The following is a 56763-nucleotide window of genomic DNA, read 5'->3' on the forward strand; positions in this document are numbered from 1 at the left end:
AGAATTGACAGCTTGCACTGCTTCGGACAGGCCAGCTTAAGAGCCTCCTTATTTATTGTATCCTTTACAACCTGATCATCTACTACCATAATCCTGGTTGCTCCTGTAACCTGGCTCCAGACAGTTGCCACCTGTCCGTGAATCAGACGGTCATCAATCCGGACATTTACAATCTCCATCATAAAATAGTCCCCTTTCATTTGTCTTTTACGGTTATAAATACAGGTGAGGTCCAGGCTGCATCCCCATTTTTCTGCCAGATTCTAAGCCGTAAGTTTCCGCTTTGTTCCATCCGGATCTTTCTTTTACCGGTAAGTTCATAGGAGCTTTCAGGATATGCCTTACCTACGCGGATTTTATAGGCATTGTGCCACCATGGATCATTCCGGTAATGGGTGATCTCTCCCCAATGTTCCTTTGTCAGGCAGTTCACTTCATCCCAAAGAGCCATGACATGGGAGCTGTTAAGCATTTTCCTCACTGGAAGGAGATATTCCTTTCCATTGATGAGCAGACGCAGAACACTGTTCACATCCGCTTCCACTTCAAAGATAAAGCCCTCTGCCACCGCCTTCTCCGCGCCCATCCATTTTCCGGAAGCCGGAGACTGGTATGTAGTCATGGTAAAGCTGCAGCTCTTGTCATTGTTTTGAATAATTTCCTGACCATAGTGATTCCAGCACGGTTGGACGGAAAGCAGTTTTCCATCCGTCTCCAGGCGTCCCTCCCAGCTTTTTCTAAGGTGGTCATGGTAAACCCTGGTATCCGGTCCCCAGCCAAGTTCCAGACGGAATTTAAACCGGATCAAACCAACTGGTTCCTCCCGTTCCCACGTACCTGAATGCACGACCATTTCCTCTAAGATATTATCTCTTAAAATCTCCACCCTGTCTACTGCTCCGGTTCCTTTTATGTAATATTCTACTTCTACTTCTTTTTTTGTCTGTTTCAATTTCAGATCCCATAGGTGCCGAATTCACATGGTAGTCAACTTCAATCCTGCTTCGGGACACTCCGTAGGTTCTCCGGCTTTTCAATCCTTCCCAGATGGATTCTTTTGTACACTCCTCTGCAAGCACACACATGCTTCCGTTTTCAAACACTCCGGGAACACTGTGGTTATCACCTGCTGCAATAGCACCGATTTTATACCCCCGTTCAAGGCCCTTCTCATAGGTCGTCTCCCCTGTCCGCGGCCCCATATGGACATGACGGTCCATAGACAGAGGACCATCGTCATTTTCACTGGAACCGTGGCTGGAGTAAATTTCTGCGATAGGAGAAAACGTCTCGTTATGAGTATCCCAATTTTTACCTCTGGAACCAGGCTGATATGCCAGGTGGTGAGGGATTCCAATAACCTCCTGCCCTTCATAGGCAGCAGCCAGGTCCTGGTAACGCATGGGATGCCCCTGCTTCCCGTTATTATGAAGGAAAAACACATTATGATCTCCATCCAAGCCGGCTCCCTGCCATTCATAACCCATGAACATCGGAAATCCCTGTCTATTAGCTTCCTCGGTAAAGCTTCTTATAATTTCCCAGTCCCGGGCAATTGTTTCATCATCGTATCGATCCTCCACAGCAAGTCCTGCTGGTGTGGGGCGCATATAAAATGGATAATAGGCCACCGGCCAGAAATCCATCTGTTTTTTTTACCTGTTCATACCACGCCGGGAGCTCATTAATCTGCCCATGATGGATATTACTGTGCATGTCTGTCCAAAACTTTTTGTACTTCATAGAATCCTCCCAACTACTCTCTTGGATTTATAAGTGTGTTTCTATCTATCTTCATGGTTGCCCATTCTTCCGGCATTTTTGCCTGTCCCCATGCTTTCAGCCGTCTCTGATTGTCTCTGGCCTCCCGCTCCCGGCCAGACAAATATTTAAGCTCATTTTTTTCTCAGGAAGCCGCCGCTTTCTTCTATCTGTTTCATAAGCTTTTTCAATAAACCTTCTCTGGTCATTGAAAGATCATATTCTTCATCAGGATCTTCCTGTAAATCATAAAGACATATGGTTTCATTTCCTGACTTAACTATTTTGTATTGTCTAAGGATCACCGCTTCTATCAGTTTCGGATTGTCATCACTTCCCACCATCTGCTGGATTCTTACGAGCCCGGATTTTTCTCCGGGAACTACTGAAATCAATCCTGCGTCCCTGATGCCAGGAGTAATCTTCATTCTTTCCTGTCTCTTCCAAAAGCGTGCGGGATACATCTAAAAGTCCTACCGGATCTTTTGAAATGCCTGGAGCTATTCCTGTGCCGGCTGCCAGAAGAGGGATATGGACCGCAGCCTCATACATGGTCTGCTTTCCAAACAGCTTCCGTTTTCCAAGCTGCTCCCCGTGATCGGACGTGTAGAGGAACAGGTATTCCCGCCCGTTTTCGACAGACTGGATTTTATGATAAAGTTCTCCTGCATACCGGTCTAACTGTTCCACCAGCCGCAATAAGCGGCCTTACAGTTTCTCATATGTTCTGGTGTACATTCCTGAAGGAATTCATTATAAACAGAAAGAGAAGGAATCTCTGCCTCTTTCTTACACTCCTCCGGGGAAAAGCGGTTCTGGTACTTTATGTAATCCTCATTTTTACACGTAAAAGGAAAATGGGGGCCGTAGAATCCAATCACCAGAAACAGCGGTTTTCTGTTTTCCTTTTTCTTTCCCCAATCCTCAAGAAAACCCATGGCCGACCGGAATACCATCTCGTCATAAAGCATAACCGGGGAAATCCCCCCTCCAACCGCATCCAGGCAGTTTTTCCTGTTTGTGGTTCCGGCATACACGCCAAAATCCAGGCGGCTTTTTCCACCGGTTCCCCAGAATTGAGAGGTAATATCTCCGAAGTACCGTTCATCAAATCCATGGTTCTGGTCTTCCCCTTTAAAATGCATCCGGCCGGCCAGAACGGTCTGGTATCCCAGACGTCCCATCTCATGGGCAATGGTAGGCACATCGCCGCCAAGAGCGGCATCATTATTAAAAATACCAAGTTGTGACGGTAACTTTCCAGTTAGAAATGACATGCGCGAAGGGACACAAAGGGGCGAATTACAATAGCAGCGTTCAAACAGCAAGCCTTCCTCTGCGATCTTTTTAAGACCTGGCGTATCAATCCGTTCATCCGCAAATCCCGTGTAATCCCAGCCGTGCTGGTCTGATATAATTAAAACCATATCTTTCATAAGAAAATCTCCTCCGGTCCGGCCGTTTCCGGTTATCCTGCATTTACATAATCCCTAAAAATACCATAACAGCCGCAAACCCGACGATACCGAGAATAATCTTTGTGGCGGACCATTTCTTCTTATCCATCAGATACCACACTGCAAGTGTAAGCAAAAGGGGAAGTATCCCGGGCATTATTTTATCAAAAATCTGTTCCTGTAAAGAAAGAGACATTTCACCGCTTACAAACTGGTAAATTACATTTGCTTTTACGGTAGTTGCAGCGACTCCGCCTATTACGATCAGTCCCATCATAGTGAGTCCGGTAGTAATTTTATCCGCAAGGGCACGGTTGGTGAAAAACAAGTTTGCAGCACCGATACCCATATCATATCCTTTATGAAACAGATACCACTGCAAGCCAACTACACTGGTAAGCCACACCGCACAGAAGAACAGGGGACCGACCGGATTTCCGTCACTGATGCACATGCTCATGGCAATACTTAGAAGAATCGGACTGTAGGTTCCGATTAGCATAGAGTCTCCGATTCCGGCAAAAGGCCCCATAAGCGCATTTTTGGTATTTACAATCAGCTCTTCGCTGACATCTTCTCCCATGGCACGGGCTTCCTCCATGGCAATGGTTATACCTGGGATCAGGGCTCCAAGCTGAGGCTCTGTGTTAAAAAAAACTGCATATGGCGCTGAAGGGATTTTTTGTATTCATCAGAATCGTTTTTATATAGTTTCTTTAAAATCGGTTCCAGCACATGACAAAAAGCGAGTCCCATCATACGTTCAAAATTCTGGGTTGCCTGTATAAAGAAAATATAAGACCAGGCAGCCCTGTTAATATCCTTTTTATTAAGCAATGAGTTTTCTCTTTTATTCTTCATAACAGCCATCCTCCTCTGTGTTTTGTACCGGAGCCGGTACGGCCGCTTGTGTTGTGCCCTGAGCCATAACAAAGATAAATGCAATTGCGGTTGCAAACACAGCCAGTGCGGTAACAGACATGCTGGTAGAGCCGATCAGAATCCAGCCCATGAGAAACAATACAAGCATCCATTTCTTTGAAAGGGACTGCTTAAGCAGCATGGCAAATCCAATAGCCGGAAGCATCTTTCCTGCCACCTCAAAAAAGTGAAGGATTCCCTGAGGCATACTGTTGATCAGGAACTCTGCCAGGGGTGTGCCAAGGTAACAGATCAGCATGGCAGAGCAGCCCGGAGAATGAAGCTTGGAACGGCTGCCAGATAAGTAGCGCGGTGAATTCCGGCTCCATCTCCCCTCTCGGCAGCCTGATCTCCCATATGAGGAAAATACGCATTAATCGTCATAATAAAATTAAAAAGTCCAAGTCCCAGCATGCTGAGAGGAACTGATAACGCCACTGCCTGTTCACCGGTACCTCCGGCCGCCAGTGCCAGCGGTATACCGATATAGGCTGCCCAGTTCACATCCGCAGGCATAGCACCTCCAGGCGTGATCTGCCCGATAAAAAGTGCCTGAACCATTGCTCCTGCAATGACACCGCCTCTTACATCCCCTAAGATCAAGCCAACGATCAAACCGGCTACAAGAGGACGTCCTATCATATTCCACCCGCCTGTCACCCCAAAAACCATGGCGTACGTTTACTGCTAAATAGGCAAATAAGCCAATCAGTAAAGCCTGTAAAAAAGTCATACCTTATTCCTCCATTAATTATTCTTCGTAGTCCCCTTCTGCTGCAGCAGATTCTTCAAACTGTACCATAGCATTTTTTTTCCGGCAGTCAGACTTTCTGCGGCAATTGCAGAAGTGCTGTCCATGGAAGCTCTTGACATATATCCTTCCAGTACTGACGGAAGGTTTGCCCCGCCGATTACTGCTATTTTGCCAGGATGCTCCATTTTCATGCGAACAGAGACATTAAACGGGGATCCTCCTGTCAAATCCGTATAAATCAAAATCCCGGTGCATTGGGAAAGCCGTCCGGCCGCCTCTGCTAATTTTTCGGTTAGAATCTCAAGAGAATCTTCCTGCAGGAAATCCACTGGCTCGTAATACTCCGGTTCTCCGGCTAACAGCTTTAACCCGCTTGTGATCCCTGTGGCATAACTTCCATGACCGGTCACAATCATACCTATCATCTTTTTCCTCCTTTCATTTTCCAAAGCAGACATAATCTTCTGGGTTCTTTGAACTTGCAGTCTTACACTCCTTTCTGTTTATTTTCCATTCTGGTTTTATTGTAATTTCACCTTTCAGAATCGGATCCCCTGTCTCTTCCTGATAAGCCAGTAATCTCTGGCTCATTTCTTTCAGAACCGAAGCGTATTCCCTGTTATGTGCCAGATTATTGCGTTCTCCCGGGTCATAAAGAAGATCGTAAAGCGCTTCTTCGTACTTTGATTGATTTTCCAGATCCTGCATCAGAAAATAATCCTTTGTCAAAGACTCATCGATGTTGGACTGGTTTATTTTTAAATAGGATGTATCATAATAGCGGATATATTTATAGCGCTTTGTCCGTACACAGCGCGCCGGCTCATAGGAAGTGTGGAAATTGATTTCGGCAAAGATATCAGACCTGATTTCCTCCCTCTCCCCTGTGAGCAGAGGAACCATTGATCTTCCTTCCAGATATTCCGGTTTCTCCAGCTCAAGAAGGTCACAAAGCGTAGGAAAGACATCCACGTGGGAAACAAGACTGTCTGCCACGGTTCCATTCGCCATAGCTCCCGGTGAACGAAGCATCAGATTCACTCCGATTCCACTGTCAAATAAAGTACATTTTGAAAAGGGATTTGGTAAACCGTGATCTGTTGTAAAGAGAATAATGGTATTTTCCCACAACCCCTCTTCTTTCAGACAGGAAATCACCTGGCCGAAACAGGCATCCGCGCATTTAACACTCATCAGATAACCTGCAAAATCTTTACGGGTATCCCTGGTGTCCGGAATCGGGTAGGGAGGAAGGGCATATTCAGGGTCAATCCCTTCATCTGGCTTATCAGGAAAACGCCGATGGGTTGCATACATTCCATAAGAAAGGAAAAAGGGTTGTTCCTTGTTATAATTTTTCAGCCACCGACAGACCTCATGTGCATTTTCCTTATCCCAGTCCACCAGCTCTTCCTGAGCATATCCGGAATTATCTGTGGTCAGTTCTTCCTGATAGCCGATTTCTGCCGCCCCCTGTTTCCGGTCCAGATACCAGCCTGCTTCATGCTGGATTCCGCAAAGAACGGTATAGTAACCATTCTGGTTTAGATAGTGCACCAGATGTCTGCTGTAATCCATGGTAAAGCCTCTCTGGGCCAGCCCCAGCATGCCATTTTGATGCGGGTACGTACTTGTCAGCATTGCTGCACGGCTGGGTGAACAAGTGGGACCTGCACAGTATGCATTCCGAAACACGGCTGCTGTCCTTGAAAAGGATTCCATATTCGGGGTGGGAACCTTATAACCATAGGGACTTAATACCCGCCCGGAATCATGAGTATGTATATACAATACATTTTTCACTAATTGCACCTCCTGCTGTTAAAATGTATTCATTACTTCGTGATATGTATTATCATTTATGTACATAATATACTACAACCACACAACAATGTCAATACATTTAATTCAATTGTATTATCATGAAACATACTGCAGCATCTAATGATATGTTGCGTAGTTTACATGATAATTCAAAAATGTATTGTCATTTACTTTAAAGTATAATACAATTAAATAACTGTTTCTATTATAAAATGAGGTGATAATTATGGCCGAGAAAAGAATTGCACAATATAAACAGATTGAAAATGATCTGCTCCAAAAAATAAATTTAGGTTACTATAAAAAAAGACGATCTTATACCCACAGAGCTGGAGCTTTCCAATACTTATCATGTATCAAGGGTAACTGTCAGAAAAGCCACTGATAATCTGGTGGCAAAGGGACTTCTGACAAGGGTTGCCGGAGTGGGAACGTTTGTATGCCACCCTTCTGTTACATTAAACCCCAGCTCTATCCAGGGATTTTCAGAAGTGATGTGTGAACAGGGAATTTCCGTCCGGACAGATGTTCCCACCTTTATGGTCCAGAAAGCACCTTCAAATATCGCTTCCATCTTAAAGATTGAGACAGGAGAACCTATTTATTTTATTGAAAGAATCCGTTATGCAAATAATGAGATCTTTCAGTTTGAAACAACCTATATGTCCAGCCGTTTATATCCCGATATCTCTATGCAGGTGCTGCAGCAGTCAAAATATCAGTACTTTGAAAAGGTAAAGGGAATGAAGATCGCATATAGTGACCACACCGTAACCCCTATTCATCCTTCAAAAAAACATTGCAGAAATGTTTGGAATATCTCTGGATACCCCCATTCTGAGAGTTGCCAACACTACCTACCTGACCAATAATCAGATAATGGATTATACAGAATTAACACTTAACTCACCTAAATACCAGTTAACATACGTTAAAAACTGACCTTTCATTTTCTGCCAAACTGATAACTTCAAAAAAACGTATTACTTCTTCCAATAAAAATGGCTGTGAGAAAGAAATGCCTTCTCACAGCCATTTTATTGGAGACAGCAGTCTCTAAGAAATGCTTTGTAAAACTATGGACGGACCTGGCCGTCACCATATATGATATATTTGGTGGTCGTCAGCTCCTTAAGCCCCATAGGGCCTCTTGCATGGAGCTTCTGGGTGCTGATTCCGATCTCAGCGCCAAAACCGAATTCGTATCCGTCAGTAAAACGGGTGGATGCGTTGACATAAACAGCTGCCGCATCGATTTCATTTAAAAACTTCTGGGCATTGTTATAATCTGATGTAATAATGGATTCAGAATGCTTGGTGTTATAACGGTTAATGTGGGAAATGGCTTCCTCCACAGAACCAACAATCTTTAAGGATAAAATATAGTCCAGGTATTCCACGGCCCCAATCTTCCTCGGCGGCAGGGACAAATCCCTCTGCATGGTATAGGCTTCCTCATCCGCCCGGATCTCAACAGATTTCTCAGCAAGCCGCTCTTTTAGTAAGGGCAGGAACTTAAGGGCAATTGCCCTGTGAATGACCAAAGATTCGCAGGCGTTGCACACTCCGATCCTCTGGGTCTTTGCATTAAATATGATATCTAAGGCCATATCAAAATCAGCAGTTTCATCGACAAAAATATGGCAGTTTCCAGTTCCGGTTTCAATGACCGGAATGGTGCTGTTATCCACAACGGTTTTTATTAATCCTGCTCCTCCTCTTGGGATCAATACATCCACATATTCCCTAAGACGCATGAATTCCTTTGTCACTTCCCGGTCAGTATCAGTGATGAGCTGTATGGCATCCTCCGGTAGACCGGCATTCCCAAGGCCAATACGGAGCCATTTTACAATAGCAATATTGGATTCCAGGGCATCGCTTCCGCCCTTTAAGATCACGGCATTTCCTGATTTGAAGCAAAGCCCAAAGGCATCGGCGGTCACATTGGGCCTGGCTTCGTATATAATACCTACAACGCCTAAGGGAACGCGTTTCTGGCCAATGGTAAGGCCATTGGGGCGGATCTTCATGGAAAGCACCTCTCCCACAGGGTCATCCAGAGCAGCCACGGACAAAAGTCCTTCAGCCATTGCTTCGATTCTCCCAGGAGTCAGTTCCAGGCGGTCAATCAGCCCGGCGCTCATTCCCGAGGCCACTGCTTTTATTACATCCTCCTGGTTTGCAGCAAGGATTTCCGCTTCTCCTTCCAGCAGGCTGCCGCCGCTGCTTTTAAGCCTTCATTCTTTTTTTGCTGAACCCAGTATCCCGATAATTCCGGCTGTTTCTTTTGCTTTTTTTTCCGATCTCAGTAATCGTCATAAAAGAGTCCTCCAATCTTTTCTTTAAGGAGTGATAATCCGGTCCACACGCTTGTCATGAGGTTCCGTTGGAATATGGTCAAATATTTGAAATCCGTAGGCTATTGCAATGCGGGGATGGTCTGGTTCCTGTTCAAAAAGCCGGTCATAATATCCGCCGCCGTATCCCAGCCGGTTTCCCGATTTGTCAAAAGCAAGTCCCGGAACAATCACAGGGGCTTCCGGGTCATGGATTTTTAAGCAGGCTGGCTTTGGCTCCATAATACCCATGATGCCTTCCTCTAAATCTGCTTTCCCGGATATGGCATAAAACTCCAGTTCTTTTCCAACGACCTTTGGTACAGCCACGCATTTCCCCTGCCTTAATAATGCTTCCATAAATCTCCAGGTACCTGCCTCCCGGTGAAAGGATACATAGCAGTAAACACAAAAAGCTTTATGGATATCATCAAGGTTCAAAAGCTTCTCACAGATAGCATTGTTCCATGCGTTCTCAGTGGCAGCATCCAGGGCCTTTCGCTGTTCCTTTATAATCAGCCTGATATCATTCTTCTCCGACTTTTCCATATTTTTTTACCTAAATCCGTTACAGTACCGTCTTTCTCCTGAATGGAAATGTTGTTTAGATTTCCTCGTAAACTGTTGCGGATGGTTTCGATATACTCTTTCCGCAAAGCAGCTTGCTCCGCCTGCTCTTCTGCCGATAATCCTGTTGCTTTTGATTTATGATAAAGTGTATTGATTCTGTCGATTTTATCCTGATTCATAGGGTTCTCCTTAATACTCGTGATTGATATAGTCCATTAAGTCAAAATCATGGTTTGGATGGGCCAGGAACAGGGTTCCTTTTTCTTCGCCCAATACGATCTGTTCGATAACTTCCACCTGGTCTCCGTTGGCAATGACCATATCGGAACCGCTGTCCGTAGCAATACGTGCGGCAGCAAGCTTTGCAGCCATGCCTCCGGTACCCACATCGCTTCCGGAGGTGGATTTTCCCATTTCCATAAGCTTTGGGGTGATTTCCTTTACCAAACCGATAAATTCTGCTTTTGGGTTTTGTCTGGGATCATCGGAATACAGGCCGTCAATATCCGATAATAAGATTAATAGGTCTGCTCCGATCAGTGCGGCAACAATGGCGGAAAGACGGTCATTATCACCGAAATTATCCACCAGAGGAATTTCGGAGGTGGATACGGTGTCATTTTCATTGACAATCGGAATGGTCCCAAGCTTTAAAAGCTCATCAAAGGTATTCTGTGCATTATAACGGTTGCTGTCATTAACCATAGTATTTTTGGTCAAAAGAACCTGTGCAGCTATTTGATTATATTCTGCAAAAAGCTTCTGGTACACCATCATAAGCCTGGCCTGGCCTACGGCAGCGAATGCCTGTTTTTCCGATATGGTAACAGGTCTGGTATGGTGTCCCAGGGCCTGACGCCCTGCAGCGATCGCACCGGAGGAAACTAAGACTACCTGTTTTCCCTGTCCCTTCAAATCGCTGATTACCCGAACCAGTTTTTCAATTTTCATCAGATTCAAATCCCCGGTATATGCATGGGTTAAGGAAGAGGATCCGATTTTTATTACAATCCTTTTTTTATCCTTTAGTTTTTCTCGTGACCTGTCGTTCATCTTCATTATCATCTGCTTTCTGGAAATCTTTTTGTTTCATATCTTACATCATTTTTACTGTTTCGTCAATTTATAAAGAAAACCTTTCAAACCTGGAGGCAATGGCTTCCGCCACTTTTAAGCCATCCATTGCGGCAGAGGTAATCCCTCCTGCATATCCGGCTCCTTCTCCGCAGGGATAGATTCCTTTTATGCTGCATTCAAAGGCTTCACCTCTGGGAATGCGTACCGGTGAAGAGGTTCTGCTTTCCACGCCCGCAAAAATGGCATCCGGCCTGGAAAAGCCGCGAATCCGGCGGTCAAAGGCTTCCACCCCCTGAATCAGGGATTCTGATAAGTATTCAGGAAGAAATTCTCTTATATTGCAAAGCCATATAAGCCCTTAAAGGCCGGCTCTACACCGCCAAATGCCTTTGATGGCTGATTCTTTTTAAAATCTCCATAAAGCTGGACCGGAATTTTCCCGCTGCCGCTTAAGAAGGCAGCTTCCTCCAGCCGTCGTTGATAAGCGATTCCGGCAAGAGGAGCCGTGCCGCCAAAATCCTCCGGTGTCACGGTAACAATCAGGGCGCTGTTTGCATTTACGCCATCTCTCTTGTGATAGCTCATTCCGTTTACTGCAAGCCTTTTTTTCTTCGGAGGAGGCATTGACAACATATCCTCCGGGACACATACAGAAAGTGTAAACTCCTCTTCCGTTTGTGCACTGATGGGTCAGCTTATAATCTGCCGGACCAGGATGGGATGGTTTCCGGTGCCATACTGAGAACGGTTTATGCTTTCCTGTGGATGCTGGATTCTTAAGCCCACCGCAAAAGCCTTTGCTTCCATTGGAACGCCTCTTTTGTATAGGATTTCAAAGGTGTCCCTGGCGCTGTGGCCGATGGCAAGCACAAGGATTTCTGCCGGAATCTCTTCTTTTTCATCGACTGTCACTCCCTGCACCATGCCGCCTTTTACTATAAAATCAGTCACTCGGCTGTTAAAACGGACCTCTCCTCCAAGGTTTATGATCTCCTCCCTCATCCCTTTCACAATGCCGCTTAACACATCGGTGCCGATATGAGGCTTATTTACATAGAGAATAGAGGGATCGGCTCCAAATTCCACGAAAAGCTCCAATACCTTCCTGTTCCTCATAAGAGGATCCTTAAGAAGGGTATTCAGCTTTCCGTCGGAAAAGGTACCTGCTCCTCCCTCTCCAAACTGTACATTACAATCCGTCCTTAATATTCCGCCATTCCAGAATGAATCCACGGCCTCCCTGCGCTTTTCCACTGATTCTCCCCGCTCCAGAAGAAGGGGACGGTATCCATGCCTTGCCAGCATGAGTCCGCAAAAAAGCCCGGCAGGTCCGGCGCCGATGATTACCGGCCGGCCGGCCATCTTTTCAGTTCCCGGTTTTGGAAAGAAATACTCTTTTTTTTCTGATAATCCAATTTTTTTCGTTTCTGGCTTTATGTACCACAGACTCTTCTTTTGCAGTCTCCACATCGATGCAGTAAGTAAAATGGATTTCCTCTTTTTTTCTGGCATCAATTGATTGTTTAATTATTTCCAGGGAATGTATTTCCTTTACCGGTATTTTTAATGTTTTCGCTGCCTTTGCCCATAAGGCCTCTTCTGTATGATCCACCGGCATCTTTAACTGATTAATTCTTATCATCGTTTTCCTCATTCCTGCCCGTGCTTTTTGAGCATAAAGGTATGCCCGCAGGGCGTTCCTCATTCCTGCCCGTGCTTTCTGGGCGTTTCCTTCCTGCATAAGTACCTGCCAGTATGCCGCTAGACCAGGCCCACTGCAGGTTATAGCCTCCGCAGATACCGTCCACGTCAAGAATTTCTCCGGTCAGGTAAAGCCCTTTCATAAGCTTTGACTCCATGGTATTAGGATCTACGTCCCTGGTATCAATTCCTCCGCTGCACACCTGAGCCTGATCAAAGGAATTGGCTGCGAGGATTTCCGTTTTCAGCCCTTTTAAGGCAGAGGTCAGCTTTTTTTATCTGGGGAGCCGTGATATTTTTAACAATGCCTTCACTTGGGATACCGGCGTCCTTTAAAAGAATCCGGGCCAGCTTATGATTTAATACGCCGTTTAAGAATTCTTCTGCCGGCCGGTAGCCGAAGCGTTTTACTCTTTCCGAAAGAAGCTGCCTGGTACTTTCAAAATCCATGGAAGGGAATAAATCCAGCTCTGCTGTCACCTTATGGCCTGCATCCAGCTCTCTGGCTGCAAAACGGCTGACCTGGAAGACCGGAATGCCGGAGATTCCATAATCCGTGAACTGAAGCTCCCCGCGGTCGGCTTCTGCCGTTTTTCCGTCTATTTTAAGAGTCACAGTGGCTTCTGTCCTGACCCCGGCCGCCTGTTTGTACCATTTTTCCCTGCATCTAAGCTGAACCAGAGCAGGCAGCGGCTTAAGGATACGGTGCCCGAAAGCCCTTGCAAGCTGATAACCGCTTCCGTCGGAGCCTGTTTTTGGAGCTGCCATGGAACCTGTTGCCAAAATGACGGCATCCGCCTTTTTCTTCCCTATGGAAGTCATTAAAGTCAGATCCTTCTTTATCTCCTCTACCTGACAGTCGGTAACAATGGAAACGCCCAGATGGTCCAGCTCAAAAAGAAGGGCCTCCAGTACAGAGGCAGCCTGTCCTGTGCCTGGATAGACATATCCGTTCCTGTCCGTAAGCACAAGGCCAAGGTCCCGGAAAAATTCCAGAGTCTGCTCTACCGTAACGCGGTCCAGCACCTTTTTTTATAAACACTGGCTGACCTCCCCGGTAAGCTCCATCAGGGGTCATTAAATTGGTTAAATTGCATTTTCCGTTTCCAGTGGAAAGAAGTTTTTTTCCCGGTCTGGCTGTATGTTCTAAAACGGTAACAGAAGCGCCCTGCCTGGCTGCCTGGATAGCTGCTGCCAGACCGGAAGCTCCTGCCCCTACGATGATTACCTGTTGTTTCATAAAATCCTCCTGTATCCTCAGACAGACCTATTGTATCCAGTTTGCCCCTTCATTTCAAGTGCTTCTTTAGCTTGTATAGGATTCCAGGTAATTAAATACCTCGATCATGGAAGAAAACCATATGCCCTCCATTAATTTTCCCCGTTCTTCCTCGGGGAAATCAGTGACCGGCATATGGGTATAAAGGCAGATGGTGGTTTTATCCTGATAGAGGACGAGAAGATACCCGTCCTCTGAGACAAGATAATATTTTTCTTTGCCCTTTGCATTTACGGGTTCAACCTCTTCCTGGTTTATTACAATCTGCGCTTCCGTCACAGTTTCTGTTTCTATGGTTGCCCCCGGCAGCCTCTTCAGGCCTTACGCTGTCCTTTGTAATGGCAAACCCAATTCCTAAGCAAATGGCGGATGCCGCTACGAACAAAAGAAAGCAGAACATATACTTCTTCATGAGATGATACCTCCTTCATGTAAGTATAGTATCTGCCTTCTTCCCTGGTTTTAATCACATAAGATGGAATTTTCTTGCAATGCGTATCAGCTTCTTTCCTCCTGGAACGTTTAAAAGCTCCGATTCATCCACGCAGCGCAGTTTTAAAAGGAGAATTCCATAAACCACCACAGCCACAGCTATGGCGGCAAGAACACCAAACACATTGCGCTTTAAGGTTAAATGCACCAGGAAATAGGTGCCGTACGCAGCCGCTCCCATGACTCCCGATGCCAGGATGGGAAGGATAAAGGTCTTTTTATATTCCTGCCTGTAATTTAAAAACCGACCGATTGCGGCACCGTTTAACGTGCACATCGTAAAAGCAAACAGGATATTGGAGTATACCACGCTGTAGATTCCCAGCCGGAATCCAAAAAGCATGACACACAGGATGATAACGTGGAGTATTAAAGAAATGATAGCATTCTTTAAGGGGGTCTGCATCCGGTTGATGCCCTGTAATACTCCGTTAGTCACTGTGGAAAGGGAGAAAAACACCACGGCCACAGATCCGTACATCATCATCTTAATAAGGGCCGAATTGTCATTCCTGCTAAATAGCATATTGCAGATGGGCCCTGCCAGTACGGTAAGGCCCACTGTGCCGGTATGGCAATGAGCATGGAAAAACGGATCACCATGGAAACCTTGCTTTTTAACTGTCCTCTCTGACCTTCCGCCATTGCCCTTGACAGGGAGGGGATGAGGGCAGAGGCAAGGGAATTGGCAATTGCCACCGGAATGTTAAAAAGAAGCTGATATTTCCCGATTACGCCCCAGTTGGAAGCAATCTCCGATGCTCCCATGCCCATAGCCGCCATGCCGTTTCCATAGATGCTGTTGTCTATCACTGTACTGATGTTATAAGCCACACTGCTTAATACAATGGGAAAGACTGTCATGAAAAGAACGCCGGAAAGCTCTCCATAGGACTCCCGCCGCCTTGTCCTGTCCCTTCTCGCCTGTTTTCTCATGATTGGCCTGTAGCTGAATAAAATAAACAGAAGAAACAACAGGGCAGCCACAGCCCCTGCTCCTGTTCCAATGGTTCCTCCCGCTGCTCCAAGGGCAAATGAGTATTCCGTTGATCCGTGAACCAGATTGGACCGAAGCCCTGCCTGAAACAGCCTGGAAGCTGCGTATACGCTGATGACTGCATTGACGATCTGTTCAAGCACCTGGGATATGCTGTTGGAAGCATGGTCCCAATTCCCTGGAAATAGCCCCGGAACACGCCGAGATAGGCAATCACCCAAATGGTGGGGGCCAGTGTCTTTAAGGCATAGAAGGTGTATGGCATCTTTAAAAACCGGCTGGCAAACAGATCCGCTCCAAACCAAAGCACAGCAGCCCCCAGCCCTCCTACAACTGTACCGTAAAACAGGGAAACCTTTAACACCCTTATGGAATTGCAGTACTCCTTTCTTGCCAGCCTGGTGGCAATCATCTTGGATACTGCCGTAGGCAGGCTGTAAGATGATACAATCAAAAGGAGGGAATAAATGGAATAGGCAGAGCTATAATAGCCATTTCCTTCATTCCCTAAAATATCCGCCAAGGGGATACGGTAAAACATTCCAATGACCCGGACGATAATACCTGCCGCCGCAAGGATGGCTCCCTGGATCAGGAAATTAGAAGATCCCCTTTTTACCTGTTTTCTGCTTGTCTTATTCTTTTCCATATAACTTTACATTGGGAGAATCCTGTGCGGAAATAATGCATACCCAGGTTTTTCCCTGGTTCAGGATAATCTCGTTATTCTCCATGTCGTAATAATGTGTTGGGCCGAATTCTCCATCCTTGGTCCATTTTATGGGAATGGAACGGCCTTCCGTCACGTAACAGCCATAAGAGTCATCCTGTACGTTGATGTTTAAATAATCTGTCGTTGCATAATGAGCAGAAGGACAGTACTGAAGAATGATATTCTTGACCTTGATCTGGCCTTCATTGCCCTTGTGGGGAGCTCCATACTGGTAACGGTAATAAAGCCCGTCCTCCTCATGGTATTCAAACCACGGTTTGTTGAGCACGTAGCCTGGATAGACCTTATAGGCATCGCTGACTCCATTTACTCCTTCAAGGGTCACCTTACGGCCATCTTTTGCAAAGCGGTAGTGGCCGCGATAGGACGGATCGTAGCTTTCCGAATATCCCAGCTGAAGAATGGATTTATTTAACCGTTCCCCGCTGGTATATGCGTTGTGGGGAGATTTCCGGTCTTTGGAACGAAAATATGCCACAGTGCCGATGCCATCCAGCCCGTTGATATTATCCACATTGGCAAGATAAGGCTTTGCAAAGGTGCTTTGCCCGTAATGGGCGTAAATGGCATCAAATTCACGGGCAAAATATGTATAATAGGTGCGGCAGCTCCTGACGGAGCCTATCCGGTCCAGATCATCATAATTTTCCAGAATAGCCATGTAACGGTTCATCCCCCTTCTGCCGGCGCCTCATAAACCACTCCGGCACGGTTGAGTCCATATTGGGGAAGAGCTTCTTTGTCATTGCTCATCATCACTGCCACCGGCCTCCGGTTCCCGATGGCAGAATCCACCATCTCCCCGGTAAGATAGCTTCGTATCTTTCCATCTTTTTCGGTACGTTCTTCAAAGGTATAGTATTCGCCGGAATTCGCCTCTGTTCCATCGTCTGCTGACTCACTGCTGCTGATCTTGATCTCTTTTGTTTCCGGAGCCTGGGAGGTTTCCAGTGTTTGATCCGGAATCCATACCTTTTCATATTTTCTGCTGCAGCCGGATAAAAAGGCGGCAGACAGAATGACGCCAGCGAATCCAAACCATACCTTTTTCATCATCTTGTAAATCCTCCCCGGCTTAAGATTTCCTCCTGCTTCTTTTCCATGATCTCCCGCTCTTCCTCTTCCATGTGATCATAGCCGCATAGATGAAGCATGCTGTGGGCAACTAAAAAAGCAAGCTCCCTTGTTTGGGAATGTCCGTATTTTTCGGCCTGTTCTTCTACCTTATCTACAGATATCACAATATCTCCCAGCAAAAGTTCTCCCGTTTCCGGATGAAAGCAGTCATCTGCCGTGTCTTCCAGACGTTCAAAATCCGAAGGTTTCTCATATTCGATCATGGGAAAGGAAAGAACATCCGTAGGGTTGTCTATATTCCGGTATTCCTTATTGATCTGGCGGATATCTTCATTGCCGGTAATGAGGACGTTCACCTCTGCCTCATAAGGGCAGCCTTCATAATCCAGTGATTCTTCCACTACCTTTGTAATAATATCTTCATATGGGAGGTCCAGCTTTTTTTCGGCCTCATATTCAATATTAATCGTCATAACGTGCCTTTCTGCCGCCAATGGCTTTTGTCTTTCGCTCAGCCGGCTTTTTCTTTGACTCATAATCGTCGTAAGCCTGTACAATCTTCTGCACCAGAGGATGACGAACCACGTCACTGCTGGTTAAGTGGCAGAAGCCGATGTCGTCAATTCTCTTTAATATTTTCATGGCTGTGTCAAGTCCTGATGTACTTCCGGAAGGCAGATCTTTTTGTGTTAAGTCACCGGTAACAATCACCTTTGATCCAAAGCCGATTCTTGTCAGGAACATCTTCATCTGGGCCGGAGTGGTATTCTGTGCTTCATCAAGAATAATATAGGCGTTATCCAGGGTACGGCCTCTCATGTAAGCCAGAGGAGCCACTTCAATTAAGCCTTTCTCCGCATTATGAAGATAGCTCTCCGCTCCCATGATCTGATAGAGTGCATCATATAAGGGCCTTAAGTAAGGATCTATTTTACTTTGCAGATCTCCCGGGAGAAAGCCCAGCTTCTCTCCGGCCTCAATGGCTGGCCTGGTCAGGATGATCCGGCTCACTTCTCCGTTTTTAAAAGCCTGGATGGCCATTGCCATGGCAAGATAGGTTTTTCCGGTTCCTGCAGGTCCGATGCCGAATACGATCATCTTCTTTCTGATCTGGTCCACATACTGCTTTTGCCCAAGGGTCTTGGGCTTTACCGGCCTTCCAGCAATGGTTCTGCAGATAATGTCCTTATCGATTTCTAAAATCTGACTGTCGCTTTCAGAAAATGACAGAGAGAGGGCATAATCTACATTTTGCTCTGTAATGGCATTTCCCCGCTTGGAAAGCTCTATCAGGTTATTAAATACACTTTTTGCTTTCTGTACCATCTGCTCCGATCCTATGATCTTAAGGGCGCCATCCCGTCCAATCATGGTAACATGCAGGGTACGTTCTATTTTCTTTAGATAGCTGTCAAACTGTCCGCATACATTTTTTTCGTGTTCAGCTGGGATGTCTATGATTGTCTCAATTACGCTCATTTGAATGATTTGTCTCCTCCGGTTCCTCTGTTCTTTGTATCTCAAACGCCTCCTGCCTGCCTACAGGCTCCTCTGCCACGAAATCTATGGCAATCTGGCATAAAGATTCATTATCTAGTATTTTAACATGATTTTCCAGAATTTGTACCCCTTTTTCTATTAAATTTTTTTTGTACCTCTCGTTTATATCCTCGGATAGCTGTTTTTTCTCTTCTTCCGTATAGGGACGCTCATAGGATATATATTCTTTCCCTGTTATTTTTCCAATGTAAATGGGAAGATAAAAATTCTGGAATAAATGAAGCTGCTCTTCTTCCATGGTCCGTTTCCAGGAGGTTCCTTCCGGCCGCGGCCGGATAAGCAGAAAGGAAAAGCGGAATGCTTTCATATAATATCCCTTCCTGACTTTTCCTGTTTCTACGTCGATTTTACGGAAAAGGGGAATCTGCCTGGTAAAATGATATTCCGTTCTGGCCGTTATATCCGCATCAGAGCGTACATAGTGGGTGTTAATTACTTCTTCGCTGTCCCCGATGATGGGAAGGGTGCCGCTGATCAGTGTCTGACCCTTTTCTATGGTATCACCTATGGCTACCATTGGAACACCGCTTCGAACGATCATGGAGGTAATCACACCGTCTTTTTCCGCTATGATATCACAGGGTGTATCATCCTTTACAGGAATCTCAGACAGCACTTCATTCTCTTTTATCTTAACCAAAAGACGTGTTCCTGATACCCTTGCCGATACCCAGGTTATTTCAGGAAATTTTGAGCGAAAAGCTTCTTCAAGGACATCGCAGTCAATTTTTGATTTTTTCATGCCATATCGGATTTCTTCCGATTCACAGAATTTTAAAAGTGTGTCGTATGTATACATCCGGTTCCCGTCGAATTCAATATCCCAGATAAACAGGGAAAGGGAATAAAGGATCAAAAAAAAGCTTATAAACCCGGCAGCATATAGTTTCCTTTTTTTGTTCCTGTGTAAAAAAAAGGAAGTCCAAACTTTTTTTAAAATCCTAAGTCTGACCTTCGATTTACGGACAAGGGGCTTTACCTTACGGAACCCTTGTACAGTCATAAAAAGCTGATAGGAATGCCCGTAATTTACGACTTTCCATAATTCAATTTCATGAACGCTGCACATATTAAGAAAACGTTCCGGAGAAAAACCGGTCATTTCTATGGAAAGATAACCGAATAAGTAATGCTTCAGCCATGCAAGCATTTTGCAACACCTCCAGTTTCCCTTTTTATTCAAATTCCAGGGATTTTATATAACCGTTGATCTTCATCTCCTCATTGGTGTAATATTCAATCATCAGCCTGCTTCCTCCGATGATCACACGACAGTTTTTGGCCTGAAGTTTGATGGAAGAGTCAGTGTACAGGATAATGCTTCGGTAATTTTCTATCACAACGCTATGACGACCAAGAAAAGATACAAGCACCTCTCCAAGAACCACGTCTCTGGGGAGTTTTAAGGCGGAAGCTGCTTTTTCCTTTGATTCCTCAAACATAATCCCTTTTCTGCCCCTTTCTTTTTATGTCTGCAAGCAATGAACTTGCTTTGGGGTTTTCTGCCCCTTTATACTATATGCAAACAGGAAGCGGGAAATTCGTCACAGTGCTGCCACATGCCATTCTTAATTTGGCGAGCAGAACTTGTTTTTGAAACTTCTTTATGGCTTAAAAAAAAGTCGAAAAAAACCCCTGGTCACATGGAAATGGGACCAGGGGCTCATCTTTTAACTATTAGTTATATTTACGTTTTCTTGCAGCTTCAGACTTTTTCTTACGTCTTACGCTTGGTTTTTCGTAATGTTCTCTCTTACGAATTTCCTGCTGGATACCTGCTTTCGCACAGTTTCTTTTGAATCTGCGTAAAGCGCTATCTAAGCTCTCGTTGTCTTTAACGATAACATTTGACATAGCTCACACCTAACCTCCCTCCAGTTGTGTACTTGTGCATAATACAACTGTTTGGGTATTTTATAGCACTGATATGATTATAGCATAATTTTGCCATTCGTCAAGAAAAACTTTTATATTTTTTCTTAATTGTTTACTTATTATTTCAGCTGTTCTGCAACAACTTCCATGACTTTTTCAAGGCATGCATCCACTCCTGCCGGATTCTTTCCGCCTGCCTGAGCCATATTCGGACGTCCGCCGCCGCCGCCGCCGACTAAGGAAGCAATGGCTTTGATTAAGTTACCCGCATGGGCTCCCTTTTTCTGCGTTTCATCCGTTACAGTAGCCATCAGATTTACTTTGCCATCCTGAACAGAGGCGATTACAATGACCCCATCGCCTAATTTATCTTTCATCTGGTCGCCCAGATTACGGAGTCCGTTCATATCCACATCAACTACCTTTGTTGCAAGAACCTTTACTCCCTTTACTTCCTTCACCTGATCCATTACATTTCCAAGAGAGTCCTTTGCAAGCCTGCTCTTTAATTTCTCATTTTCTGAATGCAGAGCTTTTATTTCTTCTAAAAGGGACTCAATCTTTGCTGTCAGGGTTGAAGGAGTTGTCTTGGCAGCCTTTGCCGCTTCATGAAGCTCTTTTTCTGTGTCCTGATAATAATTCATCAGGCCGTCTCCGGTCAGGGCTTCGATTCTCCGTACTCCGGCTGCGATACCGGTTTCTGACAGGATCTTAAAGAAGCCGATGACTCCTGTATTATTAATATGGGTACCGCCGCAAAGCTCCGTGGAAAAGTCTCCCATTTTTACTACGCGGACCGAATCTCCGTATTTTTCCCCAAACAGTGCCATTGCACCGGATTTTTTTGCTTCCTCTAAAGACATGATTTCCGTTTTTACAGGAAGAGATTCCTTGATTTTTTTCATTTACAAGAGTTTCCACCTCTTCGATTTCCTCAGGCGTCATGGCTGAGAAATGGGTAAAGTCGAAACGCAGCCTGTCTCCGTCAACGAAGGAGCCGGCCTGCTCCACATGTTCACCCAGAACCGCTCTTAAGGCTTTCTGGAGAAGATGGGTTGCACTGTGGTTCTTACCTGTATTCTGACGGTTGTTCTCACAAACCTTTAAGGTGACCACATCTCCGGTCTGCAGCATTCCCTTTATCATCCTGCCCACATGGCCCACTTTTCCACCCTGTAAATGGATGGTATCTTCCACCTTGAATTCGCCCATATCACTTACGATCCTGCCCACATCGCCCTGCTGGCCGCCCATGGTACCGTAAAATACGGTCTGTTCCGTAACAATGGTTCCGGTTTCTCCGTCGGTAAGCGCCTCTGCTAAGTCTGTTTCTGTGGTGAGAACAAGAATTTTGGAGTCACAAACCAGTTTATCATAGCCGATGAACTCTGTTGTAATAGCAGGATCAATGGATTGATAAACGGTAACGTCAGCATCCATGTAATTGGTAGTTTTTCTTGCATTTCTGGCAGTTTCCCGCTGCTTCTGCATGGCAGCTTTAAAGCCTTCTTCGTCTACTCCGAAATTCTTTTCTTCCAGAATCTCCAGAGTCAGATCCAGGGGGAATCCGTAGGTATCATATAATTTGAAAGCATTTTCACCGGAAAGGATAGTTTCGCCTTTTTTTCACCATCTCCTCTTCCAGCTCCCCAAGAATGGCAAGGCCCTGGTCAATGGTCTTATTGAACTTGTCCTCCTCCTGGGCCAGAACTTTCAGGATCATGGCTTTCTTTTCTTCCAGCTCCGGATATCTATCCTTTGATAAGTCAATCACAGTGGTGGATAAGTCTGCAAGGAATTTTTCTCCAATGCCAAGAAGTCTTCCATGACGGGCAGCTCTTCTTAAGAGGCGGCGGAGAACGTAGCCCCTTCCTTCGTTGGATGGCATGATGCCGTCGGATATCATAAAGGTACAGGAACGGATGTGGTCCGTGATCAGACGAAGGGATACATCCACATCGGGATCCTTCTTGTATTCTGTCCGGGCCAGTTCAGCTACACGGTTTAAAAGGGCTTTTATGGTATCTATATCAAAAATGGAATCCACATCCTGAACAACTACGGCCAGACGCTCAAGTCCCATACCGGTATCAATGTTCTTTTGCTTTAATTCCTCATAGTTTCCATGGCCGTCATTCTCAAACTGTGTGAATACATTATTCCACACTTCCATATAGCGGTCGCATTCGCAGCCAACGGTACAACCCGGCTTGCCGCAGCCATACTTCTCTCCCCTGTCGTAGTAAATCTCTGAACAGGGTCCGCAGGGGCCTGCGCCGTGCTCCCAGAAATTATCCTCCTTGCCAAAGCGGAAAATACGTTCCGGAGCAATGCCGATTTTCTTATTCCAGATTTCGAAGGCTTCATCATCTTCCAGATATATGGAGGGATACAGCCTGTCCGGGTCAAGTCCGACTACCTGGGTCAAAAATTCCCATGACCAGTGAATCGCCTCATCCTTAAAATAGTCCCCAAAGGAAAAGTTTCCCAGCATCTCAAAGAAGGTGCCGTGGCGGGCTGTCTTGCCAACGTTCTCAATATCTCCTGTCCGGATACACTTCTGACAGGTAGTCACCCTTTTTCTTGGCGGGATTTCCTGGCCTGTAAAATATGGCTTAAGGGGAGCCATCCCCGAGTTGATCAACAACAAGCTGTTATCATTATGCGGAACCAGGGAGAAGCTTTTCATAGCCAGATGTCCCTTGCTTTCAAAAAAATTCAAGGAACATTCTCCTCAGTTCATTCACACCGTAGTTCTTCACGTTACTGTCCTCCGTTTGCTATTTTGTCTCTTTCGTCGCATTTCCGCTATTCACGGCATCCTTATGATCTCTGTATTTCTTGCCGCACATGATTCCGCCCCATGCAAGAAACAAGAAAAACAGGAATTTGATTGCGGTCTCCAGTAAACTTGCAAATATTGCCGTCATATTTTTTTCCTCCCGAAAATTCATATAGTATCACTCATTTTACTATCCTATCATATGGAATTTCATTTATCAAGATGTTGCAACGGAATTTTTTTTCATTCAGGTACCAAAATGCAGTAATTCCTGGCCTGTCTCTTTGCTTGCAGAAATAAAAAAGTACGGCAGATACCGTACTTTTTACTGGTCCTCTTTTAAAGAGAGAACATCCATATATTCTTCTACCAGATCATAGGCCTTGCCCTTGTGGATTCTGCCAGGGAGGCGGTGTATTCAACCTCTTCTAAACTTCCGCCGCTGTATTTTTTTGCGGCCTCCTCTGCCTTTGCATCCCTGCTTTTGATCCATGCCTGCTGTGAGGTCTCAAGGGACTTTATATCTTCATCGTTCAGCTCCTCTAAAATGGCAGAATAAATTGCATTCTGCTCCCTGTTCCACAGCTTTAGCTCTTTATCTGCCAGGGCCTTCATGGAATAGGTATTGGAATCTCCCGACTCCTCCCGCATCTTTTTAATCTGGGTATCCAGCTCAAGCAAATGCCTTTGATAATAGGCTGCTCCTTCTGAAGAAGCGGCAGAGTTAACCGGCCTGCTTTTAGAATCCGGACTGATGGGAGAGATTACGGTTTCCGCAGTGGAAGCCTCGTTAGAACTTTCCGCTGCCTGGGGAGCCGGCTCCGCCTGATCGGAAACTATAGCAATTTTCATCCGAAGCCCGGCTTCTGCCGGCTGTGCACTACTCTCCGGGACGGCGGTTTCGGTCTTTGGAGCAGCAGCCGGTCCGGCTTTCCTCTGCTTTGGTTCCTCTGCGGAAGGCGGCGCTTCTTTAGGTGCCGGCGCATCCGCTGAAAACAGTTCCGGCGTTCCTCCATAGCCTTTTGCGTCCGCATAGGCTTCAGGAACTTCAGAGTTTGAAAGCCCGGTAATACCCATAGGATCCGAAACGTTTTCCTTGCTTTTCACAAAACTGGATGTGGCAAGGGTTATAAGGATACCAATGACCAAAATGCTTCCGATCACAATCCAGATTCCTCTATTTTTATTCATGAGATATCATCCTAACCTGCTTTGATGGAATTAACATATCACAAATAAAAAAAGAAAGAAAATAGGAATCCGCAATTAGTAAGACATTGTAAGAGATATGTAAGTTTTTGGCATTTTCCAATGGCTGCCATGTCATATCCCTTCGTCGATCAGCAGATTGTCTCCGTCCGCAGCGCTTGTGGCCAGCACGTCGCACCGTTCGTTCTGGGGGTGGCCGGCATGTCCCTTTACCCAGTGAAAAGTCACCTGATGAGGTTCCATGGCTTTTAACAGCCTTTCCCATAGATCAATGTTCTTTACAGGGCCGCTTTTGCCTCTCTTCCAGTTGTTTTTTTATCCAGTTGTCAATCCAATGCTGATTAAATGCATCTGTCACATATTTGGAATCAGAGTATAGTTCCACCTGGCAGGGCCTGGTAAGGGCTTCCAGACCTGCAATGGCCGCCATCAGTTCCATGCGGTTGTTGGTGGTCTTTACATATCCTGCTGCCATGGTTTTTTTCGTGGAGCTGCCCTTTGGAATCCATAAACTGTAAAACCGCGCCATAGCCTCCCGGCCCGTCGGGGTTTCCTCTGGCAGCTCCGTCGGTAAATAATTGTACTTTCGTCACTTTCTGTTGTTCTCCTTATCTATCCCATTTATCACATAAAGAATTAATCTGATCCGCAAATTTGGCAAGATCTTTATTGGCTCCGCCTTCGTTATGACGGATAACCTGCAAAAGCCTTTCGCCTGCAGCAAAAAGCCTTCCGTAAACTCCTGCTGGTTTTTTTGAGATTTCAGGTGATTTGACTACTGCAATGCCCTCTGTTTCATTCAGCCATCTTCCCAGGGAAAGATCATAAACAGAACCGGAGTGAGGGGCATTTACTCTGTATCCGTAATCCTTCCCAAGAAGCTGTTCAAAGGAGCTGCAGACCAGATCATCACCGTGTACCAGAAATACTTGTCGTGGTTTTTCTTCAAATGCGTTCAACCAGGCAATCAATCCTTCCATATCTGCGTGGGAACTCATCCCATCCATCTGTTCTATATGGGCTTCCACCTGAATGGTTTCGCCAAATAGCCTAACCTCGCTACACCCTTCGATCAGGCTTCTCCCCAAGGTTCCTATGGACTGGTATCCGGTGAAAACAATGGTGCATTCCGGCCTCCATAAATTATGCTTTAAGTGATGGCGGATACGGCCTGCATCGCACATGCCTGCCGCTGATATGATCACTTTTGGTTTTGAATTAAAATTAATGTTCTTGGATTCCTCGCTGGTAACTGACAGCTTAAGGCCTGGAAAGGATATGGGATTAATGCCTTTCATTACCAGTTCCTTTGTTTCCTCGTCGTAGCAGTCAACCAGATTATCTTTAAAGATCTGGGTCGCTTCCACTGCAAGAGGCTGTCGACATAAACCTCAAATCCGTCATGTCCGGTGACTAGCTTTTCTGCCTTGATACGGCGGAACATATAAAGGAGCTCCTGGGTCCTTCCCACTGCAAAAGCGGGTATCACCACGTTTCCTTTTCTGTCCAGGGTCTTCTGGACAATGCCTGCAAGAACGGAAACATGATCCGGTATCACACCGTGAAGCCGGTCTCCGTAGGTACATTCCATGACCACATAATCCGCCTCTTTTATGTAGTGAGGATCACGGATTAAGGGCTTGTTCTTGTTGCCGATATCACCGGAGAATACGATTTTTCTGGATGTTCCACCTTCTGTGATCCAGATTTCAATAGAGGCGGAACCAAGAAGATGGCCTACATCTATAAAGCGTATTGTAAAGCCATCCTCCAGTTCCACCTTTTCATTGTAATTGTAGGAATGAAACAGCTCCATAACGCCCATGGCATCATTGACTCCGTACAGGGGTTCTTCTTCCGGAAGCCCTGCCCGCCTGGCCTTTCTGTTCTTCCATTCTGTTTCGGACTCCTGAATATGGGCACTGTCCTTCAGCATAATGCCGCAAAGGTCAGCAGTTGCCACGGTGGAGATCACCTGTCCCCGGAAGCCCCTGGCATAGATGAAAGGAAGCATCCCTGCGTGATCGATATGGGCATGGGTCAAAAGAACATAATCAATTTCAGCGTAGCTGACCGGCAGATCCACATTTACAAATTTATCAATCCCCTGCTCCATACCGCAGTCCACAAGGATTTTTTAAACCGGCAGCTTCCAGATAATGACAGCTCCCGGTTACCTCGCGGGCTGCGCCGATGAACATTAATTTCATATAAGCCCTCCTTTTGTACCTGTTTTTTGTATTATACCATTAATTTAGATAATAATGCAAATCATACCGCCATTACTATCATTAATTATTTTTTTGGAGGGTGTCCTGAAGTTTTATTTGACAGTCTTCCGTAAGCTGGGAAACCTTTTGCTGAATGCCGTCTTCCACGATCTGTTCAATGGATTTTCCAAAGATATTGGTGTTCCATATTCCTTCTTCGCTTTCTCTTGCATTTTCTTTGATGTAAGCGATTAAATCTTCTGCCTGCTGTTCGCTTCCAACAATGGGGGCGATCTCCGTCTGGATATGGGCTTTGATTAAATTGATGGAAGGTGCTTCTGCCCGCATTTTTACTCCGTATTTATTTCCGTGTTTGATGACTTCCGGTTCATCCAGTATAATCTCGGACCGTTCCGGGGTCACGATTCCATAACCTTTGAAACGAACCTGGCTCATGGCCTGGTTGACCTTTTCGTATTCCACCTTCATTTTGGCAAGCTCGCTTAAGGTCTGCATCAACTGGTATTCTCCCTCAATCGGAAGCCCTACGTAATCGCTTAAAATCTGATAATAATAACTGTCATCCACATCCATGGCAACAGAAACACTGCCGTCGGCCATATTCATGTTCTGGATCTTAATGGACCGGACGCTTTCTGCAGATCCGTCAAATAAGTCTGGGGATACGTCCTTCATATGGGACACCTTTTTAACCATATCCTTTGCAGCCTGGATGACCTGGGCTTTTAACCAATGGGTTGCAGGGAGGATCTCAAGCCATTTTGGAATGAAGAAATCCATTTCCGTCACAGGAAATTCCTTTAATACCCGTTCAAGGATGTTGTTTACGTCATCCTTTTTTAACTGTTCGCAGTTAATGGGCATGACCGTTACCCCATATTTCTGGCTCATTTCCTTTGAGAGGGCTGCCGTTTCGTCTGAATATGGCTTTGCGGAATTAAGCAGCATAATAAAGGGTTTCCCAAGAGCTTTTAATTCCTGTACGGTGCGCTCTTCAGCAGCTATGTAATTAGGACGCTTCAGTTCACCGATGGAACCGTCTGTGGTGATGACTACGCCAATGGTAGAATGGTCATTGATGACCTTTCTGGTTCCGATTTCCGCCGCTTTTGTAAAAGGTATCTCATAATCAAACCAGGGCGTCTTCACAAGCCGCTCTTCATCATTTTCAATGTGGCCGGCAGCACCGTCTACCATAAAGCCTACACAGTCGATCAAGCGGACTTTTGTTTCAATCTCATCTCCCAGACGGATGATGGCAGCTTCTTTGGGGATGAATTTGGGTTCCGTGGTCATGATGGTTTTTCCTGCCGCACTCTGGGGCAGTTCGTCCCTTGTCTGAGTTTTCTGGTGTTCATCCTCCATGCCCGGCAGAACCATTAATTCCATAAAACGCTTAATAAAAGTCGATTTTCCTGTTCTCACCGGCCCCACAACTCCAATGTAGATTTCTCCGTTGGTTCGGGCTTTGATATCATTGTATACGTTATAATTGTCCATAAAGATTCCCCCTTCTGTGCTGTTATACTATATGCATGGGAGAAAGGATTATTCCTATCTTTACGAGTGTGCTTCGAATCCTGTTTTCCTTATGGTTTCAGAGCTTCGCAATCGTCTAAGATGCATCTGTTTTTTTCGCATGAAAGATACAAGCATATAATATCAAAACAGGTGCTTTTTACGCTCAGGAAGGAAAAAGCAACGAAAATTGCAATAATATTTCAATGGCATAATCGTATGATATAATAAAAAAATAGTATTATTCTCGTTTTGAAAAAAACTAATCGTTAAAGGAGGAAATTGAAATGAAAAAATTTCAAAAGCAAACGGCAGTATTTTTAATGGCATTGGCTGCAAGCATTACAATCGCACCTCAGGCGCTGGCTGCAGGCACTACAGTTTCATCACAGACTATGGCTTCCAACATGTCCATGGCACAGTTACGAATACAGGACAAAGGACCTGATTTATCGAAGGGAGCTCTTGTTTCAGAAGTTTGGAGCACGGAAGAAGATGGTACACCTTATGTAGAAAGAACTTATGTAAAGTACAGTATTCCAAATCCAATGAAATCGGCCAGAGCGGCATCATCAGGAAGTGCACGTTATACAAAAACTAAAAGTTACGGAGCTACAGGAGCTGTAGAAGTTAGTGCGGATTTTGAATGGGATAGCGCTGCAAAAACAGTATATGCATCAGGGGAAGATGGAGCGCTTACTAATTCTTCCGGAATAAGCGATGTGGAAAACGAGCAGACATCGACTTCCGGGAATGGAACTTCTAAAGCTACTGTCAAATTTAGCTGCAGAGTAAATAGAAATATTGGTGGTTGGACAACATATAGTGTCAGTGTTTCATGCAATTATAAGGGGAGTAAAAGTTAATGAACCATAAAACATTTTCGTTACCATTTGCAATGAAATTATGTCTTCTTGCTTTTTTAGCCGAACTGGCAAAGCAGGGCTGCACTTATTCCTTAGTTTTTCACCGCAGCATGATTAATTGGGCTTTTGGAGTATTATTTAACGTATTTTTTTACAGTACTTGTGTGCAAACTGTTTCCCACTTTGAAAAACGTGGTGATTGCTTGCCCTCTTCTGATTTTTACATGGACTTATGCTAGCAATTTATTTTTACTTCTTTCCAATTTGCTTTATACCTTTGACATAAGCTTACCAACCATTTGGGGTATAGATTTTACTCCGGCAAATGCTGTGGCTGAGGATTCTACTTTCTTGGATTTTTGGGTATTTCCACTTGCAGTGTTTGTATTCAGTATAGTGATTAGCAGATTTTTTGTAAAAAAAGAAAGAATGGAAAGAAGAAAAAGAGGTAGGAACAGTTCCTGTTTATAATCTGCTGAAAATCTCCTTTCTTGGGATTATATTAGGCACGGGTGATCTCTATCCTGCCTTTGGAGTCTTTTTGCCCGGAGATACTACCCTACCGATCAGCGTTTTTTTTGCCATATTATTTACCATAACGGCATGGCAATTATTTCCTGTTTTAAAAAAATCACTATATTTATGTAGCTTTATGTTATGGAGGACAACGCTTTATAGATAATTCCTATGATGCCTTATCCATTTTAATATCTGACGGAGTCCAAAAGCTGGGTTATATTTCCTTTTGGCTACTGCAGGCAGTTATTGCAGCAATTATATTAACTGCAGTTTCAGCGTTTGTAAGTATGCTGCTATTGAAACATAAAAAGAAACCACAGCTGGTTTCCGGCTCATAGATACACTTAAAAACCTGTCGCTTTCCCTATGCTACAAATGGAAAACGACAGGTTTATTGTATCCAAAGTGTACAAAACGCAGAAATAAATGTTCAAATACGCTTCGGGAATTATTCGCTTAGATATGCTTTCTTCACCGAATCATTATTCATCAGTTCGTGGGCATCGCCGCTTAAGACAATCGCCCCTGTTTCCAGAACATAAGCGCGGTTTGCAATGGACAAAGCTTTTTTTTGCGTTCTGCTCAACCAGCAAAACCGTAGTTCCTGATTTGTTGATCTCCTGGATGATATCAAAAATCTCGTTCACATATATGGGAGAAAGTCCCATAGACGGCTCGTCCAGTACGATCACCTTTGGATGGCTCATCAGTGCCCGCCCCATGGCTAACATCTGCTGCTCTCCGCCGCTTAAGGTTCCAGCAGGCTGGTTCTTTCTTTCCTGAAGCCTTGGGAAACGTTTGTAGATCATCTGCAGGGTTTCTTCTATCTCGTTTTTATCCCGCCTTGTATAAGCACCCAGCTTTAAATTTTCATAAACGCTTAAAGCTGCGAAAACCCGCCGTCCTTCCGGTACATGAGCCATACCCATGCTAACAATTTTATCGCCCCGAATTCTTGTGATATCGTGGCCGTCAAACTGAATTGTTCCGGAAGCAGCCTTTAAAAGACCGGTTATGGTATGAAGGGTCGTGGTTTTTCCAGCACCGTTAGCGCCGATCAGGGCCACGATCTCGCCCTCATTTACTTCAAAGGAAATACTTTTGAGCGCCTTGATGACGCCATAATAGACTTCCAGATCTTTTACTTCAAGTAATGCCATGCCTTAAGCCTCCTTATTCTCCCAGATATGCCTTGATAACTTCCGGATCATTGAGCACATCCGCTGTTTTTCCCTGGGTAAGCACCTGACCGAAATTCAGTACGGTCAGTTTTTCACAGATCCCGGAAACAAGCTTCATATCGTGTTCAATTAACAGAATGGTCATATCAAAATTATCCCGTACAAAGCGTATGGTGTCCATAAGCTCTGTGGTTTCGTTGGGATTCATACCGGCTGCTGGTTCGTCCAGAAGCAAAAGCTTGGGACCAGTGGCAAGAGCACGGGCGATCTCCAGCTTCCTCTGCTTTCCGTATGGAAGATTGGAAGCAAGGATATCCTTTTCTTCATCAAGGCCAAATACTTTCAAAAGCTCTATGGCCCGTTCATCCATCTCCTTTTCCACCTTAAAATACTTTGGCAGACGAAGAATTCCTGCGACGGTTGAATAGGAATAGCTGTTATGAAGGCCGGTCTTAACATTATCAAGAACAGTTAATTCCTTAAACAGGCGGATATTCTGAAAGGTCCTGGCGATCCCGGCCCTGTTGATATCCACTGTTTTTTTTCCTGTCATGTTCTCTCCGTCCAGCAAAATAGTACCTGTATTTGGTTTATATACACCGGTTAAAAGGTTAAAGATGGTGGTTTTACCTGCCCCGTTTGGGCCGATAAGACCATAAAGCTGTCCTTTTTCTATGGTAATGCTGAAATTATCTACGGCGCGCAGTCCGCCAAAGGAAATTCCCAGATTCTTGATTTCCAGTAAAGCCATGGTTATACCCTCTCCTTCTATGCCCTGTTCTTATGAAAATACCGTTTCCTGAAATCGATTAATTTAGGACTCCAGTTAAAAATCATCATGACGATCAGGATGATGGCGTAAATCAGCATCCGGTAGGTATTTAAACCTCTAAGAAGCTCCGGAAGCAGAGTCAGGATAACTGCAGCGATCATGGAACCACGGATATTTCCGATTCCGCCGAGAACCACAAATACAAGAATCATGATGGACTGGTTATATCCAAAATTCTTCTGTGTCGCAGTAAGGGCAGAAAGGTTATGGGAATACAGTACACCGGCCACACCTGCCAGGGAGGCTGAAATGGTAAAGGCCATTAATTTATATTTTGTTATGTTGATGCCAATGGATTCTGCGGCAATGCGGTTATCTCTTACAGACATGATTGCCCGTCCGGATCTGGAATTAATCAAATTCAGAACAATTACCAGAGTGATCAAAATAAGGATGATACCAATAGCAAAGGTGGAATTTTTAGGCGTTCCGGTAATGCCCTGGGCGCCGTTTATGATCACCTTTCCCTCTTCTGCCATATTGAGAGCCATTGCATTTTTCGTGGAAAAATGAAGCCCTGATCCATCCTTTCCAATGTAGATCACGTTCATTACGTTTTTAATGATTTCTCCAAATGCCAGAGTAACAATGGCTAAATAATCGCCTCGGAGCCTTAAAACCGGAATCCCGACCACAATGCCAGCCAAAGCCGCTGAAAAAGCTCCGATCAAAATAGCGAAAAAGAAACGGATTCCCGGATTTGGAATGGCTTCCAGCATGGAAATGGAAAACAAAGCACTGGAAAAAGCTCCCACACACATGAAGCCTGCATGTCCCAGGCTCAGTTCTCCAAGGATGCCTACCGTTAAGTTTAAGGATATTGCCATAATGGTGTAGATGCAGATAGGCACCAAAAGGCCTTTCATCAGGCTGCTTACCTGGCCTGCATTTATAAGAAGCTGTACAATGATAAAAGCGGCGATCACCAGCCCAAAGGTTATTATGTTGCTTTTTAAAGTCTTATTCAGACGGAATTTCATTTTCATACTTTTTTCCATGTCGTTCACCTATACTTTCTCGTTAATCTTCTTACCCAGGATTCCTGTAGGCTTTACTAGAAGAACGACAATAAGGACCGCAAATACAATGGCATCGGAAAGCTGGGAAGAAATGTAAGCTTTGCTTAAGTTTTCAATCACACCCAGTAAAAGTCCGCCGATCAATGCTCCCGGAATGGATCCGATTCCGCCAAATACGGCAGCTACGAATGCCTTAATGCCTGGCATGGAGCCGGTATAGGGGGTAAGAGTCGGATAGGCGGAACAAAGAAGGGCGCCGGCAACAGCAGCCAGAGCAGAGCCAATGGCAAAAGTAAGGGCAATGGTTCCATCTACATTAATCCCCATGAGCTGAGCAGCTCCCTTATCTTCCGATACTGCAAGCATGGCCTGCCCTGCTCTTGTCTTTTTGATAAACATGGTCAGACCGATCATAATGATAACGCAGCTGATGATCGTAACAATGGTCTCACCGGAAATGGTAAGCTTTCCCCCTGAAAGCTTAAGAGCCGGAATTGTTACTACAGAAGTAAAGGATTTCGGATTAGAACCAAAAACGAGCAGTGCGATGTTTTGGAGTAAGTAGCTTACACCGATTGCGTGATCAGAACTGCCAGAGGACTTGCCATACGGAGAGGACGATAAGCAACGCCCTCAATGACAACGCCAAGTACCGTGCATAGGATCACTGCAAGGAGTATGCCGGCAACCGGGCCAAGGCCCATTGTGCTGACGACTGTGAACACTACGTATCCTCCAATCATAATTACATCACCGTGAGCAAAGTTAAGCATCTTGCAATGCCATATACCATGGTATATCCTAAGGCAATGATTGCATAAACACTGCCCAGGCTTAGACCATTAATAAAATAGGATATGAAACTCATCATACCATCGCACCTCATTCGTTGTTTATTTTAAAAGAAGAGAGTCGTCCTCTGGACGACCCTCCATTGGGCCATTTAGCGAATTATGCCTCGGTAATTACATCGCTGTGTAAACACCGTTTACGATCTTAACTGCTTTTGGAGCCTTATCAGGTTCTCCGTCCTCTGACCATTTCATGTTCTCGCCTGTTAAGCCGTTTACGGAAACTTCTGTCATAGCTGTCTTTAATGCATCGCAGATTGCAGAAGCATCCATATCTGCTGTAAGTCCGGCCTTTTCAGCGGCAGCCTTGATGGCGTAAACCGCATCATAACCATCAGCAGCAAACTGGTTCGGGATCTCACCGTATTTCTCTTTGAATGTTGTAACAAACTTCTGTGTCAGCTCATCCTTTGCATCAGCAGCAAATGGTGTCAGAAGCATTACATTTTCAGTCAATGCAGTGTCAAAGTTTTCTACGTTTAAAAGTCCGTCAAGTCCGTCGCAGCCAAAGAACTGGGGATCAAATCCCATCTGCTTTGCCTGTGCAAGGATCAGGGCAGCCTGGGAATAGTAAATCGGAAGGAATACAAGCTCAGCGCCTGAATCCTGTGCTTTTTGAAGCTGTACGGAGAAATTGGTATTGTTGTCTGCGGTAAAGGCCTCATCAGACACAATTTCAATTCCCTGATTTGCTGCTTCAGAAAGGAATTTATCATGGATACCGGATGAGTAAACATCGGAACTGTCATAAATGATGGCAACCTTAGTAGCCAGCTTGTTCTCACCAATGTACTGTGCGGAAGCTGCTCCCTGGTTCGGATCGGAGAAGCATACACGGAACTGGTTGTCAAACTTTGCGCAGTCTACTGCAGAGCCGGAAGGAGTGAGCTGGAATATATTGTCATTACTGGATTCCGCACCTACTGCGATACAGGGAGCGGAGGTGACGGTACCGACTAACATCTGCATACCCCAATCCTTTAAGGTATTGTAGGCATTTACTGCTTTTTCCGTATCGTTTTCATCATCCTGGAAGTTGTACTCAATCTGAGTGCCGCCTATTCCGCCGCTTGCGTTGATTTCGTCAATGGCAAGTTCAGCACCGCGCATAACAGCCTGCCCGTAAATCGCTGTACTTCCGGTAATTGGTCCGATACCACCGATTTTAAAGGATCCTTCTCCAGAAGCCTTTGCTGCTTCCGTGGATTCTCCTGATGCCGCAGTGGTTTCTGAAGTTTTTCCGCTTCCGCAGGCAGTTAAAGATGCTGCCAAAGCAACTGCCATGGTAAGGCTCAGTAACTTCTTCATAGATTTTTTCATAATCCGTTCCTCCTCATAAAACGTTCTATATATACAGTAATTTGGGCATAGGGATCGAGCGCCGCTTACGTATACATAGTCTTTATAATAAAATGGCTTTTAAAAAAATGTCAACTGATTTTAGGTTAATTATGAAAAAAATCGACATGTTTCTTTTTTCCAGCCGATCCTTAAAGGGAGGGCATTATTTATCCCAGGGCAGATCAGAACTTTCAATGGTCTTATCCCGAAGCATCAGTTCCTTGACAGCCTCAGAGGCTGGTTTATTATCAAATAAAACTGCATTTACCTGTTCCACAATAGGCATGGAAACATCGTATTTTTCCGACAGGGCCAGAGCGGCTTTGGCAGAATAAATGCCTTCCACCACCATCTTCACTTCCTTTGTGGCTTCCTCCATGGTCCTTCCCTGGCCGATCAGGATTCCGGCTCTTCTGTTCCGGCTGTGCATACTTGCACAGGTCACGATCAGATCACCGATTCCGGACAAGCCGCAAAAGGTCTGGAATTTACCGCCCATTTCCGTTCCCAGCCTGGATATCTCAGCGATACCTCTTGTAATAAGGGCCGCTTTTGTGTTATCTCCATAGCCCAGCCCATCTGCAATTCCGGCTGCAAGGGCAATGACGTTTTTAAGGGAGGCTCCAAGCTCGATTCCCTGGATGTCGGGGCTTGTGTAAACCCGGAAAACCTCACTCATGAAAATTCCCTGAACGTATTCAGCTGTCTTTCTGGTACGGGCACCTGCAACGCAGGTGGTGGGAAGGTTTTTGCTCACCTCTTCCGCATGGCTGGGACCGGAAAGGACTGCCACATCTGCCATGGGAAGTTCTTCTTCCAATATTTCGGAAAGGGTCATAAGAGAGGCTTCTTCTATCCCTTTTGCAACGTTGACAATCACCTGGCCGTATCTGCAAAACGGATTCATCTTTCTTGCCGTGGAACGGACATATACGGAAGGAACTGCTGTTACCAGAAGATCCTGTCCTGTCATGGTTTCCTCCAGATCCTCCGTAAAGACCATATCCTCTGGAAGTACCAGATCCGGAAGGGTATGATGCCTGTGGGTCGATTTCATCTCCGAAATTTCCTCGGGAAGAGCCGACCAGACGGTCACCTCATGTCCATTATTATATAGAAGAGCTGCAAGCGCAATTCCCCAGCTCCCCGATCCGATCACTCCGATTTTAGCCATTTTCTTCACCTCATTTTATTTTTTTCCTGAACCAAAGGAAATTTTATTCTCTCTGCCGCGGACAAGGCGTCCGATATTTGCCCGGTGGCGCCAAAATGCCTGACCGCTTATGAGCGCCGCCACTATGTAGAATTCCGGCAGCAATTTTGATCAATACCATAGGCTCCCATCCATCCAAAGAGGAACATCCATACAATAAAAATCGTTGCAACCACCAGGGAGCCCAGAGAAACATATCTTGTAATGGCAACGATCAAAATAAATGCCACCAGACATAAAAGCGTCATTCTTAAATCGGCAGCTACGATCAGCCCGGCAGTGGCCGCTATGCCCTTGCCGCCCTTGAAATTAAGATAGAACGGGTAATTATGGCCCAGAATAACACCAAAGCCCGTATACAATAACAGAAGATAAATCATCTCCGGCTGGGACCGGAACAGGACCCGGATCATAAGGCAAGGCAGCAATGACTTTAAAAAAAATCCCCGAAAAAGACCACTGCTCCGGCCTTTGCCCCCATGACCCTTAAGGCATTGGTTGTACCGGAATTACCGCTTCCGTAATTCCGGATATCGATTTTATGGGCCTTTCCGTAAAAATAACCAGACTGTATGAGTCCAAATAAATAACCTGCAAAAAGACAGATGATTCGTTCCATACTACTGTTCCTTTCCGCTTCTTTCTCTATATATAAACTTAAGGGAGGTTCCCCGGAAACCGAATGCTTCCCGGATCCTGTTTTCTAAGTATCTGGTATAAGAAAAGTGGGTCAGTTCTTTGTCATTTACAAAGATTACAAAAGTAGGCGGCTTTACGGCAACCTGGGTGATATAATAGAGCCTTAACCGCTTGCCCTTGTCAGACGGCGGCTGCTGAAGGGCCACGGCTTCTGTCATGATTTCGTTTAGAACTCCGGTAGCTACCCGAAGGGTCTGGTTCTCCCGAACCATATCAATCACCTCGAACAGCTTATTCATCCTCTGTCCGGTTTTTGCTGAGATAAACAGGTACTCTGCATAAGGCATAAAGGACAGGGTGTTTTTGATCTTATTTGTATATTCATAGATGGTCTTATCATTCTTTTCAATGGCATCCCATTTGTTGACTGCAACAATGATGCCCTTACCGCGCTCATGGGCAATACCCGCAATTTTTGCGTCCTGCTCGGTTACGCCTTCCTCAGCATCAATAACCACTACCACCACATCGGCCCGTTCAACTGCTGTAACGGTGCGGATGATGCTGTAGCGCTCCAGTTCCTCTTTGATCTTACTTTTCCGTCTCAGCCCTGCCGTATCAATGAACACATATTCAGTGCCATTATGGACGATCTCTGTATCCACCGCATCCCTGGTAGTGCCTGCAATGTTGGAGACAATGACCCGGTTTTCTCCCAAAAGCTGATTTATAATAGAAGATTTTCCTACGTTTGGTTTTCCCACAACTGCAATTCTCGGCCTGTCATCCTCTTCTTCATCTGTATCAAAAGCACCAAAATGTTTTGCTACTTCATCAAGAAGCTCTCCAAGGCCCAGTCTGGAAGCTGCGGAAACAGGAACAGGATCACCGATTCCCAGGTTATAGAACTCATATACATCATTACCAAACTTCTGGAAGCTATCCACCTTATTGACCGCAAGGACGATAGGCTTTTTTTGATTTCCGAAGTATGTCAGCGACCTTGGAATCCGCATCCACCAGTCCCTGACGGACATCCACGATAAAGATGATAACATCTGCAGTGGCAATGGCTATTTCCGCCTGCTCCCGCATCTGGGACAGGATGATATCACTGCTGTCCGGCTCAATGCCTCCCGTATCAATCAGGGTGAAATTCATATCCAGCCAGGTACAGTCTGCATAGATCCGATCCCTGGTAACGCCCGGTGTGTCTTTTACAATAGAAATAGTATCACCGGCCAAAACATTAAATAAAGTAGACTTTCCCACATTGGGGCGGCCTACGATGGCAACCACTGGTTTACTCATATAATATTTCCTTTCTCCTCTTTGCCCATGCTTTTTTGGCATAAAGATATACCCGAAGTATTTCTCTCCCTCGCCCATGTTTTCCGGGCATAAAGGTATACCCGCAAGTGTTTAACTCATATGCTTCATAAGAAGCTTCACTCTCTTCTACCGGCTCAAGAACTGCCTGTACAAAATCCTGACCGCTTGATTTTACAATATCTACCTGTACTTGTAAAGCATTTTGTACATCCTGACGGGTCAGGTCATCAAGAAATACCTCTTCTCCGCTTCGGAACATACATTCCGGAAGCAATAACCGTCTGCCCAGTGCCTGTCCCTTAAGCTGTCCGATTAAATCCTGGCCGGTGATTAAGCCTGCCACTGTGATTTGCTCCCCGAAAAAGACATTGGTAATAGCATAAACGTGAATGACCCGCCCTGGAAATTTTTCCTGTACCATTTTTGCATGTCTTTCAATATAAGGAGCAGCAAGCCTGCCTGTTGCGATTGAGATTTCTTCAGACTTATGGTCGTCTTCCATGGTTTCCAGAGCGGCCTTAATCTCCTCATCCAAAAGCCGCAGCATGCCTACGCCGTTTTCCAGCTGAATATATCCGTCGTAACGGCTCTCTTCCGGAAAAGGCAGCCCCGCCAGGATATAAAGCTCGTCACTGGCATGAATGAAATGGGTTCCATGGGTTTTAAAAAGCTTTTTCTGCCATCGTCCGATGATCTCCACGATCTCTTTTGCATCTTCAGCTGTAAAGGGCTGTAAAGGATACAGGCCATCCCGGTATTTTGACATTCCAACAGGGACGGCGGATACACTCTCCATATACGGAAGGTATTCTGATAAATCCTTTATGGTCCTTTCCAGCTCCTTTCCGTCATTGACGCCCTTGCAAAGCACAATCTGTCCGTTCATCGGGATCCCTGCCTCATACAGCCTCTTGATCTTATCCAGGGCTTGGCCTGCAAACCGGTTGTGAAGCATCTCACACCTTAAAGCAGGATTGGTCGTATGAACGGAAATGTTGATCGGTGCCAGCTTAAACTTTATGATGCGGTCAATGTCATGATCGCTCATGTTAGTCAGCGTCACGTAGTTCCCCTGCAAAAAGGAAAGCCTGGAATCGTCATCCTTAAAATACAGGGTTTCTCTCATTCCAGGGGGCATCTGGTCTATAAAGCAGAAAATGCATTTATTCCGGCAGGATCTGTATTCACTCATGAGTCCGTTTTCAAAGGTAATACCCAGATCCTCGTATTGGTTTTCTATTTCCAGCTCCCATTCTTCCCCGTCTTTTTTTTTCACGGTCATGAGAATGGACTCGCTGTTAATGTAATACTCATAATCAAAAATGTCTTCCAGTTCATGACCATCTATGGACAGGACCGTATCCCCTGGCTCCAGTTCCAGCTGATCTGCTATGGAGCCGGAATCAACTTCTTTTATGATATGTCCTCTTTTGCTCATCTTAATTTTACCTTTCTGTAGCTGTCCCATATATCATAACAAGATTGTTACTCTTTGTAAAGGAAGCCTTTTTTTGTTTTTTTCCTGGAAATACGACCGAAGCTATTGACGCATTCTGTCATTCAATGGTATAAAAGGGTGTAAGATTAAAAGCAGGCAGTCTTACGACTGGCTGTTGATTTATTATGGAGGAATCTTTGTCATGGCAAATGATTATGTATTTAACGACCAGCTACCTGTTGCTCCCTTAAAGATTGCAGCGCTGGAAAGCTGCCGGGAATTGGCCGGGAAAGTAAACGACCACATCGTAGGTTTCCGCAGAAATGATATCCAGGAGCTTATACGCCGAAAAGCTGATCTTCACTATCGCGGATACGATGTGGACTCCTATCTTCTCAAATGCGAATGCCCGCGTTTTGGAAGCGGAGAAGCGAAAGGCATCATCAGGGAATCTGTCCGTGGCACGGACGTATTTGTGATGGCAGACGTCACCAATAACAGCATAACCTATACCGTCAATGGTTATACCAACCACATGTCTCCTGATGACCATTTTCAGGATTTAAAAAGAATCATTGGCGCCTGCAGCGCAACGGCCCACAGGGTATGTGTTATTATGCCGTTTTTATATGAGAGCCGCCAGCATAAGAGAACCAAAAGGGAATCTTTAGACTGCGCCATGGCTTTGGAAGAACTGGTACATATGGGAGTCAGCAACATCATTACCTTTGACGCCCACGATCCCAGGGTCCAAAATGCCATCCCGTTAAATGGATTTGACAATTTCATGCCCACTTACCAGTTTGTCAAGGCAGTATTGAGGAAGTGTCCGGATTTAAAGATTGATAAAGAGCATTTAATGGTGATCAGCCGGATGAGGGTGCCATGGACCGTGCCGTATACCTGGCAAACAACTTAAGCGTGGACATGGGTATGTTTTATAAAAGACGAGATTACTCCAAAGTGATAGACGGGCGGAACCCTATCGTTGCCCATGAGTTCTTAGGCGCTTCCGTAGAGGGCAAAACGGTGCTGATCGTAGATGATATGATCTCCTCCGGAGAAAGCATGCTGGATACGGCTAAGGAATTAAAGGAGCGGAAAGCGGACAAGGTAATCGTTTGCTGTACCTTTGGCCTGTTTACCAACGGACTGGCTAAATTTGACGAGTATTACAGCCGGGGCTACATAGACTGTGTCGTTACAACAAATTTAAATTACCGTCCCATGGAATTGCTTGACAGAGAATGGTATGTGGAAGCAGACATCAGCAAATACATTGCGGCAATTGTTAATTCTTTAAATCATGATGTGCCCATAAGTACTGCCCTTTCTTCTACAGAAAAGATACAGAATTTGTTAAAAAAATATCGGGCATAAGAATCTGCTTCGCTTTCGTAAAAGCGGAAAGGAGTATTGCACCAGGGCATGAAATTATCATAATTCATGCCGGGGCAATGCTCCTTTTTATTTTAACAAAAGGGAGATGCTGTAAGCGAACTTAAGTCAGCTTAACAGCATCTCTCCATCTGTATCATTAAAGGTTATCTTTTTTTCATCGAGTCCTAAAAACGCAGCCAGATTCCCTCTCTCATTTCCGGTCGTCCGATGGGAAAATAAAAGATCTGAATTACAATGAGTACAGATATCCGTAACCTGGATATTTTCCTGCTTTACCCCTGCCTCCAGCAGCACAATTTCATTTGCCCGCCAAAGGTCCAGTAAATATTTCCCATCTTCCTTTTCCGATAATATTTCGCTCCAATGCTTCCTGTCAAACCCTTTCATAAACTCTTGAGCGACTTCACTTCCCACCTCATAGCATTCCATGCAAATGCTGGGGCCGATGCAGGCGATGACATCCTCCGCCTTTGTCCCAAAGGCTTCCTCCATTTTTTTTAACAGTAACTTCCCCCATGCGTTTCACGGTTCCCCTCCAGCCGGAATGGCTGAGCCCAATGGCTCTGTGGATTGGATCCAGAAAATAAAGGGGAACGCAATCTGCATAAAAAGTGACCAGGGTAATTCCAGGAACATTAGTGATCAATCCATCCACATCTTCATAATCCCGTTCCTTTACAATTCCTTTCCCTGCGTCCTCTTCCGTCACCAGCCGGACATTGGTGGTATGGGTCTGATAGGACAAAACCATCCGTTCCACATCAACTCCCAGGGCCTTTGCCATCCGACTGTAGTTTTCCAGGACATGTGACCGGTTATCTCCCCGGGTAAATGTAAAATTCATAGTAGCAAACTTTCCCTGCTGACGCCGCCCAGCTTCGTTGAAAACCCTTGTTTCACCAGCCCGGTTCTTTCTAAAATCGGAAAAGACAAATAAGGCACCTTTTCCACTGTTTTATAATCCAATCTCATATCACTAGCTTTTCGCTTCCACATATTTTCCATCACACCTTTGTTTAAAATGCGTCTTTAATCAGCCGGATTTCCTGGCCCAGGATTGCCACCACATCAAACCGGCAGGGAATGTCCTCTCCCAGATGGTGCCGGTACAGATATCTCCTGGCAGCATCCCTGATTTTTCTCTGTTTCAAAAAAATGGACTGCTTCCGCAGGATCCCCTTTTTCCAGATTCCGCCGGTACTTTACCTCGATAAAGACGAGTTCCTTTCCATCCTTTGCGATGATATCAATTTCTCCCTTACGGTCCCCATAATTTCGCTCTAATATTACATATCCTTTACTTTCCAGATATGCGGCGGCCGCATCCTCAAACTGGCGTCCAACCTCCCGATGGTTTTTCAAAGAGAGCCTCCCACAAAATTTTTTAATAAAACTGCGCCTGTGAATGGGGCAGGGGCCAAACTCCTTTAAGGCATTAATATGAAAAGCCGTCCCATACCCTTTATGCTTTGCAAAACCATATTCCGGAAATATTTTATCATATTCTTCCATCATATGATCCCTGGTCACTTTGGCCATGATGCTTGCGGCGGCAATTGACACACTTTTTGAATCTCCCTTGACAATGGGAACCTGGGAAACGGCAATGCAGGGATCGTGACCGCATCATTTAAAAGAACCTCCGGCTCCACTCCCAATTTACTTATGGCAAGCCTCATCGCTTCATAGGTAGCCTGAAGGATATTTATTTCATCGACCCTGTCTGCTCCCACTACTCCCACCGCATAAGCGGAAGCTTTTTCCTGGATCTCTTCAAACAGGGCTTCCCGCCGTTTCTCTGACAGCTTTTTTTGAATCATTTAAAAAAAAGAATCTCGCAGGCCCTGGGAAGGATCACTGCGCCGGCCACCACCGGTCCTGCCAGAGGCCCCCGTCCTGCTTCATCGATACCGCAGACCAGTATATGATCCTCATACCGGTATTCAAACTCTTTCATGTTTTCCAGTCGCTCTCGTTCCGTCTGAAGTTTTTCTTCTGTTAATTTTCTCATTTCTTTAAGCTCCCATTTTATGATTGAAAAACAGGGTCTTGCTCTTCTTCCAAAAAGCAAAACCCTATCATTTAATTCCGGCTACTGCACAGGTGATTCCAGGGTCATCCGTCCAAGCTTTCCGCTTCTGAAATCGTCGATCAAAAGATTTGAAGCCTTCACCAGATCCAGTTCCCCGCCCTTTGCAAGACAGGCCCTTGCCTTTGCCACCTGCCTTAATACCTCAAAAGCATCTTCTGTCTCTATTCCATATCTTTCAGAAAGAACTTTCGGATATTCTTTTGTCACGAAACGGATGAGTTCCATGGCCAGTTCATCCTTATTCAAGATCTCATCATTGACGGAGCCAATGAGGGCGAGTTTGATTCCCACCTGCTGATCCTCGAATTTCGGCCACAAAATACCTGGCGTATCAAGAAGCTCCAGGCTCTTATTGAGCCTGATCCATTGATTCCCTTTTGTCACACCTGGCCTGTTTCCTGTCTTTGCGCATGCTTTTCCTGCAAAGGAATTGATGAAAGTAGACTTTCCCACATTGGGAATCCCAACCACCATAGCTCTCACCGGGCGGTTTAAAATTCCTTTTCTGCGGTCACGTTCTATTTTCTCCTTGCATGCCTCCTGGACAACGCCGTTAATCTGCTTTAATCCTGCCCCGCTTCTGGAATTTACCTTAACAACGTGGCAGCCCTTGGTAACAAAATAAGACTCCCAGGCGCTGTTGCAGCGTTCATCTGCAAGATCAGATTTATTAAGCAGAACGATTCGCGCCTTTCCGGCCCCTAATTCATCAATATCAGGGTTCCGGCTGCTTAAGGGGACTCTTGCGTCCACCAGTTCTATTATCAAATCAATTAATTTGATATCTTCTTTCATAGCCCTTTTGGCTTTGGTCATATGACCGGGATACCATTGTATATTCATAACATTCCTCTACTTTGAACGAATTAGTTCCATTTTTATAAAAGGCAGCATGCGGAACCATACCTTTCCCTGGATCTGGTCTCTGCTTACATTTCCGATATTGGCAAAACGGCTGTCCTCGCTGCTGTCTCTGTTATCACCCAGCAGGAAATATTCATCTTCTCCAAGCTTAACCGGCTTTTCCGCAAGCCCGGCCAGAGAAATCCTGCCAGAACCGGAGGGGTCTTTTAGTTTTTCGCCGTCAATAAAGATTTCATCAGTTTTTATCTGCACAGTTTCACCTGGCAGGCCGATGACCCTCTTTACATTCATTTTCTGGTCTTCTCTTTGAAATACTACCACGTCAAACCGGTCCGGGTTTCCAAAATCATAAGCCAGCCGGTCCATCAATACCACATCATCCGAGGCGAGAAGAGGAAGCATGGAATGCCCTGCAATCGCGATCTGTGTTCCATAAGCATAGACCAGAAACCATGCCAATGCAATCACTACTACAATGTCAACCACCCAGTTGACTATTTGCCGGAGCTTACTATTATCTTCACTGTGATAAAAATCCATGTATGAAACACCCCATCTATTATAAGAAAGTTCGATTCCCTTGGCATAATTGGTCATTTGGTGAGCATGGTGAACTGAACTTTCTTAAGTAACTATGCCAAGAAAGGGACAATTTGCATTGTCCCCCTCACCTTGATCCGGAATTATTTAACTGATTCTTTAACCTTAGCAGCCTTACCAACTCTGTCTCTTAAGTAATACAGTTTTGCTCTTCTTACTTTACCCTTTCTTACAACTTCAATGTTGTCTACGGAAGGGGAATGTAATGGCCAGGTCTTCTCAACACCGATGCCGTTAGAATTCTTTCTTACGGTAAATGTCTCTCTGGCGCCGCCGTTCTGTCTTTTGATAACAGTTCCTTCAAAAATCTGGATTCTCTCGCGGGCTCCCTCTTTGATCTTGTTGTATACCTTAACGGTATCGCCAACGTTGAACTGAGGAACTTCCTGCTTTAACTGTGCTGCTTCAATATTCTTAATAATTTCGTTCATTGTGTGAACCTCCTTGATATTATTTGATGTTCTTAATACTTCATTTTAAAATCCGTAACAGAGGACCATCGCCTTTTCATCACAACGTTTTACATTTTATCATAAAGAAACTTGGATTGCAAGTCCTTTTTTTGTCAAGCGGATATTTGCAATCCGCCACCCTACTTGCTCACAGCGTGCCCCGCTCCACCGGGCATAACCGAATAGCTGCTATTGCTTATTCCTGTTTTTCCTGCTCATTTTCAATCTTTTTTTTAAATATTCCGCTTCTTTTTTTCGACAGGTTGGCATCTGCCAGAAGATCCGGCCTGCGTTCCAGGGTCCGCTTAATGGATTGTTCCCTTCTCCAGGCATCGATATTTTTATGATGACCGGATAAAAGGATATCAGGAACCTTAAGCCCCCTGTACTCTTCCGGCCTGGTATACTGGGGATATTCCAGTAGGTTATCGTGAAAGGATTCAAATTCTGCAGAGGTATTGTTGTTTAAGACCCCTGGAATCAGACGGGAAATGCAGTCAATCATTACCATGGCCGGAAGCTCGCCACCTGTCAGCACATAGTCGCCAATGGAAAGATAATCCGTGGCAACAAGCTCCAAAGCTCTCTCATCAATTCCTTCATAATGACCGCATAGAAAAACAAGGTCTTCTTCCTTTGCCAGATCCTCTGCAATTCTCTGGTTAAAAACCCTTCCCTGAGGAGTCATGTAAATAACCCGGGGCTTTTTCCCGATTTTCTCACACAAGTCATCATAGGCTTCACAGATCGGCATGGGCTGCATGACCATTCCGGCTCCGCTCCATAAGGATAATCATCCACATGGCGGTGTTTGTCTGTTGAATATTCCCGGATATCAATGGCTTCAATGGAAAGCAGGCCCTTTTCTGCCGCTCTTCCGATAATGCTGGTGTGGAGGCCGTTTAGGACCATCTCAGGAAACAGGGTTAATATGTGATAATTCATTATCTATTTCCACTCCTCTATTTTAATCCAGAAGCCCGTCCATGATGTGAACCGTAACAATTCCTGACCCTAAATCCACATTTAGCACGCATTCCTTGATTGCAGGAAGCAGGACTTCCTTCCCTTCGGCCGTTTTTACTTCATAGACATCATTGGCTCCGGTCTTGATCACATCGGTCAATATTCCAAATTCTTTTCCGTCTTCGGTGACTACACGAAGTCCGATTAAGTCAACAATGAAATTTTCATCCGGTCCCAGTTCTACAGCCTGGTCCCTGGTTATGAGTAAATCTTTTCCTTTGTATTTTTCAATATCATCAATGGAATCATATCCTTTAAACTTAAGGATTACCATATTCTTAAAAAAAACTTTACTCCCTGGATTTCAAGATCCATATGCTCTTTTCCAATATCCAGGATTACATTTTTCAAACTTTTAAAACGATTTACGTCATCTGTGGTTGGATAAACCTTTACTTCTCCCTTCACCCCGTGGGTGGAGGAAATAACGCCAACTCTTAACAAATTTTCCATCTGTCTCTCCATATCATGCAAAGGAAATCCGATTCGCTTTACCTGCCTTCTTTCAGAACTCATGTCAAAGAAACCGGATATCACTATCCGGCTTATTTCTGAGTATTTGCACAAAGAAGTTCAATTCATACCAAAAGGACCGTCGTCCCGACAGGCCGGCGGTCTTTTCTGGTTACTGGATCTCTACAGTAACCTTTTTGTCTTCTTTGGAAGCTGCTGCTTTTACAACAGAGCGGATAGCTTTTGCAATCCTGCCCTGCTTGCCAATTACCTTACCCATGTCGGAAGGTGCAACCGTAAGTTCAAGGATTATCTCATCGTCTTTTACGGTTTCAGTAACAACAACCTGATCCGGATTATCAACCAGTGCTCTTGCAATTACTTCTACTAATTCCTTCATATGCTTCACCTCTCACTACTGGATACCGGCGATCTTTAAAAGCTTGCTTACAACTTCAGTTGGCTGAGCACCTGCTGTTAACCACTTCTTAGCATTCTCTTCATTAAACTTGATTACGCTTGGTTCTGTGGTAGGATCATAGTAACCAACCTCTTCGATGAATCTGCCATCTCTTGGAGATCTGGAATCTGCAACTACAATTCTATAGAAAGGAGCCTTTTTCTGACCCATTCTTTTTAATCTCATTTTTACTGCCATTGTGAAATTCACCTCCTTAAATCTTGGATTCTAAAACTAATTTATAGCGAACGCAGAAAAATCTGCTTTGCTAACGTAAAAGAGTAATTAAAACGGTAATTTCAGTTTGCCTAACAAACCGCCGTGACGCTTACCGCCGCCCATCATGCCGGGAAGCTGTTTCATCATCTTTTTCATCTGGTCAAACTGCTTTACAATGCGGTTTACCTCGGTGATATCCACGCCTGCGCCCTTAGCCACACGCTGTTTTCTGGAAGCATTTTTCATAAGCTCCGGGTTCAACCGTTCTTTGCTGGTCATGGAAAGGATGATCGCCTCCACCCGGTCCATGGCTTTTTCATCAAAATCCATATCCTTCATCTGTCCCATGCCTGGCATCATGCTTAAAATGCTTGCCATTCCGCCCATTTTCTTTACCTGATTCATCTGGTCCAGAAAATCGTTGTAATCAAATTCCGCCTTGCGGAGTTTTTGGGACAGCTCTTTTGCTTTTTCTTCGTCAACCTGGGTCTCAGCCTTTTCAATAAGGGAAAGGATATCGCCCATACCAAGTATTCTGGAAGCCATACGGTCCGGATAAAACTGTTCCAGATCGGAAAGCTTTTCTCCCATACCTACGTAAAGAACCGGTTTTCCCGTTACTGCACGGATTGAAAGAGCAGCACCGCCCCGGGTATCACCGTCCAGCTTGGTAATGATGACGCCGTCAATGCCAATTTTGTCGTTGAACATTCCTGCTACATTTACTGCATCCTGTCCTGTCATGGCATCTACTACCAGTATTGTCTGATGAACATCTATTGTATCTTTAATTTCGATCAGCTCATTCATCATGTCTTCATCAATGTGAAGGCGGCCCGCTGTGTCCAGAATGATTACATTCTGGTCATTCTTTTCCGCATAGGCAACCGCAGCCTTTGCAATATCTGCCGGCTTATGGTTTTCTCCCATGGAGAACACTGGAACGCCCTGCTTTTCTCCATTGATCTGCAGCTGCTTGATAGCAGCCGGACGGTAAACGTCACAGGCAACGAGAAGCGGTTTCCTGCCCTTTGCCTTGAGCTTTCCGGCAATCTTGGCTGTGGTGGTGGTCTTACCGGCACCCTGAAGACCGGCCATCATGATAATGGTCATATCGCTGGCAGGTTTTAACTGAATTTCAGTTGTCTCAGAACCCATCAGCTTTACCAGCTCTTCATTTACAATCTTTATAACCATCTGTCCGGGAGTCAGGCTGTTCTGGACATCCTGTCCAATCGCCCGCTCCTGTACGGCACTAATAAACTGTTTAACAACCTTAAAGCTTACATCGGCTTCCAGCAAAGCCATCTTCACTTCTTTAAGGGCTGTTTTCACATCGGCTTCGGACAAGCGTCCTTTGCCTCTTAAACTTTTAAATACATTCTGTAATTTATCGGATAAGCTCTCAAAAGCCATCTAACGCCCTCCTAATGAGCTTCCAGCTCGATGATTTCGCCCGATATCTCCTCAATGCGATGGATCAGATTCATGTCTGCCCTATCGGCAAACTCTTTCGTCAAACTCTGGATCTCTCTGGCCAGTTTTTTTTGTCTGCTCAAACTTTTGTACCAGATGAAGCTTCTCTTCATAACCTTCCAGGATCTTGTCGCACCGTTTGATGAGGTCATGGACCCCCTGGCGGCTGATTCCCTGTTCTTCTGCAATCTCACTTAAAGAAAGGTCATAAAAAAACAACATCTTCATAGATATGTCTCTGATGCTCTGTTAAAAGAGCGCCGTAGAAATCATATAATAAGCCCTGTCTTGCAATCCTTTCCATATCATCACCTGGGATATCATACAATACTTTTTATAAGGTGTCAAGTGTTTTTTTCTTTACACCCATGTTTTATTTTAACCGAATCAAGCAGCATAGCGGATTGGGAATATCCGCGTAACATTTGTTTTTCTCATGGAAGCGGTCTTTTAAGAAACTTTTTCATGAAATAATAAAGTTTCCTGCTGTGGACGATGTAGCTGCCATGCCCTTCTCCGGGAAGAATCCTAAGACGGCTGCCTTTTATCTTTGAAGCAAGATAGCGGGTATGGGATTCACGAATCATATCCTGTTCTCCTGCCAAAAGAAGCACTGGAACAGAAATGCTTTCCAGCTCTTTGACCGTAATCCGTGGTTCTCTAAGCATCATCAGAAGCTTTGGGTCATGGTTTAAGGCTTCGATCATAGCGAAAAATTTGAGCCAGTACCATTTTAAGCCCTGGGGATAAGCATTGGCCCCACAAAGCACCAGCTTTGAAAAAAGCTCAGGATGCCGGACGGAGGCAAGTATCCCTATGATCCCACCATCGCTGAATCCACAGCAGAAGGGCTTTTCAAGCTTCAGCATTCTGACAAATTCTGCCACATCTTCCGCCATTTCCTCGTAGCTCAGTGTCTGCACTCTGGAGCTTTTTCCATGATCCTGGAATCCAGGGCATAAACAGTATAATCTTTTCTTAAAAGCTCTGCCGTCTCATTAAAAATGCTGTGGTCCTCCCCATTTCCATGGAGAAGAAGGATAGCCGGGCCGGTTCCGGACACCTCATAATATAATGTGATTCCGTTTAACTCAATATACACGGTCTCTCCTTATCTGGCGGGAACAATCTCGATCCAATAGCCGTCCGGATCACTGATGAAGTAAATGCCCATGGCAGGATTTTCAAAACAGATCACTCCCATTTCCTTATGCTTTTTATAGAAGCTCTCGTATTCATCCGTTTGGAATGCCAGATGAAATTCACATTCGCCCAGGTTGTAAGGCTCTTTCCGCTCTGTTAAATAAGTCAGTTCCAGGGTGAAATCACTTTTCCCATCACCTAAATATATCAGTTTAAAGGAACCATCCGCTGCTGTTTTTTTCTCGCACAGGGGTAAGTCCCAGTGCATCTTTATAAAATTTTAAGCTCTTTTCCAGATCAAGTACATTAAAATTAAAATGGTTAAATGCAATCATGCCGCTGTCACTCCTTTTCTTTTTTTCGCCAGATGAGTTTTCCTTTTACCGGTTACACATCTGTCTTTTGCCGTATCCATCATACCATACTTATTATCCCACTTGTCAACTGCAACCGTATATCTTCTGCAGAAAATATCAAAAGGCTTTCATTCCTCCTGCATTCAGGTGTTGTGTCCATTCCTCTTTTTAACCGGATCAAGCAGGCAGAGCCGCGGATTGGGAATATCCATTTGACAAGAAAGGCCCGGCCTTTCGGAAAGAGCCGGACCTATTTAAATTATTATTTTTTCGGCATAAGTGCTTTTGTGCCCCCCATATAAGGCTGTAAAGCTTCCGGAATCTTCACGGTTCCGTCTGCCTGTAAGTTGTTTTCCAGGAAAGCGATCAGCATTCTTGGAGGAGCCGCTACGGTGTTGTTTAAGGTATGGGCAAAATACTTCTTCCATCTTCACCTGCAACACGGATTTTCAGTCTTCTTGCCTGGGCATCGCCTAAATTAGAGCAGCTGCCCACCTCAAAATATTTTTTCTGTCTTGGAGACCATGCTTCCACATCCACTGATTTCACCTTTAAATCTGCCAGATCTCCGGAACAGCATTCCAGGGTTCTTACCGGGATATCCATGGAACGGAATAAGTCAACTGTATTCTGCCATAATTTATCATACCAATCCATGCTTTCTTCCGGTTTGCAGACAACGATCATTTCCTGTTTCTCAAACTGATGGATCCGGTATACTCCACGTTCCTCTAAGCCGTGAGCGCCTTTCTCCTTACGAAAGCAGGGAGAATAACTGGTCAGAGTCTCTGGAAGCTTTTCTTCCGGAAGAATGGTATCAATGAACTTACCGATCATGGAATGCTCGCTGGTACCGATCAGATATAAATCTTCTCCTTCGATCTTATACATCATGGCATCCATTTCCGCAAAGCTCATAACGCCGGTCACTACTTCGCTGCGGATCATGAAAGGCGGAATGCAGTAGGTGAAGCCACGGTTTATCATGAAGTCTCTTGCATAGGAAAGTACGGAAGAATGAAGCCTTGCAATATCACCCATCAGGTAATAAAAACCATTGCCGGCCACCTTTCTTGCGCTGTCAAGGTCAATGCCGTCAAAGCTTTCCATAATGTCCGTATGATAAGGAATTTCAAACTCAGGAACAACCGGCTCGCCGTAACGCTCCACTTCTACGTTCTCGCTGTCATCCTTACCGATTGGGACGCTGGGATCAATGATATTCGGAATGGTCATCATGATTTTTTTGATTCTTTCTTCCAGGTCACGTTCCTTATCTTCCAACTGGGCAAGATGTTCGGAAGCATCGGTCACTTTTTTTCTTCATTTCCTCTGCTTCTTCCTTTTTTCCCTGTCCCATTAAGGCGCCGATCTGTTTGGAAAGTTTGTTGCGTTCAGCTCTTAAGGCATCCCCTTCCTGCTTTGCCGCACGGTTCTGCTCATCAAGTTCAATGACTTCATCAACTAAAGGCAGCTTGCTGTCCTGAAATTTATTTTTTAATATTTTCCTTTACGATTTCAGGATTTTCTCTTACAAACTTTAAATCTAACATGGTATTCCTCCTGGTTTTTCCTCAATATTCTCTGCGAAAGTTGTCCCGCATGATAGTCTGCCGTTGATTATACTACAAAAAAAGGGCAAAGAAAAGCCCCTTTCCTAAAATTCCCCATCCATTGCCTCATTCTTATCCTCGAATGAGCAAAGAAAGGATTTCTTCAAAGCAAACTCCGTTTTTCACCGGAACATGAAGCTCATCGGATTTTATAATACAGTTCTTTACAAAGCCGGCCGCTTTTTTCACTGCCTCTGTCAATGGAATTTCCTTCACGGTCTGGGCTGCAAGGATGCTGGAAAACACATCTCCGGTTCCCGGCCGTTCACATCCAACATGAAGAGAACGTAAAAAATGGGGTTCCCGGTCCTTCTCGGCTACTACATTGGTCACATAGCCGCCTTCCCTTACGCCTGTGATCACCACAGAATCAGGTCCCATTTCCCATATTTCAGCCGCCATTGAAAGAAGCTCTGCACGTTTCCAGCCTTCTGACCGGTATTCTCTTCCGGTCAGGATACAGGCTTCCGTCAGATTGGGGGTCACAATGTCTCCAAATCCTACCAGTTCCTTCATACGGCTGCACATCCTTTCCGTATAGGTCTGATAGGCCTTTCCGTGATCTCCCATAATGGGATCCACCAAAACCTTTGTATCTGGTGTTCTAAAATCCTTAATCATGTCAATGACAATCCCAATCTGTTCCTCGGAGCCTAAAAATCCGCTGTAAATCCCGTCAAAGGACAGATCCAGTTTTTTCCACTGTTCAATGTATGAAGGCATTTTCTCCGTATAATCATCAAAAAAATAGGTTGGAAATCCGGTATGATTAGATAGTATGGAGGTTGGAACCGGACAGCACTGGACCTTTAAGGCTGAAAGAATGGGAAGGGCCACTGTTAAGGAACAGCGGCCATATCCTGACAGATCATGAATGACAGCAATTTTCTTCTGATGTATTTCTGATGTCATAAAAATTTCCTCTTTCCTGCTCACGCTTTTTGGCAGGGTGCTTCCTAACAAATTTTCGTAAATAAACCGGATCTGATCAGGGCATTCCGAAGGGGCATATAAATGATGACGGAAACAATGGCAGAGGTTATTGCATTAATGGAAGTAGAAGCAACATTCCATGCCAGCGCCAGTTCTGCCGCCGGTTTTCCCAGGATCAGAAGCTTGTAAAAATAACCCACCAGGGGATCAAAAATCACATTGAACAAAAGTCCTCCTGCCACGGCCGCAATGGTCCAGGAAAGTATATGCTTTTTATCAGAGGATTCATTGATCCTGCCGATCTTATGAGCCAAAAATCCGGTGATAAGGCCGATGCACAGCTTTAGTACAAAAGTCTTTGGTGCATAGACCACATAAACCGGGTCAAAAAGATCTCCTATGGTCATGCCGATGGCACCGCCTAATCCGCCGTACAGCCCACCTAATAAAAGCGCTCCCAAAACACAGACCGCATTTCCCAGATGAATGGATGTGGCATCTCCTCCCGGAAGTGTGATCTTAAATTGCAGGAACGTAAATACTACATAGGACATGGCTGCAAATAGTCCTGTCAGTGCGGTTTTATAAATCCTGTTGTCTGTTTTACTCATTGGTAATTCCTCCCTTGCTGCTTATGTTGTTCTTTATCTTAGCATGCAAGTGGAGTGATATAAATATCCAGTTTCCATATATTAAACCATGCCAGTTTAATCATGGGACTGGATACAAATCAGGGTTCCGGACGCGAATTCAATCGTGCCCTCCTCACCGGTCAGCTCATTGCTGATACACAGGCTTGTTCCTAAGTCAATATCCTTTTCATAAAGAGGATATTTGAATCCGGTCAATGTGATTTTCTTCACTTCTCCGCACAGGGGAAGGAAGGAAATGTACTTCCCCCATAATGTTTCTGCATGAAACGTTCTTCCCTTATCGATCACCGTAATCCAGTTTTTTTCGTCAACGATAGAGGCTTTTACGCCTTTTTTTCAGACATGCATAGAGAAGATGGAGATTACCGATAAAATGATCCAGCCTTCCTCCGTTGCACCAAGCAGGACTAGCTCCGAGCAGCCAAGTCCTATGGCGGTATTTATGGCAAGCTCTGTATCGGTCTCATCCTTTTCCGGTTTATGGATTTCCCAAGTAATCTTGTCCTGGCTGTTTTTATATTCTGCCAGGACATCTTCTGCCACCGTATCAAAATCTCCCACAATGGCATCAGGCTTTAACTGAAGCCTGGAAAGAGCCGCCAGTCCGCCATCTACTGCGATGACTTTATCAAACTCTCTGTTTTCTAAAAATCTGCCGGCAAATCCATAATCCATGGTACCTCCGGTAACGATCAAACCTCTGATTTCTTCTTTCACCCTTCATATTCCTCAAATATTTTTAAGAATGCCTTTGTATTGGCGGCAGCATCTCCTTTAAACACGGCTGAACCGGCCACAAATACATTAGCGCCTGCTTCAATCAGTTCTCTCACATTATCACAAGTCACGCCTCCGTCAACCTGGATATCCGTCTGAAGATTCCGTTCCCTGCAAATTCGCCTCAAAGCCCTCACTTTATCCAGGGTATAAGGAATGAATTTTTGTCCGCCAAAACCTGGATTTACCGTCATAATTAAAACCATATCCACTTCCGGGAGAATTAAGTCAAGAACAGATAAGGGAGTCGCAGGATTAAGGGCCACTCCTGCCTTTAGCCCTACTTCCTTGATCTGATTGATGGTGCGGTCCAGATGGGTACAGGCTTCCGCATGGACACAGATGAGATCAGCTCCCGCTTCTTTGATATCATTTACATATCTTCCGGGTTCCTCTACCATCATGTGAACATCGAAAAACCGGTCCGTGCAGCCCCGAAGGCTTCCAATAACCGGCATTCCAAATGAAATGCTGGGCACAAATGCACCATCCATCACATCCAGATGAATGTACTGGGCACCTGCCTCTGCTACCTCCGCTACCTGCTGTCCAAGAATTTTAAAGTCTGCCGCTAATATGGAAGGGGCAAGTTTAAGCATATTAATATCTCCTTTTCTCTTTTAGATCCTGATATAAAAGCCGGTAGTTTTCATATCGGCCCCGGTTTATTTTTCCTTCTTCTACCGCATCCTTTACGCCGCAGGTTTTTTCCCCTATGTGCACACAGCCCAGAAACCGGCATCCGTCCTCATAGGGCTCAAACTCCGGAAAATAATCTTTCAGCCGGCCACACTCCATGTCATCTAAGTACATGGAACTAAATCCCGGCGTATCCATCAGGTACGTATCCCGGCCGATGCCAAAAATCTCCGAATGCCTGGTGGTATGCTTTCCTCTCTGGATCTTCTCGCTGATACCTGCAGTCTCCATCTCAGCCTGGGGATAGAGAAGGTTGGTTAAGGAGGACTTTCCTACTCCGGAAGGTCCTGCCAAAACCGTGGTTTTTCCCCGCACCAGTTCCCTGATTTCCTCAATTCCCTGATCGTCATAGGTACTGGTAAAAAATACGGGATAGCCTGCCGCCTCATAGATTTCTCCAAGAGCCTGCATTTCTTCGTTTCCAACCAAATCAATTTTATTAAAACAGATTTTTACGGGAACCTCCTGAACTTCCATCATAACCAGAAAACGGTCCAGCAGATTTAAGTTGGGTTCCGGCTGGGTGATGGCAAACAGCACCATGGCCTGATCCACATTAGCTACGGCCGGACGTACCAGGACATTTTTCCTTGGAAGGATCTGTTCGATGTTTCCTTTCTTTTCCAAACTGTCCAGAATAGAAAATTCCACATCATCCCCAACCAAAGGTTTTACGTTTTTATTGCGGAATATACTTTGCCTTACATTCATAGATGGTTTCGTCCGTGCCGTGGACATAGTAAAAGCCTGCGATTCCTTTCAAAATTTTTCCTGTCATATACTTTCCTTTTTCCTGCCCATGCTTTCTGGGCAAAACTCGCCCCGCTTTATCGGGCGTAAAGGTATGCCCGCAGGGTGTTTTCTTACGATTGTGGCACCGGAATAAATGTGATGACATAAGAATTAATCACATCGCCAGTCTCCACATTTACAATCTCTACGGTACCGCTTGAAATGCCATAAGCGCCTTCAATATTTTTAAATGATACAGGAAGCACCTGGTCGCCTGCCATGGTAACAGGTCCCATAAGCTCTCTGATTTCGTCTTTTCCATTTACCGATTGCTTCAGTTGTATCTTTAAGGTAAGCTGGGTGCTGCCGGAGCCTGGTCCGATAATGTTTTGCAGGGGATAAGACTTTTCAATAGAAGCCAGATACTTGACTTTGGACTGTTGGGCAGTTCCGCTGCTGATAACATAATTCACGGCAGTTCCTGACTCTACCTGGCTGTTAGCGGTTAAGGACTGGCTGATAACACTGCCCCTTAATACTGTCTCAGAGGCTGCTTCTGTAACCGTTCCCTGTACCAGTCCCACGTCAGCCAGCATCTCCACAGCAATCTCCTGAGTCTGGCCGGTAATATCCGGAACCGTGACCGGATTGACAAGAGCCGGACCACTGCTTAAAACCAGAGTTACGGTTTCACCTTCTTTTGCCGCATCGGGGGTATAGCTGATTACATATCCTGACACAACGGTTTCGCTGTTCTTCTGCTCCACATTGACTGTCAGGCCATTGCCCTCCAGCACTGCTTTGGCAGAAGTGCCATCCATCTTTTCAAGTCCAAGCTTTGTTAAGTCAATGGTTGCGTGCTCCGGTCCCTTGCTGACCACTACGTAGACCGCAGAATACTTATCAATCACAGTCCCTTCAGCCGGGTCCTGGGACACGATATCGCCCTTGTCTATGGTATCATGAAATACGTAATCGCTTACCTTCATATACAGGCCGCCATTGTCCTTTAACTTCTGCTCTGCAATATCCGTTGCCAATCCCACAACGCTTGTCATTTTCACCTTTTTGTCACTTAAGGTTTCTTCGGTGGAAATCTCCGCAGTTGATTCGGTTTCCTTTGGGGAACCAGAACGGAATAACCCTCCCACCTTTGAGAAAACAATGACCAGTACGACCACAATGAGGACAGCAACCATAACACCTGCCGCGGTCAAAAGCCGTTCGATCTTGGGATTGATGTCATCCTCAGAATCCTGTTTTCTGGTTCTGCTGCTGCCCGGCTGCGCACCTGCATTTTTTTCCTTGGCGGCGCTCCGGACGCTGTTCCTGATTTCTGTTTCCATTCCGGTTTACAACAGGATCTGCCTGTACCTTACGGCCGGAACGGATCTGTTCCAGCTCCGGCTTTCCTATGATGACCGTC

59 protein-coding genes and 17 pseudogenes (2 of these 76 cut by a window edge) are annotated in these 56763 nt (G+C 45.1%); 3 read left to right on the top strand and 73 right to left on the bottom strand.

Features of this window, described 5'->3' with window-relative positions; translation table 11 throughout:
- From JCM10519_RS01425 to JCM10519_RS01465, 13 genes are all read right to left on the bottom strand, one after another.
- Positions 1-182: the 5' end (the start) of a PTS sugar transporter subunit IIB gene (locus tag JCM10519_RS01425; RefSeq protein WP_347842767.1), read on the bottom strand. It extends 184 nt beyond the left edge of the window; the window shows 182 of its 366 coding nt (coding positions 1-182); the start codon lies at positions 180-182; its stop codon lies off the left edge, out of view.
- A gap of 14 nt (positions 183-196) precedes the next feature.
- A complete protein-coding gene (locus JCM10519_RS25135; protein WP_347842768.1) occupies positions 197-886 on the bottom strand; it encodes a hypothetical protein in 690 nt (229 codons plus the stop codon).
- Positions 867-1583, bottom strand: coding sequence for a hypothetical protein (locus JCM10519_RS25140; protein ID WP_347842769.1), 717 nt, complete (start codon positions 1581-1583; stop codon positions 867-869). Before JCM10519_RS25140 ends, JCM10519_RS25135 begins: the two co-directional genes overlap by 20 nt.
- 173 nt (positions 1584-1756) lie before the next feature.
- A complete protein-coding gene (locus tag JCM10519_RS25145) occupies positions 1757-1885 on the bottom strand; it encodes a hypothetical protein (RefSeq protein WP_347842770.1) in 129 nt (42 codons plus the stop codon).
- A 10-nt stretch (positions 1886-1895) separates the two neighbouring features.
- The gene (locus JCM10519_RS01435; protein ID WP_054737745.1) at positions 1896-2105 is read right to left on the bottom strand and encodes a hypothetical protein; all 210 of its coding nucleotides are present in this window, start codon (positions 2103-2105) and stop codon (positions 1896-1898) included.
- The gene (locus JCM10519_RS01440; RefSeq protein WP_347842771.1) at positions 2092-2451 is read right to left on the bottom strand and encodes a sulfatase-like hydrolase/transferase; all 360 of its coding nucleotides are present in this window, start codon (positions 2449-2451) and stop codon (positions 2092-2094) included. Before JCM10519_RS01440 ends, JCM10519_RS01435 begins: the two co-directional genes overlap by 14 nt.
- On the bottom strand, positions 2439-3197 hold the full coding sequence (locus JCM10519_RS01445) for a sulfatase-like hydrolase/transferase (RefSeq protein WP_054737747.1): 759 nt from the start codon (positions 3195-3197) through the stop codon (positions 2439-2441). The genes JCM10519_RS01440 and JCM10519_RS01445 overlap by 13 nt, the downstream gene beginning before the upstream one ends.
- 43 nt (positions 3198-3240) lie before the next feature.
- On the bottom strand, positions 3241-3819 hold the full coding sequence (locus tag JCM10519_RS01450; RefSeq protein WP_347842772.1) for a PTS system mannose/fructose/sorbose family transporter subunit IID: 579 nt from the start codon (positions 3817-3819) through the stop codon (positions 3241-3243).
- 20 nt (positions 3820-3839) lie between these two features.
- Positions 3840-4079: a PTS system mannose/fructose/sorbose family transporter subunit IID gene (locus JCM10519_RS25150; RefSeq protein ID WP_347842773.1), complete on the bottom strand. Its 240-nt coding sequence runs from the start codon at positions 4077-4079 to the stop codon at positions 3840-3842.
- Entirely contained in the window at positions 4069-4398 is a 330-nt protein-coding gene (locus JCM10519_RS25155) for a PTS sugar transporter subunit IIC (protein ID WP_347842774.1), read from the bottom strand. The genes JCM10519_RS25150 and JCM10519_RS25155 overlap by 11 nt, the downstream gene beginning before the upstream one ends.
- Entirely contained in the window at positions 4392-4781 is a 390-nt protein-coding gene (locus tag JCM10519_RS25160; RefSeq protein ID WP_347842775.1) for a PTS sugar transporter subunit IIC, read from the bottom strand. Before JCM10519_RS25160 ends, JCM10519_RS25155 begins: the two co-directional genes overlap by 7 nt.
- A gap of 105 nt (positions 4782-4886) precedes the next feature.
- Positions 4887-5318 carry a PTS fructose transporter subunit IIA gene (locus JCM10519_RS01460; protein ID WP_347842776.1) on the bottom strand — a complete coding sequence of 144 codons (432 nt, stop codon included), beginning with the start codon at positions 5316-5318 and terminating at the stop codon, positions 4887-4889.
- A gap of 13 nt (positions 5319-5331) precedes the next feature.
- Positions 5332-6696 (bottom strand): sulfatase-like hydrolase/transferase, encoded by a 1365-nt coding sequence (locus JCM10519_RS01465; protein ID WP_054737748.1) that lies wholly within the window; start codon positions 6694-6696, stop codon positions 5332-5334.
- A 338-nt stretch (positions 6697-7034) separates the two neighbouring features.
- On the opposite strand from JCM10519_RS01465, the gene JCM10519_RS01470 reads away from it, so the two are divergent.
- Positions 7035-7589, top strand: a complete 555-nt coding sequence (locus tag JCM10519_RS01470; protein WP_347842923.1) for a GntR family transcriptional regulator — start codon at positions 7035-7037, stop codon at positions 7587-7589.
- Positions 7590-7793: 204 nt separating this feature from the next.
- Here JCM10519_RS01470 and JCM10519_RS01475 read toward each other — a convergent pair whose 3' ends face one another.
- The 26 genes and pseudogenes from JCM10519_RS01475 to spoIVA all read right to left on the bottom strand — a co-directional run bounded on the left by JCM10519_RS01475 (position 7794) and on the right by spoIVA (position 28139).
- Complete coding sequence (locus tag JCM10519_RS01475; protein ID WP_347842924.1) at positions 7794-8933, bottom strand: glutamate-5-semialdehyde dehydrogenase; 1140 nt, start codon at positions 8931-8933, stop codon at positions 7794-7796.
- Between the two features lie 129 nt (positions 8934-9062).
- Positions 9063-9605, bottom strand: a complete 543-nt coding sequence (locus tag JCM10519_RS01480) for a 5-formyltetrahydrofolate cyclo-ligase (RefSeq protein ID WP_054737750.1) — start codon at positions 9603-9605, stop codon at positions 9063-9065.
- Positions 9572-9805: a DUF896 domain-containing protein gene (locus JCM10519_RS01485; RefSeq protein ID WP_054737751.1), complete on the bottom strand. Its 234-nt coding sequence runs from the start codon at positions 9803-9805 to the stop codon at positions 9572-9574. The genes JCM10519_RS01480 and JCM10519_RS01485 overlap by 34 nt, the downstream gene beginning before the upstream one ends.
- A 10-nt stretch (positions 9806-9815) precedes the next feature.
- On the bottom strand, positions 9816-10679 hold the full coding sequence (gene proB, locus JCM10519_RS01490; protein WP_054737840.1) for a glutamate 5-kinase: 864 nt from the start codon (positions 10677-10679) through the stop codon (positions 9816-9818).
- 70 nt (positions 10680-10749) lie between these two features.
- A pseudogene (locus JCM10519_RS01495) lies at positions 10750-12345 on the bottom strand (FAD-dependent protein).
- Positions 12332-12673, bottom strand: a complete 342-nt coding sequence (locus JCM10519_RS25165) for an NAD(P)/FAD-dependent oxidoreductase (RefSeq protein ID WP_347842925.1) — start codon at positions 12671-12673, stop codon at positions 12332-12334. Before JCM10519_RS25165 ends, JCM10519_RS01495 begins: the two are co-directional and overlap by 14 nt.
- Positions 12618-13373 (bottom strand): NAD(P)/FAD-dependent oxidoreductase, encoded by a 756-nt coding sequence (locus tag JCM10519_RS25170; RefSeq protein WP_347842777.1) that lies wholly within the window; start codon positions 13371-13373, stop codon positions 12618-12620. Before JCM10519_RS25170 ends, JCM10519_RS25165 begins: the two co-directional genes overlap by 56 nt.
- The gene (locus tag JCM10519_RS25175; RefSeq protein WP_347842778.1) at positions 13297-13644 is read right to left on the bottom strand and encodes an FAD-dependent oxidoreductase; all 348 of its coding nucleotides are present in this window, start codon (positions 13642-13644) and stop codon (positions 13297-13299) included. Before JCM10519_RS25175 ends, JCM10519_RS25170 begins: the two co-directional genes overlap by 77 nt.
- 66 nt (positions 13645-13710) lie before the next feature.
- The gene (locus tag JCM10519_RS01505) at positions 13711-13962 is read right to left on the bottom strand and encodes a hypothetical protein (protein WP_347842779.1); all 252 of its coding nucleotides are present in this window, start codon (positions 13960-13962) and stop codon (positions 13711-13713) included.
- On the bottom strand, positions 13922-14095 hold the full coding sequence (locus JCM10519_RS25180; protein WP_347842780.1) for a hypothetical protein: 174 nt from the start codon (positions 14093-14095) through the stop codon (positions 13922-13924). The genes JCM10519_RS01505 and JCM10519_RS25180 overlap by 41 nt, the downstream gene beginning before the upstream one ends.
- A gap of 54 nt (positions 14096-14149) precedes the next feature.
- Positions 14150-14701, bottom strand: a complete 552-nt coding sequence (locus tag JCM10519_RS25185) for a polysaccharide biosynthesis C-terminal domain-containing protein (protein ID WP_347842781.1) — start codon at positions 14699-14701, stop codon at positions 14150-14152.
- Entirely contained in the window at positions 14659-15111 is a 453-nt protein-coding gene (locus JCM10519_RS25190) for a hypothetical protein (RefSeq protein WP_347842782.1), read from the bottom strand. The genes JCM10519_RS25185 and JCM10519_RS25190 overlap by 43 nt, the downstream gene beginning before the upstream one ends.
- Complete coding sequence (locus tag JCM10519_RS25195) at positions 15108-15821, bottom strand: oligosaccharide flippase family protein (protein ID WP_347842783.1); 714 nt, start codon at positions 15819-15821, stop codon at positions 15108-15110. The genes JCM10519_RS25190 and JCM10519_RS25195 overlap by 4 nt, the downstream gene beginning before the upstream one ends.
- Positions 15808-16566 carry a DUF3048 domain-containing protein gene (locus JCM10519_RS01515; RefSeq protein ID WP_347842784.1) on the bottom strand — a complete coding sequence of 253 codons (759 nt, stop codon included), beginning with the start codon at positions 16564-16566 and terminating at the stop codon, positions 15808-15810. The genes JCM10519_RS25195 and JCM10519_RS01515 overlap by 14 nt, the downstream gene beginning before the upstream one ends.
- A gap of 8 nt (positions 16567-16574) precedes the next feature.
- Complete coding sequence (locus JCM10519_RS25200) at positions 16575-16961, bottom strand: DUF3048 domain-containing protein (RefSeq protein WP_347842785.1); 387 nt, start codon at positions 16959-16961, stop codon at positions 16575-16577.
- Positions 16958-17455, bottom strand: a complete 498-nt coding sequence (ybeY, locus tag JCM10519_RS01520; protein ID WP_054737752.1) for an rRNA maturation RNase YbeY — start codon at positions 17453-17455, stop codon at positions 16958-16960. Before ybeY ends, JCM10519_RS25200 begins: the two co-directional genes overlap by 4 nt.
- A complete protein-coding gene (locus JCM10519_RS01525; protein WP_054737753.1) occupies positions 17445-18461 on the bottom strand; it encodes a PhoH family protein in 1017 nt (338 codons plus the stop codon). The genes ybeY and JCM10519_RS01525 overlap by 11 nt, the downstream gene beginning before the upstream one ends.
- Positions 18448-19692 carry a sporulation protein YqfD gene (gene yqfD, locus JCM10519_RS01530; protein ID WP_054737754.1) on the bottom strand — a complete coding sequence of 415 codons (1245 nt, stop codon included), beginning with the start codon at positions 19690-19692 and terminating at the stop codon, positions 18448-18450. Before yqfD ends, JCM10519_RS01525 begins: the two co-directional genes overlap by 14 nt.
- Positions 19693-19717: 25 nt before the next feature.
- Complete coding sequence (locus JCM10519_RS01535; RefSeq protein WP_054737755.1) at positions 19718-19984, bottom strand: YabP/YqfC family sporulation protein; 267 nt, start codon at positions 19982-19984, stop codon at positions 19718-19720.
- 235 nt (positions 19985-20219) lie between these two features.
- A complete protein-coding gene (gene rpsU, locus JCM10519_RS01540) occupies positions 20220-20396 on the bottom strand; it encodes a 30S ribosomal protein S21 (protein WP_003504099.1) in 177 nt (58 codons plus the stop codon).
- A gap of 140 nt (positions 20397-20536) precedes the next feature.
- A pseudogene (gene alaS, locus JCM10519_RS01545) lies at positions 20537-23146 on the bottom strand (alanine--tRNA ligase).
- A 51-nt stretch (positions 23147-23197) separates the two neighbouring features.
- Positions 23198-23347 carry a hypothetical protein gene (locus JCM10519_RS25205; RefSeq protein ID WP_347842786.1) on the bottom strand — a complete coding sequence of 50 codons (150 nt, stop codon included), beginning with the start codon at positions 23345-23347 and terminating at the stop codon, positions 23198-23200.
- A 218-nt stretch (positions 23348-23565) separates the two neighbouring features.
- Positions 23566-24390, bottom strand: coding sequence for a lysozyme inhibitor LprI family protein (locus tag JCM10519_RS01550; protein WP_054737756.1), 825 nt, complete (start codon positions 24388-24390; stop codon positions 23566-23568).
- Positions 24391-24522: 132 nt separating this feature from the next.
- Positions 24523-25001: pseudogene (gene rnhA / locus JCM10519_RS01555) on the bottom strand (ribonuclease HI).
- A gap of 15 nt (positions 25002-25016) precedes the next feature.
- A pseudogene (locus JCM10519_RS01560) lies at positions 25017-26618 on the bottom strand (MBL fold metallo-hydrolase).
- Between the two features lie 44 nt (positions 26619-26662).
- Positions 26663-28139, bottom strand: a pseudogene (gene spoIVA, locus JCM10519_RS01565) (stage IV sporulation protein A).
- Positions 28140-28444: 305 nt separating this feature from the next.
- Between spoIVA and JCM10519_RS01570 the strand changes: the two are divergent.
- On the top strand, positions 28445-29023 hold the full coding sequence (locus tag JCM10519_RS01570) for a hypothetical protein (RefSeq protein WP_054737757.1): 579 nt from the start codon (positions 28445-28447) through the stop codon (positions 29021-29023).
- A gap of 967 nt (positions 29024-29990) precedes the next feature.
- Here the strand turns inward: JCM10519_RS01570 and JCM10519_RS01580 are convergent.
- The 10 genes and pseudogenes from JCM10519_RS01580 to JCM10519_RS01620 form a co-directional block, all read right to left on the bottom strand.
- A pseudogene (locus JCM10519_RS01580) lies at positions 29991-30702 on the bottom strand (ABC transporter ATP-binding protein).
- Positions 30703-30715: 13 nt separating this feature from the next.
- Positions 30716-31474 (bottom strand): ATP-binding cassette domain-containing protein, encoded by a 759-nt coding sequence (locus tag JCM10519_RS01585; RefSeq protein ID WP_054737759.1) that lies wholly within the window; start codon positions 31472-31474, stop codon positions 30716-30718.
- A 17-nt stretch (positions 31475-31491) separates the two neighbouring features.
- Entirely contained in the window at positions 31492-32553 is a 1062-nt protein-coding gene (locus tag JCM10519_RS01590) for an amino acid ABC transporter permease (protein WP_054737841.1), read from the bottom strand.
- Between the two features lie 9 nt (positions 32554-32562).
- Positions 32563-33442: pseudogene (locus tag JCM10519_RS01595) on the bottom strand (branched-chain amino acid ABC transporter permease).
- Between the two features lie 97 nt (positions 33443-33539).
- Positions 33540-34745, bottom strand: coding sequence for an ABC transporter substrate-binding protein (locus JCM10519_RS01600; RefSeq protein WP_054737760.1), 1206 nt, complete (start codon positions 34743-34745; stop codon positions 33540-33542).
- A gap of 184 nt (positions 34746-34929) precedes the next feature.
- Complete coding sequence (locus JCM10519_RS01605) at positions 34930-35940, bottom strand: NAD(P)H-dependent glycerol-3-phosphate dehydrogenase (RefSeq protein ID WP_054737761.1); 1011 nt, start codon at positions 35938-35940, stop codon at positions 34930-34932.
- A 122-nt stretch (positions 35941-36062) separates the two neighbouring features.
- Complete coding sequence (locus tag JCM10519_RS25210) at positions 36063-36392, bottom strand: glycerol-3-phosphate acyltransferase (protein WP_347842787.1); 330 nt, start codon at positions 36390-36392, stop codon at positions 36063-36065.
- A 20-nt stretch (positions 36393-36412) separates the two neighbouring features.
- Entirely contained in the window at positions 36413-36598 is a 186-nt protein-coding gene (locus JCM10519_RS25215; RefSeq protein ID WP_347842788.1) for a glycerol-3-phosphate acyltransferase, read from the bottom strand.
- Position 36599: 1 nt separating this feature from the next.
- Positions 36600-37929, bottom strand: a pseudogene (der, locus tag JCM10519_RS01615) (ribosome biogenesis GTPase Der).
- Positions 37922-39388: a DUF512 domain-containing protein gene (locus JCM10519_RS01620; protein WP_347842789.1), complete on the bottom strand. Its 1467-nt coding sequence runs from the start codon at positions 39386-39388 to the stop codon at positions 37922-37924. The pseudogene der and the gene JCM10519_RS01620 overlap by 8 nt, the downstream one beginning before the upstream one ends.
- Positions 39389-39590: 202 nt before the next feature.
- Between JCM10519_RS01620 and JCM10519_RS01625 the strand changes: the two are divergent.
- Positions 39591-40768 (top strand): annotated as a pseudogene (locus tag JCM10519_RS01625) (ribose-phosphate pyrophosphokinase).
- Between the two features lie 126 nt (positions 40769-40894).
- Here JCM10519_RS01625 and pgeF read toward each other — a convergent pair.
- From pgeF to JCM10519_RS25240, 24 genes and pseudogenes are all read right to left on the bottom strand, one after another.
- Positions 40895-41785 (bottom strand): annotated as a pseudogene (gene pgeF / locus JCM10519_RS01630) (peptidoglycan editing factor PgeF).
- Positions 41786-41857: 72 nt separating this feature from the next.
- Positions 41858-42151: a YraN family protein gene (locus JCM10519_RS25220; RefSeq protein ID WP_347842926.1), complete on the bottom strand. Its 294-nt coding sequence runs from the start codon at positions 42149-42151 to the stop codon at positions 41858-41860.
- A gap of 15 nt (positions 42152-42166) precedes the next feature.
- Positions 42167-42800: pseudogene (locus tag JCM10519_RS01635) on the bottom strand (ribonuclease HII); the annotation flags it as partial.
- A gap of 81 nt (positions 42801-42881) precedes the next feature.
- Complete coding sequence (ylqF, locus tag JCM10519_RS01640; RefSeq protein WP_054737762.1) at positions 42882-43724, bottom strand: ribosome biogenesis GTPase YlqF; 843 nt, start codon at positions 43722-43724, stop codon at positions 42882-42884.
- A 9-nt stretch (positions 43725-43733) separates the two neighbouring features.
- Positions 43734-44285, bottom strand: a complete 552-nt coding sequence (lepB, locus tag JCM10519_RS01645; RefSeq protein ID WP_054737842.1) for a signal peptidase I — start codon at positions 44283-44285, stop codon at positions 43734-43736.
- Positions 44286-44428: 143 nt separating this feature from the next.
- Positions 44429-44776: a 50S ribosomal protein L19 gene (rplS, locus tag JCM10519_RS01650; RefSeq protein ID WP_054737763.1), complete on the bottom strand. Its 348-nt coding sequence runs from the start codon at positions 44774-44776 to the stop codon at positions 44429-44431.
- Between the two features lie 217 nt (positions 44777-44993).
- Positions 44994-45742: pseudogene (gene trmD / locus JCM10519_RS01655) on the bottom strand (tRNA (guanosine(37)-N1)-methyltransferase TrmD).
- Between the two features lie 22 nt (positions 45743-45764).
- Positions 45765-46276: pseudogene (gene rimM / locus JCM10519_RS01660) on the bottom strand (ribosome maturation factor RimM).
- Between the two features lie 172 nt (positions 46277-46448).
- Complete coding sequence (locus tag JCM10519_RS01665; RefSeq protein WP_025233209.1) at positions 46449-46676, bottom strand: KH domain-containing protein; 228 nt, start codon at positions 46674-46676, stop codon at positions 46449-46451.
- A gap of 15 nt (positions 46677-46691) precedes the next feature.
- Positions 46692-46934, bottom strand: coding sequence for a 30S ribosomal protein S16 (rpsP, locus tag JCM10519_RS01670; protein ID WP_013272775.1), 243 nt, complete (start codon positions 46932-46934; stop codon positions 46692-46694).
- Between the two features lie 87 nt (positions 46935-47021).
- A complete protein-coding gene (gene ffh / locus JCM10519_RS01675; RefSeq protein WP_054737764.1) occupies positions 47022-48371 on the bottom strand; it encodes a signal recognition particle protein in 1350 nt (449 codons plus the stop codon).
- 11 nt (positions 48372-48382) lie between these two features.
- Positions 48383-48735: pseudogene (gene ylxM, locus JCM10519_RS01680) on the bottom strand (YlxM family DNA-binding protein).
- A gap of 130 nt (positions 48736-48865) precedes the next feature.
- Positions 48866-49354, bottom strand: coding sequence for an alpha/beta fold hydrolase (locus JCM10519_RS01685; RefSeq protein ID WP_054737765.1), 489 nt, complete (start codon positions 49352-49354; stop codon positions 48866-48868).
- The gene (locus tag JCM10519_RS01690; RefSeq protein ID WP_054737766.1) at positions 49342-49533 is read right to left on the bottom strand and encodes a hypothetical protein; all 192 of its coding nucleotides are present in this window, start codon (positions 49531-49533) and stop codon (positions 49342-49344) included. The genes JCM10519_RS01685 and JCM10519_RS01690 overlap by 13 nt, the downstream gene beginning before the upstream one ends.
- A gap of 9 nt (positions 49534-49542) precedes the next feature.
- Positions 49543-49909 (bottom strand): annotated as a pseudogene (locus JCM10519_RS01695) (VOC family protein).
- A gap of 283 nt (positions 49910-50192) precedes the next feature.
- A pseudogene (serS, locus tag JCM10519_RS01705) lies at positions 50193-51483 on the bottom strand (serine--tRNA ligase).
- 132 nt (positions 51484-51615) lie between these two features.
- Complete coding sequence (locus JCM10519_RS01710; RefSeq protein ID WP_054737843.1) at positions 51616-52455, bottom strand: pyridoxamine kinase; 840 nt, start codon at positions 52453-52455, stop codon at positions 51616-51618.
- A 44-nt stretch (positions 52456-52499) separates the two neighbouring features.
- Positions 52500-53087 (bottom strand): ECF transporter S component, encoded by a 588-nt coding sequence (locus JCM10519_RS01715; RefSeq protein WP_054737768.1) that lies wholly within the window; start codon positions 53085-53087, stop codon positions 52500-52502.
- Between the two features lie 96 nt (positions 53088-53183).
- Positions 53184-53417 carry a hypothetical protein gene (locus JCM10519_RS25225; RefSeq protein WP_347842790.1) on the bottom strand — a complete coding sequence of 78 codons (234 nt, stop codon included), beginning with the start codon at positions 53415-53417 and terminating at the stop codon, positions 53184-53186.
- Positions 53418-53465: 48 nt separating this feature from the next.
- A complete protein-coding gene (locus tag JCM10519_RS25230; RefSeq protein WP_347842791.1) occupies positions 53466-53846 on the bottom strand; it encodes a hypothetical protein in 381 nt (126 codons plus the stop codon).
- Positions 53843-54505, bottom strand: a complete 663-nt coding sequence (gene rpe, locus JCM10519_RS01725) for a ribulose-phosphate 3-epimerase (RefSeq protein ID WP_054737769.1) — start codon at positions 54503-54505, stop codon at positions 53843-53845. The genes JCM10519_RS25230 and rpe overlap by 4 nt, the downstream gene beginning before the upstream one ends.
- A gap of 1 nt (position 54506) precedes the next feature.
- A pseudogene (gene rsgA / locus JCM10519_RS01730) lies at positions 54507-55383 on the bottom strand (ribosome small subunit-dependent GTPase A).
- An 85-nt stretch (positions 55384-55468) separates the two neighbouring features.
- Positions 55469-56683, bottom strand: coding sequence for a PASTA domain-containing protein (locus tag JCM10519_RS25235; RefSeq protein ID WP_347842792.1), 1215 nt, complete (start codon positions 56681-56683; stop codon positions 55469-55471).
- Positions 56586-56763, bottom strand: the final stretch of a protein-coding gene (locus JCM10519_RS25240) for a protein kinase (protein WP_347842927.1). The gene runs 569 nt beyond the window's last position; only the last 178 of its 747 coding nucleotides appear in the window; its start codon lies beyond the right edge, outside the window; its stop codon occupies positions 56586-56588. Before JCM10519_RS25240 ends, JCM10519_RS25235 begins: the two co-directional genes overlap by 98 nt.

This window comes from Clostridium sp. NkU-1, from assembly GCA_001312405.1.

Excerpts from the sequence above, each read along its gene's own strand:
- JCM10519_RS01435 (WP_054737745.1), bottom strand. The coding sequence starts at position 2,105 with ATGGTGGGAAGTGATGACAATCCGAAACTGATAGAAGCGGTGATCCTT.
- JCM10519_RS01445 (WP_054737747.1), bottom strand. The coding sequence starts at position 3,197 with ATGAAAGATATGGTTTTAATTATATCAGACCAGCACGGCTGGGATTAC.
- JCM10519_RS01450 (WP_347842772.1), bottom strand. The coding sequence starts at position 3,819 with ATGGAGGAAGCCCGTGCCATGGGAGAAGATGTCAGCGAAGAGCTGATT.
- JCM10519_RS25150 (WP_347842773.1), bottom strand. The coding sequence starts at position 4,079 with ATGAAGAATAAAAGAGAAAACTCATTGCTTAATAAAAAGGATATTAAC.
- JCM10519_RS25155 (WP_347842774.1), bottom strand. The coding sequence starts at position 4,398 with ATGCTGATCTGTTACCTTGGCACACCCCTGGCAGAGTTCCTGATCAAC.
- JCM10519_RS25160 (WP_347842775.1), bottom strand. The coding sequence starts at position 4,781 with ATGATAGGACGTCCTCTTGTAGCCGGTTTGATCGTTGGCTTGATCTTA.
- JCM10519_RS01460 (WP_347842776.1), bottom strand. The coding sequence starts at position 5,318 with ATGATAGGTATGATTGTGACCGGTCATGGAAGTTATGCCACAGGGATC.
- JCM10519_RS01480 (WP_054737750.1), bottom strand. The coding sequence starts at position 9,605 with ATGGAAAAGTCGGAGAAGAATGATATCAGGCTGATTATAAAGGAACAG.
- JCM10519_RS01485 (WP_054737751.1), bottom strand. The coding sequence starts at position 9,805 with ATGAATCAGGATAAAATCGACAGAATCAATACACTTTATCATAAATCA.
- proB (WP_054737840.1), bottom strand. The coding sequence starts at position 10,679 with ATGAACGACAGGTCACGAGAAAAACTAAAGGATAAAAAAAGGATTGTA.
- JCM10519_RS25175 (WP_347842778.1), bottom strand. The coding sequence starts at position 13,644 with ATGAAACAACAGGTAATCATCGTAGGGGCAGGAGCTTCCGGTCTGGCA.
- JCM10519_RS25180 (WP_347842780.1), bottom strand. The coding sequence starts at position 14,095 with ATGAAGAAGTATATGTTCTGCTTTCTTTTGTTCGTAGCGGCATCCGCC.
- JCM10519_RS25185 (WP_347842781.1), bottom strand. The coding sequence starts at position 14,701 with ATGCTATTTAGCAGGAATGACAATTCGGCCCTTATTAAGATGATGATG.
- JCM10519_RS25190 (WP_347842782.1), bottom strand. The coding sequence starts at position 15,111 with ATGAGAAAACAGGCGAGAAGGGACAGGACAAGGCGGCGGGAGTCCTAT.
- JCM10519_RS25195 (WP_347842783.1), bottom strand. The coding sequence starts at position 15,821 with ATGGAAAAGAATAAGACAAGCAGAAAACAGGTAAAAAGGGGATCTTCT.
- JCM10519_RS01515 (WP_347842784.1), bottom strand. The coding sequence starts at position 16,566 with ATGGCTATTCTGGAAAATTATGATGATCTGGACCGGATAGGCTCCGTC.
- JCM10519_RS25200 (WP_347842785.1), bottom strand. The coding sequence starts at position 16,961 with ATGATGAAAAAGGTATGGTTTGGATTCGCTGGCGTCATTCTGTCTGCC.
- ybeY (WP_054737752.1), bottom strand. The coding sequence starts at position 17,455 with ATGACGATTAATATTGAATATGAGGCCGAAAAAAAGCTGGACCTCCCA.
- JCM10519_RS01525 (WP_054737753.1), bottom strand. The coding sequence starts at position 18,461 with ATGAGCGTAATTGAGACAATCATAGACATCCCAGCTGAACACGAAAAA.
- yqfD (WP_054737754.1), bottom strand. The coding sequence starts at position 19,692 with ATGCTTGCATGGCTGAAGCATTACTTATTCGGTTATCTTTCCATAGAA.
- JCM10519_RS01535 (WP_054737755.1), bottom strand. The coding sequence starts at position 19,984 with ATGTTTGAGGAATCAAAGGAAAAAGCAGCTTCCGCCTTAAAACTCCCC.
- rpsU (WP_003504099.1), bottom strand. The coding sequence starts at position 20,396 with ATGTCAAATGTTATCGTTAAAGACAACGAGAGCTTAGATAGCGCTTTA.
- JCM10519_RS25205 (WP_347842786.1), bottom strand. The coding sequence starts at position 23,347 with ATGACGGCAATATTTGCAAGTTTACTGGAGACCGCAATCAAATTCCTG.
- JCM10519_RS01550 (WP_054737756.1), bottom strand. The coding sequence starts at position 24,390 with ATGAATAAAAATAGAGGAATCTGGATTGTGATCGGAAGCATTTTGGTC.
- JCM10519_RS01570 (WP_054737757.1), top strand. The coding sequence starts at position 28,445 with ATGAAAAAATTTCAAAAGCAAACGGCAGTATTTTTAATGGCATTGGCT.
- JCM10519_RS01585 (WP_054737759.1), bottom strand. The coding sequence starts at position 31,474 with ATGGCTTTACTGGAAATCAAGAATCTGGGAATTTCCTTTGGCGGACTG.
- JCM10519_RS01590 (WP_054737841.1), bottom strand. The coding sequence starts at position 32,553 with ATGGAAAAAAGTATGAAAATGAAATTCCGTCTGAATAAGACTTTAAAA.
- JCM10519_RS01600 (WP_054737760.1), bottom strand. The coding sequence starts at position 34,745 with ATGAAAAAATCTATGAAGAAGTTACTGAGCCTTACCATGGCAGTTGCT.
- JCM10519_RS01605 (WP_054737761.1), bottom strand. The coding sequence starts at position 35,940 with ATGGCTAAAATCGGAGTGATCGGATCGGGGAGCTGGGGAATTGCGCTT.
- JCM10519_RS25210 (WP_347842787.1), bottom strand. The coding sequence starts at position 36,392 with ATGATCCGGGTCCTGTTCCGGTCCCAGCCGGAGATGATTTATCTTCTG.
- JCM10519_RS25215 (WP_347842788.1), bottom strand. The coding sequence starts at position 36,598 with ATGGAACGAATCATCTGTCTTTTTGCAGGTTATTTATTTGGACTCATA.
- JCM10519_RS01620 (WP_347842789.1), bottom strand. The coding sequence starts at position 39,388 with ATGAGCAAAAGAGGACATATCATAAAAGAAGTTGATTCCGGCTCCATA.
- ylqF (WP_054737762.1), bottom strand. The coding sequence starts at position 43,724 with ATGAATATACAATGGTATCCCGGTCATATGACCAAAGCCAAAAGGGCT.
- lepB (WP_054737842.1), bottom strand. The coding sequence starts at position 44,285 with ATGGATTTTTATCACAGTGAAGATAATAGTAAGCTCCGGCAAATAGTC.
- rplS (WP_054737763.1), bottom strand. The coding sequence starts at position 44,776 with ATGAACGAAATTATTAAGAATATTGAAGCAGCACAGTTAAAGCAGGAA.
- JCM10519_RS01665 (WP_025233209.1), bottom strand. The coding sequence starts at position 46,676 with ATGAAGGAATTAGTAGAAGTAATTGCAAGAGCACTGGTTGATAATCCG.
- rpsP (WP_013272775.1), bottom strand. The coding sequence starts at position 46,934 with ATGGCAGTAAAAATGAGATTAAAAAGAATGGGTCAGAAAAAGGCTCCT.
- ffh (WP_054737764.1), bottom strand. The coding sequence starts at position 48,371 with ATGGCTTTTGAGAGCTTATCCGATAAATTACAGAATGTATTTAAAAGT.
- JCM10519_RS01710 (WP_054737843.1), bottom strand. The coding sequence starts at position 52,455 with ATGACATCAGAAATACATCAGAAGAAAATTGCTGTCATTCATGATCTG.
- JCM10519_RS01715 (WP_054737768.1), bottom strand. The coding sequence starts at position 53,087 with ATGAGTAAAACAGACAACAGGATTTATAAAACCGCACTGACAGGACTA.
- rpe (WP_054737769.1), bottom strand. The coding sequence starts at position 54,505 with ATGCTTAAACTTGCCCCTTCCATATTAGCGGCAGACTTTAAAATTCTT.
- JCM10519_RS25235 (WP_347842792.1), bottom strand. The coding sequence starts at position 56,683 with ATGGAAACAGAAATCAGGAACAGCGTCCGGAGCGCCGCCAAGGAAAAA.